The sequence below is a fragment of the Paracoccus seriniphilus genome, from assembly GCF_028553745.1.
GTDB lineage: Bacteria > Pseudomonadota > Alphaproteobacteria > Rhodobacterales > Rhodobacteraceae > Paracoccus > Paracoccus seriniphilus.
This window is the reverse complement of sequence record NZ_CP067129.1, coordinates 187131-242935: the sequence shown is the minus strand read 5'-3', so window position 1 is coordinate 242935 and position 55805 is coordinate 187131. Positions and strand designations below refer to the sequence as shown.

Here is a 55805-nt window from a genome sequence, read left to right as displayed (position 1 = left end):
ATTGCTGGAACAGTCAAGGCTTCTGGTGCATGCCGAAGCCATCGAAGCCAATGTCCGGATCCGGTCCGAACTGCCCGGGGACCTGCCGATGGTGCGCGCCAACCGCATCCAGATCGCACAGGTTCTGGTGAATCTGCTGAGGAATGCAATCGAGGCAATTGCCGAGGCGAATTCCCCGATCCGCGAAATCACCATCCGCGGAACCGCGCGCAACGGCATGATCGAGGTCCGGATCGAGGATACCGGCCCCGGAATCAGCCCCGAGATCAACCTGTTCACGAAATTCGAAACCACCAAGAAAACCGGCATGGGGCTGGGCCTGTCCATCTGCCGTTCGATGATCGATGCCAATGACGGCAAGATGTGGCTGGACGAAACATATACTCAGGGTGCACGTTTTTGCTTCACGGTTCCCGCTGCGGGCGGGGACGGCAGCAAGATTGCGCCCAAAGCCGTTTGACAAGCTATTCCCAGCCATTTTCGCTATATGATGTATTCGTTATATGACATATTCATAACTGCACGACATGCAGTATCAGCCCTTCCTGATGCCGCAACATGGATAGTCTGTCATGTCCGGAACTGAAAAAAATCTTACCGTGTTTGTCGTTGACGACGATCCTGCCGTCAGAACCTCGCTGGCGCGTGCTCTGGTGATGCGTGGCTTCACGACCGAAACCTTCCAGAATGCCCAGGACTTTCTGGAAACCTACGAGGAAAACCCAGCGAATGGCTGCCTGATACTGGATTACGGCATGCCCGGAATGTCGGGACTGGAACTGCAGGAACATCTGAACAGAACCGGGAAATCCCTGCCCACGATCTTTATCACCGGCCATGGGGGCATTCCCGAATCCGTGCAGGCGATGAAGGCCGGGGCGCTGGACTTCCTGGAAAAACCCTTCAAGCAGTCGGATCTGATCGAACGCATCCATATGGCGCTGCATCTGGCCGAAGAGAGCCGTTCCAACGCACAGGTCCAGATCGAGCTGAGATCCCGCTTTGAACGCCTGACCCCCCGCGAAACAGAGATCGTCGATCACATCCTTGCCAATCCGCGCGAGATCTCCAGCAAGGAAATCGGCCGTCACCTGGACATAAGCCCCCGGACGGTGGATCACCACCGGGCCCGCATTCTTGAAAAGCTGGATGTCGCCTCGGTGGTGGAACTGATCGATCTGGCGCGGCGCGCGGATTACTACGGCCGGGCCGACTGACGTCGAACCCAACATCCGGGGCATGGTCTGTCCGGCAGCCCCCCGCGGACGGCGGGCGATGACGCCAGAGTTGCTCGTGGCCGTCACGCCTCAATCAAGGGTCGAAATCCGGTCGCGACGGCCTGTACGTTTGACATGCACATGCAGAGCGGCAATCTGAGGTTGCGCAATGAAGGACTGTTCGCCGTGAAACTGCCCGACCCCAGTCAGGCCCGCCTGATGATCACAGATCGCGACGGAGATCTGTCGTTCAGCGGTGCACTTGTGGTCTGGACCCTTCCCCAAACCCCGCAACAGACTGCAACTCGGATCGACCTGTCGGCCGTGGAACAGCTTGATACGGCCGGCGCCCATTACCTCGCCGTTCAGCGAAATGCCGGGGCCAGACTTGTCGGCCTGTCACAATCGCAGGCGCAGCTGCTGGAAACGGTATCCGATGCGATCCCCACGCCCGATGCCCTGCCCATACCACTGATCTGGTGGCGCCAGATCCTGCAGCAGACCGGAATACAGGTCGTCGCGGGGCTGTCGATCTTTCGGCAATTGACCGAATATCTGGGCCGGTTTCTTGCCGCATTCCTGCGTGGCATCCGCCATCCGTCACAATTCCGCCTGACCTCTCTGGTCCATCATTGCCAGGAAACGGGGCTGCGCGCGGTTCCCATCGTTGCCGTCATGTCATTCCTGATCGGCGTGGTTCTGGCATTTCAGGGCGCTGCGCAGTTGCGCCAGTTCGGGGCCGAAGTCTTTGTCGTCGATCTGATCGCCATCTCGGTTCTGCGCGAACTGGGCATCCTGCTGACTGCCATCGTCGTGGCAGGGCGAACCACATCGGCGCTGACGGCCTCGATTGGTTCGATGAAGATGCGCGAGGAAATCGACGCCATGCGCACGCTGGGGATGGACCCCGACATGGTGCTGATCCTGCCACGGGTTCTGGCACTGGTGCTGATGCTGCCAATCCTTGGGCTGGTTGCGGATCTGTCGGGATTGCTGGGCGGCGCGATCATGTCATGGATCGAACTGAAGGTATCGCCCTCTATGTTCCTGACGCGGCTGTCCGACATCAGCGTGGATCATGTCATCGTCGGTCTGGTCAAGGCCCCGGTCTTTGCGCTGATCATCGGCGTGATCGGCTGTCACGCGGGCATGATGGTCGGCAAGGACGCCGAATCCCTTGGCAGCCAGACATCAGCCTCGGTCGTGGCTGCAATCTTTGCCATCATCATCGCGGATGCTGCCTTTTCCGTCCTCTTCTCGGTGATCGGCATATGAGCGTCGAGAACGTCATCAAGGTCCGTGGCCTGCGCACCCAGTTCGGTGATCATGTCGTCCACAAGGATCTGGATCTGGAGCTTCGCCGCGGAGAGATTCTTGGCGTCGTCGGAGGCTCTGGCACGGGAAAATCGGTCCTGCTGCGCAGCATCGTCGGATTGATCAAACCGGCTTCGGGGGAAATCTCGGTCTTTGGTCGCGATGTGACCGCGTTGTCGGGCGCGGAACGCGAAGCGATCGAACGGCGCTGGGGCGTGATGTTCCAGGATGGCGCGCTGTTTTCATCGCTGACCGTGCAGGAAAATGTCGAGGTGCCACTGCGCGCCGTCCCCGGTCTGTCGGACGAACAGCGCGTCAGCCTTGCGCAGTTGAAGGTGTCCATGGCCGGGCTGCCCTACAAGGCCAATGCCGATTACCCGTCGGATCTGTCGGGCGGCATGCGCAAACGTGCCGGTCTGGCCCGCGCATTGGCGCTTGACCCCGAAATCGTCTTTCTCGACGAGCCAACCGCCGGGCTTGACCCGATCGGCGCGGATGCCTTTGACAGGCTGATCGTCGGGCTGCGCGACGCACTGAACCTGTCGGTCTTTCTGGTCACCCATGATCTTGATACCCTGCATGCCTGTTGCGACCGGATCGCGGTGCTTGCGGAAAAGAGGGTGCTGACCACGGGAACGATGGCAGAGATGCTGAAGGTGGATCATCCTTGGGTCCGCGAATATTTCCACGGTCCGCGCGCACGCGCCGCGCAGCCGGCCGACCAGATCGAAGGATAACAGGATGGAAACCAAGGCGAATTACGTCCTGATCGGCGCATTTGCGATAGCCGGGTTTCTGGGGATCATCGGTTTCCTGCTGTGGTTCGCCAAGCTCGAACTGGATCAGCAATTCGCCTATTACGACGTGTATTTCAACGAGGTTTCGGGCCTGGGCGTCTCTTCCGATGTGCGCTTTGCGGGGCTGAAGGTCGGATCGGTCGTCGATATCGACCTGGCCCCCCAGCAGAATGCCCCCGTGCGGGTGCGCCTTGAGGTGGACGAGGATACGCCGGTGCGCGTGACCTCGCGCGCTTCGGTGGAATCTCAGGGCGTGACCGGCGTATCCAATATCTCGATCACTGCCGGGACGCAAAGCTCTCCGCTTCTCAGGGATTCAACCGATGAAGATGTGCCGGTGATCCCTTCCAGCAAATCGGCCCTGCAGAAACTGACGCAGGAAGGCCCCGAGATCATCGACAAGCTGGGCACCGTTGCGGACCGGCTGACGCTGTTGCTCAGCGATGAGAATGTGCAGCGCGTCTCAAATATTCTGGACAATGTCGAACATTCCAGCGCCAATCTGGATCAGGCGATTTCCGATGTGTCATCGGCCACCGGCGCCATCGGTCAGGCCGCAGACGGGATCGCGGCCTTCGGCGGCAAGCTGGACACGCTCAGCGCGACCGCCGAAACCGCGCTGCAGAATTTCTCGGATGCCGCCAAACAGGCCGATGGCACGCTGTCCGCCGCAACCGGCACACTGGATGAAGTCCGCGGCTATGTAGCTGGAGATCTGAAGGATCTGACGCAGACGCTGAACGAAACGGCCGGTGAACTGCGCGGCGATTTCGCGCGGCTGTCCACGCGGGCCGAGGACAGCCTGACCAAGCTGGACCTGGCGCTGACATCGGGAAATGATGCCTTCAAGGCCGCGACCGAGATGTTCGGCACCGACCTGGGACCGGTCATCTCTGATCTGCGCAACACCCTCGGAAAGGTGAACACCGCCCTTGGCAGCGTCTCGGACAACCTGCCCGAGATCATGGAGCAGCTGCGCAGCGCCGCCACATCGGCCGCAGATGCCTTCAGCTCGCTTCGTGGCGTTCTGGACAGCGCCCGCAGCCCCGTGCAAAGATTCACCGCCGAAGCCCTGCCACAATTTTCGCGCCTGTCTGTTGAACTGCGCGGTCTGGTTGCCGATACGGATGCGTTGATCAACTTGTTGAAACGCAATCCGGCCCAGCTGCTGACCGGCCCGCGCACCCCTGAGTTCCGTCGTTGAGGTTCCCGATGCACCGTTCAAGTTTTGCTCTGCTGGCCCTTTTCGCCTTGCTGCCGGGATGCTCGATCATTTCCGCACTGGAGGGGGGGCCGGATCGGGACGTGTTTGAACTGCGCGCGCCCAGCTTTGAACATACATCCTGCGGGCGCCGCCATGCAACCGAGCTGGTCGTTGAGTTGCCCAAGACCCGTGGCACGCTGGACAGCGAGCGCATCATGATCCGCCCCTCGGCGCTTCAGACCCAGTATCTGCCCGACGCGGAATGGGGAGATACCGTCCCCGTCACCCTGCAGCGCCTGCTGGTGCAGGGATTGGGCAGCTATGACAGCTTCAGCCATGTCGGTCGCGCGCCGCTGGGGCTGGCCGGCGATTATGCCCTGATCAGCGAGATCGATGCCTTCAATGCCCGGATCAATGGGGATGCGATCACCGTCAGAATGGCCGTCAAGGCGCAGCTGGTGCGCGAAATGGACGCCAGCGTGGTTTCGCGCGAAGCTTTTGACATCGAGATTCCCGCCGCCAGCAGCAAGACCGCCGACCTGATCCCGGCCTTCGATCTGGCGGGACAGGAACTGACTGCACAGATGACGCAATGGGCATTGCGCGCGACGGGCGTGAACCCGTCATCTTGCCGTTGATCGCCATTGCTTGCCATCAAGAGACATAGGCAACAGCACCTACGTAATCGCGCGAATAGCCTGACGGACCGAAATGTTCGATAAGGATGCAAGTCGAGGCAAGCAGACATGCCGAGACCTTTTTCATGGTGTTATTTCTAGGTCGTACAAGCTGTCCGACCCTGAGCTTGGGTAGCGAGTAGCAGATTTACAAGTAATTAAAATCAATACTTTTTTCGATTCGCCGCCGGAAGTGCATGCCCCTCTTCAGTGCATTCCGGCGGTTTTTTTCATGTTCGGCCCGATGATCTTGCAAGTGGAGCCTTCCAGGGCATGATCTCGGCATCCATCCATTTGCCATGAACCGCATTGGGAAAGACGATCCAGTCCACACCAAAGCGATGGGCGTGATCCTCGGTCAGGCGATGCTGGTGCTGCAGATCGTCAGTGGCAAAACCGCCATCGAAATCATGCAATGTGTCCCCCAGCTGAAGGATGATGCGATAGTCGCTTTCGATCGCGGCGCGCCGCACCGATTTCGGCGGACCGAACAAAAGCACATGATCGGCATCCACCTGCGGTAATCCAAGCCGGGACAGGGTCGCGATCGTCGCCATCTTGTTTTCATCGAAACGGTCGGAAACATAGAATATCGTCACGCCCAGCCTGTCGGCCAGGGCCAGGAAATCGGCGGCACCGGGAATCAGATGCGGGTCGCCTTCGCGCTCCCACAGTTTCCAGGTTTCGATATTGTCGTGGCGCTCGTCCAGGGTCATTGCATGTGCCATGACCGCCGAGTTGTCCAGAATCGTCTCGTCGATATCGGACATGATCGCCAGCCCCTGCCCCTGACCGCCTGCGGCATCGACCGCCGCCTGCAGGCGCAGGGTTGCCAGGGCATAGCATTGCCTTTGCAGCGCCTTGATCTCGGCTGACTGCTGCTGATAGCGGATGGCCACCGCATGTTCGCGCGGATGACGGTTTGCACTGTGATCGCTCATGGTTGGCCCTTGTTGATTGCGTTGCGGACGCTAGGTGGCGCCGGGCGAAAGGTCAAATCCGCTTACGCTCCTGCTGACCTCACCATGGGCATCTGCGATGGCTTTTCGCGTACCGGCAAATGGATCAGCGCGCTTATCGCCCCGACACCCACGCCGACCCACCAGACCAGCGTGTAATCGCCATAGCGGTCGTAAAGCGCACCGCCCAGCCAGACCCCCAGAAAAGAGCCGATCTGATGCGACAGGAACACGAATCCATACAGCGTTCCCATGTAGCGCAGACCATAAATATAAGCGACCAGACCCGAGGTCAGCGGCACCGTTGCCAGCCACAGCGCCCCCATGACCAGAGAAAACAGGATCACCGTCTGGGGTGTGATCGGCGCCAGGATAAAGGCCGCTGCGGTCAGCGTGCGCAGCGCATAGATTCCGGCCAGCAGATATTTCTTGCTGTAGCGCTTGCCCAGCCACCCGGCCAGAAGCGATCCGGCGATATTGGCCAGACCGATCAGGCTGATTGCAATGGCCCCCAGCGCCGAGGTGCTGGTGATCCCGATGGAGGCCAGCGTGCCAAGGGGGCTGATCGGTCCGCACATCTCGGTAATCATGGCCGGGAAATGGGCGGTGATGAAACCCAACTGATAGCCGCAGGAAAAGAAGCCGATAAAGATCATCAGAAAGGACGGGTCGCGAAAGGCCCGCCCCAGCACGCTGCCAAGGCTCTCTTCAAGCTCGTCGCGGCTGGCGGGTTTGCCGCCTCCAAGCATGGGCAGGAACAGCAGACAGCCCAGCACGATCACGCCAAAGATGATGAAGACAGCCTGCCAGCTGTAGAATGCCAGCAATATCTCGGCCAGAGGGGCGCCAAAGACCTGTCCGGCCGAACCCGCCGCCGTGGCGATCCCCAGCGCAAGGCTGCGGTTGTCATCACTGGCCGCCCGGCCGACCACCGCCAGAATGACACCAAAGCCGGTTCCCGCGACCCCGAATCCGACCATCACCTCCAGCAACTGCATGCTTGCCGGGGTGGTGGCAAAGGCCGTCAGGATCAGGCCTGCCGAATACAGCAGCGCGCCCAGAATGATCGCCCAACGATCCCCCCATCTTTCGGCAAGGGCGCCAAACAGCGGCTGTCCGATGCCCCAGGCCAGATTCTGGATGGCGATGGCCATGGAAAATTCGGCACGCGGCCATTCGAACTCGGTGCCGATCGGAATCTGAAAAACTCCGAAACTGGCCCGCAGCGCAAAATTGATCATCAGGATCAGGCAGCCGCCAATCAGAACGGGTGTGAAAAGGCGGGCTTGCGAGGTCATGGTGTCACCTGTGTAGCAATGTGTCACAGATGGCGTTGGACCCCGGCGGGCAAAAAATCAAGCCAGCAAGATGTTTCCGCCTCCCACCGGGGCCATGGGCACGGCCCGCGGTGAGGCGGGAGCTTACTTGTGCCGCGCCATCTCGGCCGAGATCGAGAATTTCGACGATGGGATCGAATTCACCCTGCGCATTTCACCCAGGATCACCGTCGTCTTCTCTCCGGCATTGTCGGTGACCACCCATTGCCGCAATTGCGTCGGACTGGTGAACACCATCTTGATATTGCCATACTCGGGGTGCGCGGGATCCTGCGCGGTCACGACGGTCGAATTCTTGGCCTCGGCATAGCCGGTGACCATATTGGCCCGCCCCAGGTTCACATTGGCATCAAGGATGATCGACAGCGGCGTTTTCGACAGCGGATATTGCTGCGGTCCGGCATTGGACTTCGGATCGAACACCGCCACCGAACCTGCGGAAGCCAGAACCAGCGTCTGGTCATTGTTATATTCGAAACGCGCCCGGCCCGGCCGCTGGATATAGACGGTCCCGGTCGAAATCGTGCCATCGGGATTCACCTGCGTGAACTCGGAGGTCACGGTTTTCAGGCTGTTGAGATAGCGCGAGATCTCGTTCAGCGGAATCTTCTCGGCCAGGGCCGGAAAGGCAAGGGCAAGGACAAGGGCGGGCGCAAGGGCGAGCGATCTGATGTTCATGGTCGGATCATATCCTTTTCATCTGGCACTGCACATCACGTCTGACGGAACGATTTGGGTCTTCCTGCTCTCGGCTTCGTGACAGCCCGGTCAGAGCGCCCGTCCGGTCAGCAGGCGCGGCATCGGATCCACCGACAGGCCAGCGGCCTGACGCATGAAGCCTCGGCGCAGCGAGGGGATGGCTGTCACCGCCCCCATGCCCAGCCCGCGCGCCGCGCGGATCAGCGGATTGTCCGTGCCGAAGATCTGATTGACCGCATCCATTCCCAGCGCAAGGCTGGTCGCGTCGAAACGCCGCCAGCCCTGATAGCGTTCCAGCACATTGATGGCGCCGATATCCTCGCCACGTCTTGCGGCATCGACCAGGGTCTCGGCAAGGGCGGCAACATCGCGCAGGCCCAGATTCAGCCCCTGCCCGGCGACCGGATGCACGCCATGGGCGGCATCTCCGACCAGCGCCACGCGGGCCACCACATAGCGTTCGGCCAGCGACAGGCTGAGCGGATAGGAAAAGCGCCGCCCCGCCAGCGAAACCTCGCCCAGATATTCTCCGAAACGCGGGCGCAGCACATCCAGAAAGTCCCTGTCGGACAATACAGCAATGGCCGTTGCATTTTCGCGCGTCTCGGACCAGACCACGCTGCTGCGATTGCCCGGCAGGGGCAGGATCGCAAGCGGCCCGGTCGGCATGAAATACTGCTGGGCAATGCCCTGATGATCGTGGTCATGGTCAATCGCGGCCACCAGCGCGGTCTGGCCGTAGTCCCATCCCCTGCGCGCAATGCCCGCACGACGGGCCACGCCCGATCCGCGACCATCGGCACCGATCAGAAGCCGGGCGCGAATCCGGCTGCCGTCTGACAGATGCCCGGTCACGCCTGAATCATCCGTGTCATGATCGATCACCGACAGTCCCGACCGATGATCGACATTGTCGGTCATCCCGCCCAGCAGCGCCCGATAGAGGAAGCGGTCCTCCAGCATATAGCCCACGGGGCCTTCTTCGATCTCGGCACTGTCGAAATGCAGAAAGAAGGGCGCAGCCCCTTCGCCCGGCTGGCCCTGCGACGCCTTCACCTGTCGAATCGGCTGGCACTTTTCTGCCAGATCGCCCCACAGTCCCAGCGCCGCCAGCAGCCGTTGCGAGGCCACGGCCAGCGCATAGGCGCGACCGTCGAACCCCTCATCCGCACGGGCATCCGCCGGTCGCGGATCGACAACGGCCACACGCAATCCCGCCCCGGCCAGAGCCAGCGCCAAGGTCGGGCCGTTCAGCCCGCCGCCTGCAATCAGAACATCGACATCATGTTTCATCGCCGGCGATCATGCACGGACAGCGGGCAAAGACAATGCGGCCCGTTGCCGGAATGGCGCGACATCACGCCTCGGCCTTCAGAATCGCGATCAGCGCACTGCGGTAATCGGGATAGCGCAGGCGGATGCCCAGATCGCGTTTGATCCGGTCATTCCGCACGCGCTTGCTGTCGGCATAGAAGGATCGCGCCATCGCGCCCATATCGGCCTGATCAAAGCTGACCTCGGGTGGGGGCTGCACCCCCAGCAATTCCGCCGCGCAGGCAATGATGTCCTGCGGCGGCGCGGGATCGTCATCGCACAGATTGTAGATCGCCCCCGGATCGGGCGATGCCAGGGATGCCAGCAGAACCTGGGCAATATCCTCGACATGAATGCGCGAAAAGACCTGCCCCGGCTTGATGATCCGCCGCGCGGTGCCCTTGCGGATCTTGGCAAAGGGGCCACGTCCGGGGCCATAGATGCCGGCAAGGCGAAAGATATGCAGCGGCAGATCATGGGCGCGGGCCAGATCCTGCCATGCCCGTTCGGCCCGGACGCGGGCCCTGCCCCGTTCTGTCGATGGGTCCAGCCTGCTGTCCTCATCGACCCAATCGCCACCGCGATCTCCGTAAACGCCAGTCGTGGACAGATAGCCCAGCCAGCGCGGGTTTGCCGAGCCCAGATCCGCCGACAGCGCCAGCAGAACCGGATCTCCGTCAGATGTCGGCGCGGCTGATACCAGAATCGCATCGGCACGGGCGATGGCATCGCGCAGGCGCGTTTCCTCTCCCGGCCAGATCAGCGGGTCGGCCCCTGCAGATGCAACCCTGTCGGGCGATCCCCGCGTGGTGCCAGTGACGTTCCAGCCGCGCGACACCAGCTTGGGTGTCAGATAACTGGCGGTATAGCCGTGACCAATAATCAGCATTTCCATGACAACAAGGTAACGGCGCGACGATCCCTGCGCCAGACGCTTGCTTGATGGCGGTGGCGCTGGCAGGCTTTGGTGAACGAGAAGGACCAAAGACATATGGACATGGATTCCCGCTATCTTCCGGTGGAAACACCCCCCGCAGCGGCGCGCGAACAATTTGCCGATCCGGCCGCCGCCGTTGCCCGGCTGCAACAGCTTTACACCGAAGCCACGCAGTTCCTGCTGGGCCATTTCGGGCGTCTGATCGAAGGCGAAAAGCCACGGGCACGCTATCGCGCCTTCTATCCCGAACTGAGACTGACCGTCGCCAACCATCCGCAGGTGGATTCGCGCCTGTCCTTCGGCCATGTGGTGGCGCCGGGCAGCTATGCCATTACCGTGACCCGTCCCGACCTGTTCGAAGGCTATCTGAAGGAACAGATCGCCCTGCTGATCAAGAACCATTCGGTGCCTGTCACAGTCGGGCTCAGCGATACGCCGATGTCGGTGCATTTCGCGGTCGCCGCGCATAGCGATCTGGCGGTGCCGCAGGAAGGCGTGCTGGACTTCTCGCTGCGCGATGTCTTTGACGTGCCCGACCTGAACACGATGAATGATGACATCGTCAATGGCGTGGCCCAGCCCATGGCCGATGGCGCGCAATATCTTGCGGCCTTCACCGCGCAGCGGGTCGATTACTCGCTGGCGCGGTTGCAGCATTACACCGCCACCGCGGCCGAGCATTTCCAGAATTTCGTCCTGTTCACCAACTATCAGTTCTACGTCGACGAATTCGAGGCCTTTGGCCGCCGCGCCCTCTCTGACCCGGAATCGGGTTACAGCAGCTTTGTCGCGCCGGGCAATCAAGAGATCCACGGCCCCGATGATCCGCTGACTCCGCTGTCCAAGATGCCGCAAATGCCCGCCTATCACCTGAAAAGGGCGAATGGTCAGGGGATCACGCTGGTCAATATCGGGGTCGGCCCATCCAACGCCAAGACCGCCACCGACCATATCGCGGTGCTGCGACCGCATGCGTGGTTGATGGTCGGGCATTGTGCCGGGCTGCGCAACAGCCAGCGGCTGGGAGATTTCGTGCTGGCCCATGCCTATCTGCGCGAAGATCACGTGCTGGACGACGATCTGCCGGTCTGGGTTCCCATCCCGGCGCTGGCCGAGGTTCAGGTGGCGCTGCAGGAGGCCGTGGCCGAGGTGACGCGTCTGGACGGATATGAACTCAAGCGGATCATGCGCACCGGCACCGTCGCCACCATCGACAACCGCAACTGGGAATTGCGCGACCAGTCCGGCCCGGTCCATCGCCTGTCGCTGTCGCGGGCCGTCGCGCTGGACATGGAAAGCGCCACCATCGCAGCCAATGGATTCCGATTTCGCGTGCCCTATGGCACCCTGCTCTGCGTCAGTGACAAGCCGCTGCACGGAGAGTTGAAACTGCCCGGCATGGCCACGGATTTCTATCGCACCCAGGTCGCCAACCACCTGCAGATCGGAATACGCGCCATGGAGAAACTGCGAGAGATGCCGCTGGAACGCATCCATTCACGCAAGCTGCGCTCTTTCAGCGAGACCGCATTTCTCTGATTTGGCAGCGAGCACACGCTGCAACGCCGCTTTTGGCAGGATAAGCGAAAAGGGCTTGATCTGCCGGACAAAACCGTGTGTAGCAGGCGTTATGCCGCAAAAGGCGCAATTTGTGGGCCCGAACAACAGGGCAAGAACGGAGACAGAATAATGGCTACGCCTTCCGCAAAACCGATGACCAAGACGCAACTCGTCACCACCTTGGCCGAGGAAATGGGTTCGGACAAGAAATCGGCTTCGGCTGTGCTGGACGCGATCGCGGCTGTTGTGACGCGTGAAGTCGCCAATGGCGGCGCCGTGACCCTGCCCGGTATCGGCAAGATCGCTTGCCGCGCTCGCCCCGAGCGTCAGGTGCGCAACCCCCAGACCCAGGAAATGATGACCAAACCCGCTGACAAGCAGGTCAAGGTCACTGTTGCCAAGGCGCTGAAAGACAGCGTGAACAGCTGATCCGCATTCCGGATTGACGATCAGAACGGCCGCGCCATTGCGCGGCCGTTCTTCGTTGCGCCCTTCACCTTCAAGAAGACCTCTGCTAGCCATGCTGCACGACATGCAGAAGCAGGAGGCTTCATGGACTTGCGCGCAATCCTCATGGGTCTGGTTTTCGGGATCATGTGGGCTTCGGCCTTTACCTCGACACGAATGATCGTGACGGAAATCCCGCCACTCATGGCGCTGTCCCTGCGCTTTGCCCTGTCGGGCGTTCTGGGCGTTCTGATTGCCTTTGCCATGGGCCAGACGTGGAAAAACCTGACCAGAAATCAATGGCGTGCCATTGTCATTCTGGGTCTGTGCCAGAATGCGCTCTACCTGGGTCTGAACTGGGTTGCCATGCAATGGATCCAGGCCGGACTGGCCTCGATCATCGCGGCAACCATGCCACTGATCGTGGCCCTGCTGGGCTGGCTCTTCATGGGTGAACGGTTGAAGCCGATCGGCGTCCTTGGCCTGGCCCTTGGGGTGGCAGGGGTGGCGGTGATCATGGGCGCGCGACTTCAGGGGGGCAGCGATCCGGTCGGCATCGCCATGTGTTTCCTGGCTGCCCTGGCGCTGGCGATCGCGACCTTGACCGTGCGCGGCGCCAGTTCCGGCGGCAATGTCATGATGATCGTCGGCCTGCAGATGCTGGTCGGCGCAGCGACATTGGCGCTGATCTCGCCCCTCTTCGAAACATGGTCCCTGCACATGTCTGCCCGCGGCCTGATTGCCTTCATCTACACGGTTCTGGTGCCGGGCATTGCCGCTACATGGGTCTGGTTCATTCTGGTCGGTCGCATTGGCGCGGTGCGTGCCGCGACCTTCCATTTCCTGACCCCCTTTCTGGGCGTCACCATCGCGGCCGCCTTTCTGGGCGAATCCCTGGGACCAAGCGATGTGGTCGGGGCGCTGATTGTCGCAATCGGCATCCTCATGGTGCAGATATCCAAGGTCAATTCGATCACGCGCACGTGAACCCAGCGCTGTAACGCCATCCTGTTTCCGCACGTATGGTCGGAAAACAGGATGGACAAATGACGCTGATTTTCGCCTATCTCGCCGGGCTGCTGACCCTGATAAATCCCTGCGTCCTGCCGGTGCTGCCCATCGTGGTGACTGGCGCATTGGGCAAACATCGGCTGGGTCCGGTCGCCATGGCTGCGGGGATGAGCCTGTCTTTCGTGATCCTGGGACTGACGGTCGCCGCCTTCGGCCACGCGATCGGCCTGACCGAGGACCGGTTGAACGGCATTGCCGCCATCGGCATGCTGGCCTTTGGTGCCGCGCTGCTGATGCCGCAGGCGGGCGCGCTGTTCCAGACCGCCACCGCCGGATTTGCATCTCGTGCCGATGCGGGCATCGACAGAACGCAGGGCGCGGGGCTGGCAGGTCAGGCCGCAGGCGGTGTGCTGCTGGGCGCCGCATGGAGCCCCTGCATCGGGCCGACATTGGGTGGTGCCATCGCGCTGGCCAGCGGTGGCGGCAGCCTCTGGCAGGCAGGTGCCATCATGGCAGCCTTTGCCGCCGGCGTAGCGACGCTGATCCTTGCGCTGGCCTATGGCGCACGCGATCTGCTGATGCGCAACCGCGCCCGCGCCCAGGCCCTGGCCATCCGCGCCAGACCCATGATGGGACTGGTGTTCATCGCCGTTGGCCTGGCGATGCTGTCGGGCGTGATGCATCTCATCGAGGCTCTGGCGGTGCAGCATATGCCGCTTTGGCTTCAGGACCTTTCCGTTTCGATCTGACCTCAAGGAGACACCAGAATGAACCGCCGCGATTTTCTTGCCCTGACCGCCACGATCACATTGGTCGCCCCCATGGCCGCCCGTGCCACGCCGGCCAGCGTTGCCTATTCACCCGAGGCATTGCAATCCGCCCTTGCCCAGGGGCAGACCGTGTTTCTGGATTTCAAGGCCGATTGGTGTACGACCTGCGCCGCACAGGAACGCGTGATCGATGCCCTGCGCAGCGCCGACCCCGCCTATGATGAGGCCATCACCTTCATGCAGGTGGACTGGGATCAGTGGAAAGGCAGCCAGATCGTCAAGGATTTGTCGGTGCCCCGTCGCTCGACCCTGATTCTGCTGCGTGGCAAGACCGAACTTGGTCGCATCGTGGCCGGAACCTCGCACGGTCAGATCAAGGAACTTCTGGACCGCGGCCTGCCCGGCTGACCCGCTCGGCGCCGGGAATTTCACGTGGATTCCACCTTGATTTTTCAACCATAGCGGGAATCGCTGCCAGGCCGGAGAAAGGCTGTCGCGAATGGCACAGGCCTTTGTGGACGGTTTTCCCTGTTCCATTCCCAGTCGCGATCACAGCAGAAGCCATGCAATGAAAAGGCCGGCATGCTCAGGGCAGCCGGCCGAATTCTTGGGTGATGGAATGAAGCTCAGAAGCTGAAGTTCACGCCCATTTTCACGACGTGATGTTCCGGGGTGGCCTCGGTGCTGTATCCGGCGGCATCGGTCAGGGTCGTGCGACCGAAATCGCGGTATTCCCATTCACCGAAGACCGAGACGCGATCATTGATCATGCGCTCCACACCCAGACCAACGGTCCAGGCATTGGTGTCGAAACTGTCATCATAATCCATGCCTGCGCCTTCGACCTGATAGTCGAATTCTCCGCGCATGGCACCGATAATGCCATAGAACATGGTGTTCTGGGCTTCGTTCAGGATACCGGTCTTGAAACGCAGGGCAATCAGATTGTCCAGTTGCGATTCAGCCGAGGCCGAACCCGTATCGAAGGAATCGTCGGCGCTGCTGCCTTCATAGGCCAGTTCGGGACCATAGACGATTTGGCGGCCACGGAATTCGCGCTGCCAGCGATAACCCAGATGCACGCCATAGGTGGCACCGCTGAGATCGGCGCTGCCGGGGGTGGCAAGCAAGGCATCCGAAGGGTCGTGAATTCCGACGCGGTCATCCCCGCCGAAAACATATCCGGCGGACAGACCGCCATATGCGCCGGCCCAGTCCGCGACAGGTGCGGCGACGGGAGCAATCACCGGTTCTGCCACGACCGGAACGGTATAGCCACCAGCAGAGGCTACTCCAGTGGCTGCAACCAGCGCACCTGCAAACACAACTGGCGTCGTCAAATTGTTAAACATTTCAATATCCTCGATAAGCGAGCGAACGGGCAGAACGGACTCAGCAGTTCCGCATACCACCGGAATACGCGTGTTTTTATTTTGGATCAACGAAACGCACCGGCGAATGACGTTATACACGCCACAAAAAATTTTTGCGCGACTCTTCGATCACACGCAATAGGCGAGTTGGCGAGATTTCGCCCCTTCACCTTCTGCCATTGCAGCGGCAAGCTTGTATCATGTGATACGCTTTGCCAAGAGACCCTCATGGCCCGCTGGCCGTGAACCTGCGGGCCCCTCTGAGACAAAGGCGAATTTTCTTGGGACGACAACTTTCCTCATCTGAAAACCGGATCTCTGTCGCCGCCATCGTCGTGACCCATCGACGGCTGGAAAAGCTGCGTGAAACGGTGACCCGCCTGCTGGAGGAGCCGATCGATCACCTGATCGTTTTCGACAATGCCTCGGATGACGGCACCGCCGAATGGCTGCGACAGGTGCAGGACCAACGTCTTGTCGTCAGGTATAGCGCCAGAAATCTTGGCGGAGCGGGCGGATTCTCGGCCGCGATGTCGGATGCGCGGCAAATGATCGATGCAGATTGGACCGTCGTGATGGATGATGATGGCCGCCCCGAGCCGGGGGCCATTGCAGCCTTTCGCGAAATGGACCGCAGCGGCTGGGACGCGCTGGGGGCCGCCGTATTCCACCCCGATGGAACGGTCTGCGAGATGAACCGCCCCTATCGCAACCCCTTCTGGCGCGGACGGGAGTTCCTGCGCACGCTTGGTGGCAAGGGCCGCGCCGGATTTCACCTGCAGAACGATGCCTATCGCCCCGATGCGCCGGTGGTCGATGTCGACATGTCCTCTTTCGTCGGCCTTTTTCTGTCGCGCAACGCGCTTGCCACGGCCGGTGCGCCTGACCCGCGACTGTTCATCTATGGCGATGACCAGCTGTACACGCTGAACATGCGGCGCCGGGGGCTACGGATCGGCTTTGCCCCGCAGATCCGCTTTGAACATGATACCGAAGCCCAGCAGGCGGCCTCGGGCCTTGTACTCAGCCCGCTCTGGAAGGTCTATTACATGTATCGCAACGCCCTGATCGCCTATCGCGTGGCGGCGGGTGCCCTGTTCTGGCCGCTGGTGCCGGTATTGCTGATCAAATGGCGGCGAAAATCGCGCGACTACGGTGCCGATGCCGCGAAATTCCGCGAAATTCTGTCCATTGCCGTCAGGGATGGGCTGGCAGGACGGCTGGAGCGCAGCCATGATGAGGTTCTGGAACTGGCGAAATAGCCCTTCGCCTTGGGTCAGAGCAGAAAAGACACTCTTTGCCGCGGGTGGGCCGGATGCAGATTTTACTTGTTGGCGCGGGTCTTTCAGGTGCCGTGATCGCGCGCAGGCTGGCAGAGGCCGGTCATGATTGCCATGTCATCGACCAGCGCGACCATATCGGCGGCAACTGCCACACCCGCCGGGATGGCGAAACCGGCGTGATGATGCATGTCTATGGCCCGCATATCTTTCACACCGATGATCAGCAGGTCTGGGACTATGTGAACCGCTTCGCCGCATTCCAGCCCTTTCGGAACCGGGTCAAGACAACGGTCGGCGGCAAGGTCTATTCGCTGCCGATCAATCTGCTGACGATCAACCAGTTCTTTGGCAAGGCCATGCGCCCGGACGAAGCCCGCGAGTTCATTGACGGTCTGGCCGATCACAGCATCACCACTCCGCAAAGCTTCGAAGAGCAGGCCCTGCGTTTTGTCGGCGCCGATCTCTACAGGGCCTTTTTCAAGGGCTACACGGAAAAGCAATGGGGCTGCGCACCAAGCGAGCTTCCCGCCGCGATCCTGAAACGCCTGCCCCTGCGGTTCGATTACGACGACAATTACTTTTCCCATCGTTTTCAGGGCATGCCCAGGGACGGCTATACCCCGATGATCGCCGCCATTCTGGATCATCCCCGGATCACCATCGATCTGAGCACACCCTATAGCCCGGATATGGCGGAACAGGCCGATCACGTCTTCTGGTCAGGGCCTCTTGATGGCTATTTCGATTTTCAGCTGGGGCGGCTGGGTTATCGGACACTGGATTTCGAACGCTTTACCCATGATGGCGACTACCAGGGCTGCGCTGTGATGAACTATGGTGATCGCGAGGTGCCCTATACGCGCATCACCGAACACAAGCATTTCAGCCCATGGGAGCAGCATGAGCGCTCGGTCTGTTACCGCGAATACAGCCGTGCGGCCGGACCCGAAGACATCCCCTATTATCCGATCCGGCTGGTCCGGGAAAAGGCGCTGCTGCAAAATTACCAGCGCAGGGCAAAGGCAACGCAGGGCGTCACCTTTGTCGGTCGGCTGGGCACCTATCGCTATCTGGACATGGATGTGACCATCCGCGAGGCCATGGACACCGCCTCATTGTTCGAAAGCTGCCTGGCAAAGGGCGATCCGATGCCAGCAATGCTCACCCCATCCTGAAGCACCCCTATTGCAGATGCCCTGCAATGGCGCGGGCAAGCGCAAAGGCACGTTGTTCAAGGATGACCGGCGTTTCACAAACATAGGTCAGCGATTTCTGCCGCTCGATGAAGATGCGCTGATCCCAGTCCAAGGCTTCTTCTTCGGCATCGATGGCGTCGAAATCCGGTGGATCGGCGGCTTCAAGCCGGGCCATGGTTTCGCGCCGCTTTTCGATGGCCTGTGCAAGCTGGACCTGCTTTCGGCCATAGCGCGCGATCCCCTCGATCAGCGCCGAGCGGTCTGGCTCGATCCGGTTCAGGATGGCCACCATCAGAGCGGTCAAACCGTCATTGTCCGTTGTCCCGGCGAATTCGGCGATCTCGGCCTCGGCGGTTTCAATGGGCAGGCGACGCTGTTCCAGCCGGGCGGCCAGCGCCGAAATCTGTTCGTCCTGCGCCAATTGCATGATCCGGTCGTCAGGTATCGGTCCACTCCACATCTGGCCCAAGGAGAGATGCGGTTGCTTGCGCTGAATACACGGCCAGTCGGGATCCGTTCCATCGGCCGCCATGGCAGGACCGGCCAGCAAAATGGCCGTCAGGATTGCAGTCAGTTTCATCCGTTGCCCCTTCGGTTTTTCCAACGCCCCTTGCCGGGATCATACATGAAGATCGCCAGACCGAAAAACGCGGTCAGACAGCCCAGAACAACCGCAAGCGACAGCCAGTTCACCTGCAGGTAAAGGGCAAAGCGGATCAGTTCGACCGCATGGGTGAAGGGATTTACGGCACAAATGTCATGCAACAGCGTCGAGCTTTCCCGCATCCGCCACAGCGGGTAGAGCGCCGAAGAGGCAAAGAACATCGGGAAGATGACGAAATTCATCACGCCCGCGAAATTCTCCAGCTGTTTGATCGCCGATGACAGGAACAGCCCCATCGCGCCCAGCATCAGGCCCGACAAGATCAGCGCCGGCAGGACCGCAACATATCCCCACAGTGGCGGGCGGATGTCCCACAGCCATGCGATGGCCAGAAAGGTATAGACCTGAATGATGGACACGATGACGCCGGCAAGCAGTTTCGACCCCAGCAGGAACCAGCGGGGAAAGGGGCTGACCAGCAATGTCCGCATCGCCCCTGTTTCACGGTCATAGACCATCGACAGCGAGGACTGCATGCCGTTGAACAACTGGATCATCGCGCAAAGGCCCGGCGTCACATAGACTTCATACAGAACATAGGTGTCATAGGGTTCGGTGATCGACAGTCCCAGCACCGCACGAAACCCGGCGGCAAAGATGAACAGCCAGACAAGTGGCCGCACCAGAGCCGCCAGAAAGCGCCCGCGCTGATTGACGAAACGCAGTGACTCGCGCCGGGTGATCCCCGCGAATGCGATCAGCCATGCGCTGGCAGGAAACGCCTTGCGGGTCATGCAGCGGTTCCCGTCAGGTCCAGGAATGATCGCGTCAGCCCATCTGCGCCAGAAATCTCTGCCATGAGTCCCTTTTTCAACACCCTGCCCCGATGCAGGATGACCAGCCCGTCATCGGGCTGGATCTCGTCCATGATATGCGTTGCCCAAAGAACCGAAACACCGCTTTGGGCGACCAGTCTGCGCGTCAGCGACAGGACTTCGGCGCGCGATTTCACATCCAGCCCAACGGTGGCCTCATCCAGCAACAGCACGTCGGGGCGGTGGATCAGGGCGCGGGCGATCTCGGCCCGTCGCTGCTGTCCGCCCGAAAGCGCGGCGACCCTTTCGCCCAGCTTTTCTCTCAGCCCGACCTGTGCGATCACCTCGTCGATGCGCGCGCGGGCCCTGACCCGGCCGATGCCATGCAGGCTGGCGTGATAGGCAAGGTTCTGCAGCACGGTCAGATCGGCATCCAGCGCCCGGCTTTGAAACACCACGCCCAGACGGGCCAGCGCCTGCGCCGGTTCGCGACGCAAATCATGGCCCGCGACGCGGATCCTGCCGGAATTATTGTCATAAAGCCGCGTGATCAGGGAAAAGAGCGTCGTCTTCCCCGCGCCATTGATCCCCAAGAGTGCCGTGAAGCGCCCCCTGGGGATATCGAAGGACACATCCGTCAACGCCCGGACAGATCCGTAGCTGTGGCTGACCTGATCTATCTCCAGCGCGCTGAGGGTCATCGTCAGCGGATATTGAAGACGGCTTGCTGCGTCTCGCCCTTCGATCCGGGAATCGACAGCGTATAGCGCCCGGGAACAACGGCAACAAAGCTGATGGTCGCGGTGCCGGCATCGTCGAATTCCAGACTGTGGACCCCCATCGGCCGGATTTCGATATCCTCGATGACGATCTCATTCACCCAGATCGCGCGGAAGAAATCCCCCCCTGACAGGGCCAGTTCCTGGCTGCCATCGGCATTGATGTCCAGACGGTAGTAGCCGCCCGACTTGAGCGTGTATTCCGCCGTGGCCACGGGCTTGCCTGCTGCCAGCGTCAAGGGCGCCAGCTGGGTGCGGTTGTCACGCGCCATCAGGCCCGAAAAGCCATAGTCGAACCTGGCCCCGGCCTCGTGGACGCCCGCTTCGCCGCTTTCCTCCTCCTCATCATCGTCGTCGTCATCGTCTGCGTCCTGAGACATTTCCACAGCCGTTGCCGCCATGTCGTCATCGGACTGGGCGGCCGCTTGCTGGGCCGTTGCGGTCCCCGCCATAAGTGCCATCAGCATGATGAAACGTATCACTGGTTTTCCTCCCCCATGATAAGATTTCAGTCCGGCGCCACGACAACGCCCCAGGGCTGCTGTCCGACGGCGATGGATTTCACGACCTTGACCGCTTCGACATCGATCACCGAAACGTCGTTGGAATTGCCATTGGTCGTGAACAGATATTTCTCGTCCGGCGTGAAGGCCATTTGCCAGACCCGCTGGCCGACCAGCAGATAGTCCTGAACCTCATCCGTTTCGCCGTCGATCACCGCAACACGGTTCGCGGGCCCCAGGGCCACGAAGACCTTCTTGCCATCATTGCTGATCCGCACGCCGACCGGCTGGATCGCCTCGGGCAGCACGCCCGGAATGTCGAATTCGATCTTGTGGGTAATCGCCTGCGTCTGCGGGTCGATCACGCTGACCGTGCCGCCGATCTCGGAACTGACATATAGCTTGGAACCATCGTGATTGTACTGCGCAAAACGTGGGCGTGAATCGACCAGCACATTGCCGAAGATCTCGAAAGTTTCCGAATCGATGAAATGCGCCATGTTGGTCGTTTCAGACGTATTGATCACCACCTTCCCATCCGGGCTGACCCCCATTCCTTCGGGCTCGACCCCCACGGGAATTTCGGCCAGCACCTTGTGGGTCTGGGTATCCACGACGGTCACCAGATTGTCATCCTCATTGGCGACATACAGCGGATTGCCCGAGGGATGCAGGACGAACAGTTCCGGGTCAGGCCCCGATGGCAGGGTGTGCATTTCTTCCATGGTCTGCGGATCGAAGACCCGCACCAGATCGTCATCCGAGGCACAGACATACAACTCGCGCCCATCAGGGCTGATGGTGATCCCGCGCGGACGGTTCCCGACCGGATAGGTGCCGATCACCTCGAATGTGGCGCTGTCCAGAACCGTGACGTCATTTCCCTTTTCATTGCTGACAAAGACGCGGTTCGCGACAGAAGGCGTTGCCGCCAGACAAAGGCCGATAACGATAAGCGGTTTCATTCTGCCTCCGGGAATTTGCATTCGGTTTCAGCCCGATCGATACCCAGCGTATCCAGCCGGCTGGTCTGGTGGAGATATTGCTCTTGCGGGCTGACCGAGGTCATCAGCAACCCCGTGGTCAGCAGGATCGGCTGGCGCAGCTGGTGGTCCCAGTCGCGCAGGGTCAGCTTCTGCCCCTTGAAGCCCGCCACTTCGAAACTGTCGGACAACAGATATTCGCGCAGGGTTTCTGTATCGGACGAGCCACTGCGTGTCGCGGCCTCGCCCAGCATGCGCAGGGCCAGCCAGACCTGATAGTCGATTTCCCGCATCGGGCGGTTGGCCAATGCCTCGAAACGGTTCTGGAACTGGGACGCACCCCAAGATTCCATTGCCGGATGCCAGCTGCGCGGAACAAGCCCGGCAGATCCGGTGACCGGGCGCGGATCCCAGACCTGATAGGGCAGATAGGCGGCAAAGACATCTGCCTCATCTGCGGCAACGATCACGTCATGTTCCGCCGCACGCTGGGTAAAGACCGGGATCTGTTTTTGCACCTGCACATGGCCGGAATCCGTGCGCCGCGCCCCGCCGGTATCTTCATACAGGCGTTCCTCGACCAGTTTGGCCCCGAATTTGCGCGCTGCCCGGCGATAGGCCTCGGCCAGATCGGTATCTGCGGCATGGCTGCCTTCAATCAGGAACCAGCGCGACCAGTTCTTCCACATCAGGAACTGGGCCAGCGCATCGGCGATCATTGCATGGCTGGGGGCCACGTGGATCATGTTGAAGCGACAGTCGCGGCCACGCAGATTGTCACCACGTGCCGCCGCATTCAGCAATGTGATGCGGTCCCCCGCCTGATCGGCCAGCGCCAGCGTGGTGTCATCATCGGCCAGAAGCACGACGAAACCCACATCCTCGGCAATCAGCCGCTCCAGTTCCTCGGCGGCTGTTTCGGGCGCGACGACCACTTCTTCGGCCTCGAATTTCTGCCCCATGAAGCGCCCGGTGGTGTCATTGTCCTCGATGGCCAGACGCGCCCCGGCAAAACCCAGATCATCGGTCGCCAGTTCAAGACGAGAGATCGGCGGCAGATCCGGCCTGTCGACCCGCAACACGGCCGCGCGGATCACCTCGGGCGATGGCTGCTGGGCAACTGCAGCCGTCGCAAACAATCCGGCAATCGCCAGAAAAGCAAGGATTTCCCTGAACATTTTGCACTCTCCCCAGCTCATGTTGGGCCCGGGCATCCCGCAGGGCAAGACGTTTTTTATTCCCGCGCGGCACGGGAATGTTTTCCTAAGTCTTTGGTCGTATGGACGATGACGCCGGTGGCGATCATGCTCCACACGGGTTCACGGGAGGATGAAGAAATATGTTGAAAGCAATGTTCGGCCTGACCCTGGCTGCCGGCATGGCCCTTGCAAGCACGGCGTCGGCACATGGGCCCTCGCGACAGAAAACCCAGATGACGATCACCCTTGATGCCAGCCCCACCGAGGTCTGGGAGGTGATCGGGCATTTCGATGACATGAGCTGGCATCCTGCCGTCGCTTCGACCGAAATGACCCCCGAGGGCGCACCCGTCGATGTTCCCGATGAATCGACGCGAGTCCTGCATCTGAAGGCGGAAAGCGGCGATCCGACCATCACGGAACAGCTGATGAAGATCGACCCCGACAAGATGATGTACAAATACATGATCACCGATGTTGCGGTCGAGGTTCTGCCCGTCACCAATTATTCGGCGACGCTGCAGGTCAGTGACAAGGACGGCAAGGCCGAAGTTCTGTGGAAGGGAGGCTATTACCGGGGTTTTCCCAATAACGATCCGCCCGAAGAACTGAACGACGATGCGGCGGTTGCTGCGGTCACGGCCATCTACCAGGCCGGTTTCGATGCCCTGGCCGAACGTTTCGGCAAGGTGGAATAGGCCGCATGCGGCTGTGGCTGCCGGCATTTCTGTCCATGCTCTCCCCGGCCTGTGCCGGGGATCTCGCATTCGTCACCTCGCAAAATGCAGATGCGGTGACGGTCATCGACCTGAACCGCATGGAGATCATCGCCAGCACCGAACTGCCGGGCGCGCCTGCCCCGGTGGCCTATGATCCGAAACGCGCGCGGGCCTATGTGATCGCCGCAGATAGCGGGCGGCTGTCGGTTCTGGACGAAGCGGGACAGATCACGCGACACGCCGAGTTGGGCGCCGGCGCCTTTGGGATCGCGGCCATCCCCGGCAAAGGGGTCGTGATCACCGATTGGTACAACAACCGCCTGATGCGGCTGGACGGGGATCTGGAACCGCTCTGGACCGCCCGAACCGGCCAGATTCCCTCGGGCGTTGCCATCAGCGCGAACGGGGCATTGGTCGCCACAGCTGATCGCGATGACGACACGGTCAGCATCTTCGACATCGAGACGGGGAAACTGCTGCGCAAGATCACGACCTCGGGCGAACATCCTTTCGCGGTCACCTTTCATCGCGGCCGCCTCTACAGTGCGGATGTCCTTGGCGATCGCGTCTCGATCATGGATCCCGACAGCGGCACCCTGCTTGGCCATGTCGCGACGGGGCATCGCCCCTATGGTATCGCTTTTGCCGGTGGACGGGGTTTCGTGACAAATCAATATGCCAGCACCGTCACGGTTTTTGATCCCGAAAGTCTTGAGGTAACAGAAACACTCGAGGTCGGGGATTATCCCGAAGGCATCGCCAGCCTGCCCGATGACAGCGGTGTCGTGCTGGCCAATTGGGATTCCGATACGATCATGGTGCTTGATGCCCGCGATCTGACCATCACCGCAGAGCTGGATGTTCCCGCCGGTCCGCGCGCCTTTGGTCAGTTCACGGGGCGACAGGTTCAGCCCTGACCAGATCCGGTCCCAACGCGTCCTGCCATTCATCAATGCCACCGGGAAACCACATGACCTTCCGATAACCCAGATCGACGGCACGTTTCGCCGCGTTCCAGCTCATCCAGCAATCAGCCCGACAGAAGATCACCAGCGGCATATCCGGATTGCCCCGCGTCATGCTGGCCAGACCGTCTTCCAGACGCTGCATCTCTTCCGCTGTCAGGCTTTCATAACCGGTATTCCACAGCCAGATCGCACCGGGAATGGTGTCATGGCGCGGCTCTTGCCAGATAGTGCCCTCGGGCAGCCCCTGCGGCTTCAGGGTGCGCGGATAGACATCGACAAAACCCGCATCTTCGGCCCAAAGCGTCAGGGCCATTTCGGCATCGATCACCTTGGCCCCTTGCAGGGTCGATGGCACCGGGGCCGTATAGGGTTCGCCGCGAAATCCTGAGGGCTCGGCGATATCGGCCCATGCGGGGACGGCGATCACGACAGATATCGCGATCGCCAGCCGGATCATGGCAACATCTCCTTGCCATAATCGTCCACAAGGGGCACCCCGGCCTCGCGCAGCGTCTGGTTGATTTCATCCTGATGGCGGCGGATCAGGCTGTTCAGCTGGCGTTTCCATTCCTGCTCGCCCGGACGCACCCCCATGGTGATGCGATAGAACATCTTCGGGCCGCTTTTTTCCCTTAGCAGCGGCGTGAACTGCAGGTCAGGGTCATCCTTGATGCGCGGGCCAGCCAAAGGCCCCCACAGCACGGCGGCATCCAGGCTGCCATCCCGGACCGAGTCGATCATCCGACCCACCGGATCCTTGACGCGGCGGTCCACGAACAGATCACCCCCGCGCATGTCCTTGGCCAGACCGGCCCGCGCCATGATGGTCGCAGGCGGGCTGCCCGCGATGACTCCGATGGGATGATCCTTCAGCACCGGATCGCCCAGGTGGTCGACATCGGCCAGCGCGCTGTCCTTGCGCGTCACGATACCAAAGACCGAGGTGTAGTAATGATTGGTATTCTGCACCAGCTCATCGCCCTGCGCATATCCCATCACCACATCGCAGGTGCCCGCGCGCAGCGTCTTGGTAATGAAGCCCATCCCCGAGGGAAACCAGCTATAGGTCACCGGCAGGTCCAGCCATTCGCCGAACTGCGCGGCAAGGCGATTTTCAAAGCCGCTGCCATCCTTGTGCGACATGGGGGCATTGGCCGGATCGGCGCAAACGCGGAAACTGGTGGTCGATCTCAGGTCGGCGACCTGCGCGGCACCCATATGTGCCACGCAGAGCCAGCCTGATATTGCCGTGATGATCAGCCTGCGCATGTCACATCGACATGCAGGAATCTTCCTGCTCGGCGAATTCATCCGTTTTCGGTCCCTTCTTGGCCGGTCGTCCGCGCGGCAGGGCATCGGTACCCCGCGCGACCAGATAGGCATAGATGTCGTCAATATAGCACCAGACATTCTTGTTGGTGCCAAATGCCGGCATCACCTGGTTCTGGGCGGTGTTCACCTCTTGCTTGCCCGATGCGACGATCTCCTGGAAATCATAGTAATCCAGCCGCAACACCGAATCCTTCAGCGCCGGGGCATAGGTCGAACCCTCGCCATCCGGGCCGTGACAGACATGGCATTCCGCAGAATAGCGGCGATAGCCGTTGAAGGTCGCGAAATCGACGCTGCCATCCGCGTCGATCTTGTAGGTCGGAATCCCTTCGGCGTTATACCAGCGGCCATATTCCGTGTAGTCGGGCGTGATATCCATGCCGTTCGGCAATGTCGCCCCTTCGGTTCCGGCTGAAGCGTCTGATGTGGTCTCGGACTGCGCCATGGCCGGTCCGGCCAGCGACGCCGCGACAACCAGCGCCGCAAGGCTGGTGATGGCTTTCATTCTTGTCTTCCTCCCTAGAGTTGGTCCCGCCTGCTCTCCTCAGGCAGAACCGCCCCAGTTTATCGCTGGGGCGGTCCCTTCACAGATCACTTCTGGTTTTGCGAAACGAAAGTATTAGCCCTCGACCGGCGCATCACCGGGCAGTTCAAAGACGGTCAGCTGGCCGCCAAGCTCGGTATAGTCGCTCAGCGCGGCATAACCGCCGACGGCGCCAAGACCGTCATTGGGGTTCGTCAGACCCGCTGCCAGACCGATACCGGCCCAACCGCCCACACCGGACAGAATGCCGATATATTGCTTGCCGCCATGGACATAGGTCATGACATTGCCGATCACGCCGGACGGAGTCTTGAACTTGTAAAGCTCTTCACCCGTTTCGGCGTCTACCGCCTTCAGATAGCCTTCCAGCGTGCCATAGAAGACCAGATCCCCCGCCGTTGCCAGCGCACCGGACCAGACCGAGAACTGTTCGGGCAGCGACCATTTGATCTCGCCGTTGACATTGTCCCAGGCAATGAAATTGCCCATTCCGCCATGGCTGTCAGGTGCGGGGAACATCGAAAGCGTTGCCCCGACATAGGGCTGACCGGCCGTATAGGCTACACGGAAGGGTTCGTAATCCATGCAGACATGGTTGGTGGGAACATAGAACAGGTTGGTCTTGGGCGAGAAGGCTGCCGGTTGCTGGTCCTTGGATCCCAGTGCCGCGGGGCAGACGCCCGTGGTGTTGGTATCCTCGCCATTCTGAGAGGTCGAATATTCGGCGACCACGGCAGGACGACCATAGGTTTCGGATTCCGGATCCATATCGACGCCGGTGGTCCAGTTGACAGCAGGATCGAATTTCTCGGCCACCAGCAACTCGCCGGTTTCGCGATCAAGCGTATAGCCCAGACCGTTCCGGTCGAAATGGGTCAGCAGCTTGCGCTGTTCGCCATCGATTTCCTGATCGGTCAGGATCATTTCATTGACGCCGTCAAAGTCCCATTCGTCATGGGGCGTCATCTGATAGAACCATTTGGCCATGCCGGTGTCGGCGTCGCGGGCCATGATGGTCATCGACCATTTGTTGTCACCCGGCCGTTGAGAGGGATTCCAGGTCGAGGGGTTCCCGGTGCCGTAATAGATCAGGTTCAGATCGGGATCATAGGAATACCAGCCCCAGGTCGTGCCGCCGCCAATCTTCCACTGATCGCCTTCCCAGCTGTTCAGGCTGCTGTCGGGACCGATGGGCTTGCCCAGATGCATGGTCTTTTCCGGATCCACCAGCATTTCGTCATCGGGGCCGGTGGAATAGGCTTTCCAGACCTCTGATCCATCGGCCAGGCTATAGGCTGTGACGCGGCCACGCACACCATATTCACCCCCGGATACGCCGACGATCACCTTGTCCTTGACCGGCAGAACCGTTGCGGTGTTGGTTTCGCCGATCGACGGATCGCCGGTCTGGACCTTCCATTTCTCTTCGCCGGTCTTGGCATCCAGCGCCACAAGCGTCGTATCCGCCTGATGCAGCAGGATCATGCCATCGGCATAGGCGACCCCGCGGTTGACCGTGTCGCAGCACATGACCGCAATGACTTCGGGGTTTTGCTGGGGTTCATAGCGCCAGACGATCTTGCCGTCATTGGCCAGGTCCAGGGCGAAAACCTTGTTGGGGAACGGCGTGTGGACATACATCATGTCGCCGATCACAAGGGGGCTGCCCTCATGGCCACGCAGGACGCCGGTTGAAAATGTCCACGCCACGCGCAGATCTTTGACATTGTCCTTGTTGATCTGGTCCAGCTCGGAATAACGCGTATTCGCGTAATCACCCATCTGGATCGCCCATTGTTCCGGCTTGGCCATTTCGGCCATGACACTTTCGTTCGCATAGGCCGTGGCACTGGTCAGCAGCAGTGCCGCCAGGGCACTGTTCAGCAGATATTTCATCGATGTGCTCCTCCCTTGGATCAGACGCCGCGGATTTTCCTCCGGCCACGGCTCTCCATGTCAGGTAGTGTTGGATGCACACCCTTCTGCGTCAATCCGCCGCACTGCCACTTACCCCTAAAGTCTGATGGGAGTTTTGGCAGCGCGATCGGGAAGATTTGGCAAAATCGTTCAGGCAAGCCGTTCGGCATGCCACAGGATGTGGTCTGCCATGAAGGTCTGCACGAAGAAGTAGCTGTGATCATAGCCCGGCTGCATCCGGAACTGACCGGGCTGACGCCGCGCCATCATGGCCTGCGCCAGGGCCTCGGGCTTGAGCAGGTCCAGGAACTGATCTTCGCTGCCCTGATCGATCAGCACTTCGCCGGGATATCCCCGTTCCGTCATCAGGATCGTGGCATCATGGGCGCGCCAGGTCGCCCTGTCCTCGCCCAGATAGGCCGAAAGCTGTTTCCTGCCCCAGTCCGACTCGGTCGGATTCGCAATCGGTGAAAATGCCGAAACCGAGCGATAGCGGTCCGGGTGTGTCATGGCGATGGTCAGCGCGCCGTGCCCGCCCATGGAATGGCCGGTGATCCCCATGGCATCGCGATCAATGGCGAAATTGTCGCTGACCAGCTCGGGCAGCTCGTGAACGATATATTGCCACATCTGGTAATGCGGCTTCCACGGGTCCTGGGTGGCATTCACATAGAACCCTGCGCCCTTCCCCAGATCATAGGCTTCGTCGTCGGCAACCTCATCTCCGCGCGGGGATGTGTCGGGGAAGACGATCGCGATCCCGGCTTCGGCGCACCATTCCTGGGCGGCGGCCTTGGTCATGGCGTTTTCATGGGTGCAGGTCAGGCCCGACAGATACCACAGCACCGGAACCCGGCCATGCTGCGCCTCTTCGGGCAGAAACAGCGCGAATGTCATGTCCGTGCCAGTGGATTGGGATTTATGACGATAGACGCCCTGCGTCCCGCCAAAGCTGCGATTTTCCGAAAGCGTTTCGATGGTCACATCATGCCCCTTTTCTGCAAGATATTGCGGTCCCGTTCTGCGCCCCACCAAACCCATGAGACGCCCCGAGGGCAACGCGAAAAGACAAGAAGCCACACAAAGGAATCATACAGCTTGCGTCGCTTGGGGCAGATCGGTTCGGGATTCGGCCATAGCGCCAGCCCGGCATGGTATCGCGCGCCCTGCGCAGCCTCTCGCAAGGGCGGCGGGGACCGGGAAACCCGGCCCCCGCACGATGATCAATAGAGATCCGGGCAGAACTGATGCCCTGCCCGTTGCATCACTTCAGTTCGTCGACCGAACGAATGACCTTGCCCAGCAGGCCGTAATCCAGCGCTTCCTGGGTGTTCAGCCAGAAATCGCGATGCGTGTCCTTTTCGATCCGTTCCACCGTCTGACCCGTCGCATCCGCAAAGATCTGGTTCAGGCGATCCCGCATCAAACGAACCTGTTCGGCCTGGATCATCATGTCCGACGAGGTTCCGCCAATCCCGCCCGAGGGCTGGTGAATCAGAAAGCGGGTATTGGGCAGGCAATAGCGGTTTTCCTTGGCCGCACCGACAAAGATCAATGCGCCAGCACTGGCCACCCAGCCCGAACCGATCGTGCGCACGGTGGGACGGATGAACTTGATCACGTCATGGATCATGTCACCCGATTCAACATGCCCCCCGGGCGAGCTGATCAGCATGTTGATCGGCTTGTCGCTTTCCTCGGCCAGGGCCAGCAGATGGGCGACGGTGCGCTGTGCCAGCTTGTCATTGATCGCGCCGGCCACGATCACCGTACGCGATTTGAAATACAGCTTGCCGATATTGTCGCCATCGGGAAGGCCCAGGCCACCTTCCTTGTCACCCTGGTCAGGGCGGTCATCGTCATCATTGTCGTCGTCATCGTCCAGCCACTGATGGCGCATGGGCCTGCTCCTTGTTTTTCTCATAGCGACGGCGGGACCAGCGGCCCCGCCGTCCTTTTACCTAAGCAGCCATGAAGGATCAGTAAAGCACGACCGAACGAATCGATTCACCGCTGTGCATCAGGTCAAAGCCCTTGTTGATGTCATCCAGCGACATGGTGTGCGTGATCATGGGATCGATCTCGATCTTTCCGTCCATGTACCAGTCGACGATCTTGGGCACATCGGTACGTCCGCGGGCGCCGCCGAATGCCGTGCCTTTCCAGACGCGGCCGGTCACCAGCTGGAACGGACGGGTGCTGATTTCGGCCCCTGCAGGCGCAACGCCGATGATGATCGACTGACCCCAGCCGCGATGGGTGCATTCCAGCGCATCGCGCATGACCTTGACGTTGCCGGTCGCGTCAAAGCTGTAATCCGCGCCACCGATCTGGTCGAAGGGGGTTTTCGTCATCTCGACGATTTCCTGCACGACATTCTCGACGTTCTTCGGATTCACGAAATGGGTCATGCCGAAACGCTCGGCCATTTCCTTCTTGTCGTCATTCAGATCGACGCCTATGATCATGTCGGCCCCGGCCAGACGCAGGCCCTGAATCACGTTCAGCCCGATGCCGCCCAGCCCGAAGACAACCGCCTTGGCGCCGATTTCGACCTTGGCCGTGTTGATCACCGCGCCAACGCCGGTGGTCACGCCGCAGCCGATATAGCAGATCTTGTCGAAAGGTGCGTCTTCGCGCACCTTGGCCAATGCGATTTCGGGCAGAACCGTATGGTTCGCAAAGGTCGAACAGCCCATGTAGTGATAGATCGGCGTTCCATCCAGCATCGAGAAACGCGTGGTGCCATCGGGCATCAGCCCCTGCCCCTGCGTCGCGCGGATCCTGGTGCAGAGGTTGGTCTTGCCCGACAGGCAGGACGCACATTCACGGCATTCCGGCGTATAGAGCGGGATGACATGATCGCCGGGCTTCAGGCTGGTCACGCCCGGTCCGACCTCAAGTACCACGCCCGCGCCCTCATGGCCCAGAATGGACGGAAACAGCCCTTCGGGGTCGGCACCCGAGCGGGTGAATTCATCGGTGTGACAAATGCCGGTTGCCTTGATCTCGACCAGAACCTCGCCCTCTTTGGGTCCTTCGAGATTGACCTCCATCACTTCCAACGGTTTGCCGGCCTCAAGGGCCACGGCAGCACGGGTTCTCATTGGCTGTCTCCTGTCATTCCAGTTCGTAGGATTCTAAATGGCCAGAGGGGTCTTGCTTGCGCCCCTGACTTCGCGTTTCGATTGATATGACGATCCCGTCAAGCAGGAAGGGCCCCCGTCCGCTTTGCGACATGTGTGGCGATGGCATCCATCAATGCGGGGGACAGGGCGTCATAGGGTTCAAGCCCCAGTTCACGCAGGCGGGCGCGGATGCCGCCCATCCGCGACGGGTCAACGCCCGATTCGATCACCGAACTGACAAAGCCCGCGAATTCCGGGGCGGACCAGCCGCGCTCGGAGGACAGTTCCGTATGCACGAAATCCAACCCATAAAAGGGATGCTGCTTGTCCTCGATGCGCCCGAACATATGCACGCCACAGTCGCGGCAGCGATGGCGCTGGATTGCAGCATTGCGGTCAACGATTTCCAGCTTGTCGGAGTTCTGGATGATCTCGACGCAGTCGCGGGCGACAACGGCGACCAGGCTGAAGGTCGCCCCCGCTGGCCGCCAGCATTTCGTGCAGCCGCAGATATGATTATGGGACGTCTGGGATGTGATGCGGACCTTGACCGGATCGATACCGCAATGACAAGACAGCACGCCTCCCTGGAAGCCTGCGCGTCCCGGCGCGATGCCTTCGTCGACCGCGGGATGAATCTTCACCCCATCTGTACCTGCCATGGTCCCCTCCTGAGATGACCGAACATCTCCTAGGGTCGCGCGCGCGGGAAGAATCGGCAAGTCAGCGGAAGGTTGTAGCGCCGCGCGACGATACGCGCGGCGCCAAAAGGGTCAGCTGGCCGGAGTCGAGCTGACGCCGACCTTGGCAGGGCGCAGCAGACGGTCGTGAAGACGGAAACCGTTGTCCATGACCTGAATGATCTCTCCGGCGGTGGTTCCGGGCACCGCGGCCTCGAACATGGCTTCGTGGTAGGTCGGGTCGAATTTCTCGCCATGCTCGGGGCGAATCACGGTGATCCCGTGCTTGGCGAAGACATTGGACAATTCGCGCAGCGTCAGTTCGACCCCTTCGATCAAGGCCCCGGCGGCGGCGCGCTGTTCCTCATTCGCGGCATCCAGCGCGCGCGTCAGCGCGTCATGCACGGGCAGCAGATCACGAGCCAGGCGCGAACCGCCATATTGCTCGGCATCGCGACGATCCTTGTCGGCCCGCTTGCGCGAGTTCTCGGCATCGGCCAGCGCACGCATCCACTTGTCGCGGAATTCGTCGCGTTCAGCCTTGAGCGCCTCGACCTCGTCCGAAGGATCGGCCAGCGGGTCTTCCATCATGTCGTCTAGAGGCTGTTCGTTCTGTTCGGTCATTCTCAATTCATCCTTTCCGGCCGGACAACACGCGCCCGACCAGTTGGGCGGTGTAATCGACAATCGGCACGATGCGGCCATAATTCAACCGCGTCGGTCCGATGACGCCCACCGCGCCTACAATCTTCCGGTCGGCATTCATATAGGGTGAAACCACCAGAGCGGAACCCGAAAGTGAAAAAAGCTTGTTCTCGGACCCGATGAAAATTCTGACCCCGTCTCCTTCTTCGGTCAGTTCCAGAAATTCGACAATGTCTCGCTTGCGCTCCAGATCATCGAACAAAACCCGGATGCGGTCCAGATCGGCGGCCTCGCTGTCCAGAAGATTCGCCCGCCCGCGCACGATCAGTCGCGGATCCGAAGCCTCATTGTCCCACAGCGCCAGCCCTGAATCGACCAGTTCGGCGGCAAGCACGTCCAGTTCGCGCCGGCGTGCGGCGATCTCGCGGGCCATGAAACTGCGCAACTCGGCAACGGTCTTTCCCTCTGCCATGGCATTGAGGAAATTTGCCGCCTCGCGCATCGAGGACGGCGTCTGCCCCGGCGGCGGTGTAAAGATCCTGTTTTCGACATGGCCGTCGGCAAAAACCAGAATGACCAGCGCCCGATCCTGCGCAAGGCTGACGAATTCGATGTGGCGGATGGGGGCTTCGTGCTTGGGCATCAGGACCAGCGAGGCACCATGCGTCAGCGAACTGAGCGTCGTGCTGACCCGGTCCAGCAACATGCCCGTATCCGGATCGTCATTGCCCAGGGTCTGATCGATTGCGGCACGATCGGTCGGGGTGACATTGTCGATTTCCATCATGCCATCGACGAACAGCCGTAGCCCCAGTTGCGATGGCAACCGCCCTGCGGAAACATGCGGGCTGTCCAGCAGCCCCAGCAGTTCAAGGTCCTGCATCACATTTCTGACAGTGGCGGCACTGACCTTTTCCGACAACTCGCGCGTCAATGTGCGCGAACCGATCGGCTCGCCTGTCTCAAGATAAGCCTGAACCACCCGGCGAAACACTTCGCGGGAGCGGTCGTTCAACTCGGATAGCAGCGTTTCCTGGTTCATATCCCTCACGGGCTTGCGTGACATGGGCGCGGACCTGTATTGGGCAGCCAATCTTCACCGAAAGGAATACCCATGCGCCCCTCTGGCCGGAATCTAAGCGAAATGCGCTCAATTTCAATCGAAACCGGCGTGATGCGCCATGCAGAGGGATCATGCCTGATCCGCTGTGGCAATACGCATGTGCTTTGCACCGCCTCGGTCGAAAACAATCCGCCGCGCTTCCTGAAGGGCACCGGCCTTGGCTGGGTCACTGCCGAATACGGCATGCTGCCCCGTGCCACCAATACCCGCAACCGCCGCGAGGCCGCCCAGGGCAAGCAATCGGGTCGCACACAGGAGATCCAACGACTGATCGGACGCAGCCTGCGGGCGGGCATCGACCGCGTGGCCCTCGGTGAACGCCAGATCACCATCGACTGCGATGTCATTCAGGCCGATGGCGGGACGCGCTGTGCCTCGATCACCGGCGGCTGGGTGGCTTTGCGCCTTGCCGTGAACAAGCTGCTGGCAGCGGGCGTGTTGAACAGCGATCCGATTCTTGACCATGTGGCGGCGGTCAGCTGTGGCATCTATGCGGGTCAGCCGGTTCTGGACCTGGATTATGCCGAAGACAGCGAAGCCGGCACCGACGGCAATTTTGTCCTGACCGGTTCGGGCAAGCTGATCGAGGTGCAGATGTCAGCCGAGGGTGCGACCTTCTCGCGCGATGAAATGAACCAGCTTCTGGACCTGGCCGATGCTGGCATGTCCGAACTGGTCGCCGCCCAGAAAGCCGTTCTTTCATGAGGAAGTTCACCGAGAAGCGCTTGCTGGTGGCGACGCATAACGCCGGCAAGCTGGAAGAGATGCGCGCCCTGCTGGCCCCCTATGGGGTCGAGGTCCTCGGTGCCGCCGAGGCCGGTCTGGCCGAGCCGGAAGAAACCGAGGACAATTTCGTCGGCAATGCCCGCATCAAGGCACGCGCCGCAGTTCAGGCCACCGGCCTGCCCGCGCTTTCCGATGACAGCGGCATTTGCGTCGATGCGCTGAACGGGGCACCCGGCGTCTATACGGCGGATTGGGCGGAAACCGGCAATGGCCGCGATTTCGCCATGGCCATGCAGCGCACCTGGAACGAGCTGGAGGCCGTGAAGGCCCCCGAGCCCCGCCAGGCGCAGTTTCGCTGCACGCTGGTCCTGATGTGGCCTGACGGTCATGACGAGGTCTTCGAAGGCGTGCTGCCCGGTCGGGTGGTCTGGCCGCCCCGTGGGGCCGAAGGTCACGGCTATGACCCGATCTTCATGCCGGACGGATATTCCGATACCTTGGGCGAGATGAGCGCCGAGATGAAGAACAGCCTCAGCCACCGGGCGCTTGCCGTGCAACAGATGATCGGATCCTGCTTTGCATAGAATCTCGACCGGATCGCCATTCGAAAGCCGGATGGCCTATAGCCGTGCAGTCGTCCGGGACAAATGGTGCTTTGTCTCGGGCGTGACAGGCTATGACTATGCCAGCATGACCATGCCCGAAGATGTGGCCGAACAGGCGCGCAACTGCTTTGCGACGATCTTCGACGTGCTGGCACAGGCCGGATTTTCCCGCAACGACATCATGCGCGTCCAATACACTGTCACCGATCCTGCCGATGTCGAGCCGCTGGCCCCTGCCCTGCAAGAGTCACTGGGCGACATCCGACCTGCGGCCACGATGATCATCGCGGGGCTGATCCGCCCGGAAATGAAGATCGAGGTCGAAGTCACGGCGTTGAAGCCATGACCCCCGCCCGCGGCGATCTGTCGAATGACTGGCGCGCAGGTGGCTTTGGTCTTTATGTCCATTGGCCCTTCTGCGCTGCCAAATGCCCCTATTGCGATTTCAACAGCCATGTCGTCGATCAGATAGACCAGGCCCGTTGGGCCAGGGCGCTATCGGCCGAAATAGACCGGCTTGCGGCAGAACTGCCCGGTCGGCACCTGAACAGCATCTTCTTTGGCGGCGGAACACCCTCGTTGATGCAGCCAGAGACCGCCGATCAGGTGATCACCGCAGCCCGGCGTGGCTGGGGTTTTGTCAATGACATCGAAATCTCGCTTGAGGCCAATCCGACCAGCGTCGAGATGGGGCGCTTTCGCGGCTATGCTCAGGCCGGCGTCAATCGCCTGTCCATGGGCATTCAGGCGCTGAATGACGAAGATCTGCGGCGACTGGGCCGCATGCATTCCGTTGCCGAAGCCCGCGCCGCCTTCGATGTGGCTCGGGATTGTTTCGGTCGCGTCAGCTTTGACCTGATCTATGCGCGCCAGAACCAGACGATGGAGCAATGGCGCGATGAACTCTCCGAGGCGCTGACCATGGCCGTGGATCATCTGTCGCTGTATCAGCTGACCATCGAGCCCGGCACGGCCTTTGGCGCCCGCGCTGCGGCAGGCAAGCTGCGTGACCTGCCCGCAGATGACCTGGCCGCCGACATGTATCTCGAGACGCAGGAAATCTGCGAGGCAGCCGGTATGCCCGGCTATGAAACCTCGAACCACGCGGCGTCAGGATCAGAAAGCCGCCACAACCTGATCTATTGGCGTCAGGGCGACTGGGCCGCCGTAGGGCCCGGCGCGCATGGCCGCATCACCCTGCCCCATGGCCGGATCGCCACCGAGGCCCACCGGGCACCCGGAGCATGGCTGAAGGCCGTCGAGCAGACCGGCAACGGGGACAGCAACCGTGAGATCGTTCCCCCGCATGAAATGGCACTGGAGTATCTGTTGATGTCTATGCGGCTGGCCGAGGGCCTGGACATCACCCGATATGAACGGCTGGCGGGCCATGCCTTCGATCCCGAGGTCCTGGCACGGCTTATCGAACTGGGCATGGTCACACGAAAGAATGGCCGTCTGGCCACCACAGCGGCAGGACGACCGGTCCTGAATGCGATCTTGCGTGAATTGGCGGATTGATATGCGAACACTCTGGTATGGAATTGGAGCGCTTTTCCTCGGGTTGGCAATCATCGGCATCGCATTGCCTGTGGTGCCCACCGTTCCGTTCCTGCTGGTTGCCGCCTGGGCCTTTGCGAAAAGCTCTCCCGAACTGCGCCGCCGTATCCGCGAACATCCGACCTATGGGCCTTCGGTACGTGCCTGGCAGGAACGCGGAGCCATCAGCCGCAGCGCAAAGATCTGGGCCGTCGGTGCCATGTCCTTTGGCGTCGGCCTGTCTTTCTGGGTCGGGATGCCACATTGGGTGGTCGGGATGCAGGCGGCGATCTGTATTCTTGTCGCCGCTTATGTGACAACACGTCCCGAAACGTGATCTTCCATATCTAGGCCAATTTGACGGCCTTCTACCAAATCAGCGATGCCCGCCCAGAATTTGGCACAGCTGATCCAGCTGCTCTAGATCATGATAGTTGATGGTGATCGACCCGCCTTTCGCGCCGCCGTGATCGATCGACACCTTCATGCCAAGCTGCGCCGACAGATCGGATTCCAATGCGCGGGTATCAGCATCCTTTTCCTTCTGGCGACGCTGTTGCTTCTTGCCGGCCTGATCGGGATTGGCCTGCTTGCGCACCAGTTCTTCGGTTTCGCGAACCGAAAGTCCCTTTTCCATGATCTTGCGCGCCAACTGGTTTGCATTGGGTGCCGTGATCAGGGCGCGCGCATGGCCCGCAGACAGGCGACCTTCCTTCACGAAATCCTGAACCTGATCCGGCAGGTTCAGCAAGCGCAGCAAATTCGCGATATGGCTGCGGCTCTTGTTCAGTGCTTCGGCCAGCCGTTCCTGCGTATGTCCAAAACGATCCATCAGTTGCCGGAACGAGGTGGCTTCCTCGATCGCATTCAGATCAGCCCGCTGAATGTTCTCGATAATCGCGACTTCCAGCACCTCGGTATCGGAAAGATCACGAATAATGACAGGCAATTCATGCAGTTGCGCCATCTGTGCGGCGCGCCAGCGACGTTCTCCGGCAACAATCTGAAAGATGCCGTCGTCCTGTGGATGCGGGCGCACGATCAGCGGCTGCAACACGCCGCGGTTCTTCAGTGAAGCCGCCAGTTCCTGCAGTGCCTCAGGGTCAAAGGTCCGGCGCGGCTGATCCGGATTGGCCGTGATCTGCTCGATCGGCACCATCGTGCGCTCCCGCGCAGGGGTCGTGGGTTCCGGTGTCGCAAGATCCATATCGGCCATCAATGCCGAAAGCCCGCGCCCCAATCCTCGTTTTGCCAGCTTGTTCTCTCCCATAGCTAAGCCACCTCCCTAGCAAGTTTTGTACGCGCGGCAAATTCTTCGGCGAACTTCAGATAGGACATGCTTCCCTTGGACGACGGATCGTAAACAAGTACCGGCTGTCCAAAGGAGGGCGCTTCAGACACACGCACATTACGCGGAATGACGGTCTGATAAACCAGTTCTCCAAGCTGCTCTCTGACATCTGCTTCGACATGTTGAGACAGATTGTTGCGATAATCCGACATCGTCAACAAAATACCGTTGACGCGCAAATCCGGGTTGGCGTTCTTGCGCACCTGTTGCACGGTTGCGAGCAATTGCGACAGGCCTTCCAGTGCATAAAACTCCGTCTGCAGCGGGACCAATACGCTGTCCGCCGCGATAATGGCGTTCAGTGTCAACAGTCCCAGCGCTGGTGGGCAATCAATCAGGATGATGGTTTCCGGCTCGGCTTCAACCAGTTTGCGCTTCAGCAGGATGCTTCGCCCTTCAAACTGGGCCAACTGCACATCTGCGGACGCCAGGTCCGAGGTCGCCGGAACCACGCGCAGATTCGCGATTTCGGTCTCCATGGCGCAATCTTCGAGGGTTTCATCCCCTGCAAGCAAATCGTAGACCGTCCGTTCACGACGATCAACTTCTATTCCCAGACCTGTTGAAGCATTTCCCTGCGGATCCAGATCAACCAGGATCGTGCGATAGCCTTGGCTTGCAAGCGCTGCGCCCAGATTGATGGCAGTTGTGGTTTTCCCCACTCCGCCCTTCTGGTTGGCAATGGCCACGATACGGGTGTCAGACATGGGAAACCTCGCTCACCTTCAGTAAAGCTGCCTCTGAGCTTGTCATACTTGGAAAACTTTCAAGATTGAATGCCCAATCGCTCTGGGCCTCCTGAACTTCGCGTTGCCAGTTTTCGCCCTTCAGAAGCCACGCAGTGCCATCCCGCGACATATGCCTGTCCACAAACGACAAAAGAAGAGAAAGAGGCGCAAGAGCCCGCGCCGAGACATGATCGGCCTGCAAGGGCGGAACATTCTCGATGCGGTCACAAATCACTTTAACTTTATCGAGTGATAACTCCCGAATAGCGGTACGCAGAAAAGTCGCCTTTCGCTGATCACTTTCGACAAGAATGAAGTCCAGATCTTGCTCGGCGAAGACGACAGCCAGCACGACCCCTGGGAATCCTCCGCCCGAACCGAGATCCACCCATCTTCCACATTTCGGCAGGATATGCTGGGAAATCTGGAGTGAATCAACGATATGACGGTCCCAAAATACCGAAAGCGTCGATGATGAAACCAGATTGATACGCGGATTCCACTTTTTCACCAAGGCCTGAAACGCGTGAAGACGTTCTTCTGTTTCACGTGAAACATCGTTGCTCATGCAATCTTCCGATTTTTCATGCGCGTGATCGCAACGATCAGGGAAAGCGCAGCCGGAGTGATACCTTCGATCTTGGCAGCCGCAGCCAAAGTCCTCGGTTTGGCCGCCGTCAACTTGTCCCGCAATTCGGCAGAAAGCCCTGATATTTCAGAATATTCAAGATCTTCCGGGATTTCTATCGACTCATCCGCACGCAGCGCCTCTGCATCCTGCGCTTGACGGTCGGTATACTGCGCATATAGCGCATCATTTTCCAACTGCTTGAGGGTATCAGCCGAATATTCGTTCAGATCCGGAACCAGTGACAGAACCGTTTCGCGATCAATCGAATTCAGGCCCAGCAAAGAAAAAGCCGACCTCTTTTGTCCATCCATTCTGACTTGCAACCCAGCGCGCGAAAGCTCGGTTGGCGAAAAAACGCAAGACTCGGCGATGGCACGGGCCTCGTCATATCTAGACTGACGCTCTTCAAACGCCTGTTTTCTTTTGTCGGAGGCAAGCCCGATCCGGATAGCAAGTGGCGTCAGACGTTGATCGGCATTATCTGCCCGCAACGACAACCGGAATTCCGCGCGGGAGGTAAACATCCGATAGGGTTCGGTCACGCCCCGCGTTGTCAGATCGTCGACCATGACGCCGATATAACTATTGGTACGGCTGAAATGCACCGATTCCATGCCTTGAACTTGGCGCGCTGCATTGATCCCCGCGACCAAGCCCTGGGCAGCAGCCTCTTCGTAGCCGGTTGTCCCATTGATCTGTCCAGCCAGATAGAGCCCTTCGGCCCCACGCAATTTCATTGACGCATCGAGAGATCGTGGATCGACGAAATCATACTCGACTGCGTAACCCGGTTGGGTAATCTCAGCGTTTTCAAGACCATAGATGGATCGCACATAGTCAACCTGCACCTCAGCCGGTAGAGATGTCGATATGCCGTTCGGATAAACCGTGTCATCGTCCAGCCCTTCCGGCTCAAGGAAGATCTGGTGCGAGGTCTTTGTCTCGAAGCGGACCACCTTGTCTTCGATCGACGGACAATACCTCGGGCCGCGTCCCGATATCTTGCCCCCGTACATCGCCGATTTATCCAGATTGTCACGGATAATCTGATGCGTGCGCTCGTTGGTATGGGTGATCCCGCAGCTTATCTGTGCGGCCTGCGGGACATCGTTCAGATAGGAAAACATCACCGGATCATCATCGCCCGGTTGCATTTCCAGCTTGGCCCAATCGATCGTTTTCCCGTTCAATCGTGGCGGAGTTCCGGTCTTCAGCCGACCGAACGAAATCTGGAACTGATTGAGTGACTCAGCAAGACGGTTCGAAGGCGTATCACCCCAACGGCCAGCAGCCCGACTCACCTGACCTATATGAATAACGCCATTGAGAAAGGTTCCTGTCGTCAAGATGACAGCTTTGGCGCCAATCAAGGTGCTGTCGGCCAGTTCGACGCCAGTAATACGTCCCGATTCACTGGTAAGGGCGGCGACTTCACCATAGACCAAAGACAAGTTCTTTTGCCGGGAAATCACGTCATTCGCCGCAATCCGGTATAGAGCCCGGTCCATTTGCGCACGCGGTCCCTGCACTGCCGGCCCTTTACGGCGATTGAGAAGTCGAAACTGAATCCCGGCGCGATCAGCCAGGACTCCCATCACACCATCCAGCGCATCAATTTCACGAACAAGATGCCCTTTTCCCAATCCACCAATCGCGGGATTGCAGGAAAGTGCGCCTACATCTGCCTGACGCATCGTGATCAGCGCGGTCTCAGCCCCCATTCGCGCAGATGCGCAGGCTGCTTCCAGACCGGCATGTCCGGCTCCGATCACGATGACATCAAATTGTTTCACGTGAAACACCTTTCATTTACCGATACAGAAAGACGAGAAGATCACGTCTAAATACTCTTCCGCACCGATTCGTCCAAGCAGTCGATCAAGAGAAACTGCCGTCTGACGGATGGATTCGGCCACAAGTTCGGCCGGCAGATCGTGGTCTATTGTCAGGGAGTCGGCCGCCAAACGCAATGCCGCGACCTGCCTTTCATGGCTGACGATACCGGCACCGGCAATCCTTTGCCGCAGGCGTGAGTAAAGTTCCGACAGAAGTTCATCAATCCCCTGCCCGCTCAACGATGAAATCGAAATTCCGTTATCGCCAGGCTGCAGATCCGCCTTGCTGCGGGCAACAATATCGCCTTCAGCATACAGATCCGGGTCTGCTTTTCCCATATCGGACAGATGAATCCGAAGATCAGCTGAACTTGCGCGCCGACGCGCTACATCGACACCGAGGCCCTCGACATGATCATCGGTATCGCGAAGCCCGGCTGTATCCAGCAAGGTGACGGCAAGCCCATTGAGGTCCATTCGCAGTTCGATCACATCGCGGGTTGTTCCCGCAATATCCGAGACCAGGGCCACGTCCCGCTTTGCTATTTTATTGATAAGACTTGATTTTCCGGCATTAGGAGGTCCAACGATCGCCACCTCGAAGCCCGTCCGCAGCCGCTCTGCCGCTGGAAAGCCTGAAATCTCGAGATCTATCTCGGATCTCAGTTCTTTCAACAGATCAAAGACTTCCGGCGGAACATCATCCGGAACTTCTTCATCAGCGAAATCAACGCTGACCTCAACCAATGCTCCAGCGCGAATCAGCATATCGCGCCAACGCATAACTTTCTTCCCCAGTTCACCGCCGCTTGCCCGCAAGGCAAGCCTTCGCTGGGTTTCGGTTTCCGCTTCAAGAAGATCACCCAGACCTTCCACTTCGGCAAGATCCATGCGCCCGTTCAGGAAGGCGCGACGGGTGAACTCACCCGCCTCGGCAGGGCGAGCACCCAGGTTCGACAGCACGGAAAGGACTCGCCGGGCGATGACCGGTGCGCCATGCAGGTGCAATTCTGCGACTTCTTCACCTGTAAAGCTGGCGCCATACTCGAACCACATTGCCAGAACATGGTCGAGATCTTCGTTTCCGTCGCGCAGAGTACGGAAATAGGCATGACGCGATTTCGGCATGAAACCGCAAAGACGCTCGGCAAGATGCCGGGCGCCTTCTCCGCTAATTCGAATGACCGAGACGCCACCCCGCCCAGGCGGTGTGGCCTCGGCAAAAATGAGGTCCATGGGCTGCCCCGTCAGGCGTTCATCGAATCAAAGAATTCGGCGTTGCTCTTTGTCTGTTTCAGTTTTGAGATCAGGAACTCGATGGCATCGGTCGTTCCCATCGGGTTCAGAATTCGGCGCAACAGATAGGTTTTCTGCAGGTCTTTGGCATCAACCAACAGTTCTTCCTTCCGCGTTCCTGATTTCAGGATGTCCATCGCCGGGAAGACGCGTTTATCGGCGACCTTGCGATCCAGGACGATTTCGCTGTTACCCGTGCCTTTGAACTCTTCGAAGATGACTTCATCCATGCGCGAGCCGGTGTCGATCAAAGCGGTGGCGATGATGGTCAGGCTGCCGCCCTCTTCGATATTCCGGGCGGCACCAAAGAACCTCTTTGGCCGCTGGAGCGCATTCGCATCCACACCACCGGTAAGCACTTTACCCGAGCTGGGCACTACAGTGTTGAATGCCCTACCAAGTCTTGTGATCGAATCAAGAAGAATCACCACATCTCGCTTGTGTTCCACGAGCCGCTTGGCCTTTTCGATGACCATCTCCGATACCGCCACGTGGCGGCTGGCCGGTTCATCGAAGGTCGAAGAGATCACTTCGCCGCGCACGCTGCGCTGCATGTCGGTGACTTCCTCGGGCCGTTCGTCGATCAGCAGCACGATCAGATAGCATTCCGGGTGATTGCGCTCGATCGAATGGGCGATGTTCTGCAGCAGCACGGTTTTACCCGTCCGTGGCGGCGCCACGATCAGCGATCGCTGGCCTTTCCCGATCGGAGCCACCAGATCAATGATGCGCGAGCTGCGATCCTTGATCGTGGGATCCTCGATCTCCATTTTCAGGCGATCATTGGGATAAAGCGGCGTCAAATTGTCAAAAGCCACCTTGTGGCGCGCTTTTTCGGGGCTTTCAAAGTTGATTCGTTCAACCTTGGTCAGCGCGAAATAACGTTCGTTCTCGCCGGGAGCTCGAATCACCCCTTCCACCGTATCACCCGTTCGCAGGCTGTGCTGGCGGATCATGTCGGGGCTGACGTAAATGTCGTCGGGACCGGGCAGATAATTGGCTTCGGTCGACCGCAGGAAGCCGAATCCGTCCTGAACGACCTCCAGAACGCCCTCACCGCCGATGTCCCAGCCCTCTTCCGCATGCTCCTTGAGGATCGAGAACATCATCTCGCCCTTGCGCATGGTGGAAGCGTTCTCGATTTCCCATTCCTCGGCCATTGCCAAGAGATCTGCCGGGCTTTTCGCCTTGAGATCGGACAGGTTCAATCGTTCTTCGGTCATGGGTTGTCACCAGGTTGCCGCGCCAGAATCGGCCGGCCAGATTAGATATTCATCGGGGAATCTCCGACCGGATGGTCGGGCTTGAAGGCGCAGATAAGGCCCAAAGCCCCGTGAGTCAATCTTTGCGATCAGAATTTGACGATTACCGACAGAACGATCACCACCATCAGCAGGGTCGGGACCTCGTTCATCATCCGGTATTGCCGCCCGGTCAGCGATTTTCCCAGCGACAACTGGTGTTTTTGGGTGGCGCACCAGTGATGGAACCAGGTCATGGCAAGCACGCTGGCAGCCTTTGTCCAGGGCCAAACCATCGACCAGTCAACGATTCCCGGGGTCAGGACCAGACAAAGACCACTGAGCCAGGTTGCGATCATGGCCGGACGCATGATCATGCCCAGAAGCTTTTGTTCCATGATTTCAAAGCTTTTTGTCGGCTCGCCACCCTGCCTTCCGCGTTCCGCGTGATAGACGAAAAGTCTGGGCAGATAGAAAATTCCTGCCATCCAGGAAATCACCGCCATCACGTGAAATGCCTTGGCATAGGGATAGATGGTTGCAAGCATGGCTGTCCCCGAATTTTCGCTCTGCCTTACTTAAAATATAAAAGTATAGAAAGGAATGTTGTTATAGTAGGGCCTGTGGATAACAGGATCCCAGGCTTATCCGGAACTCTTTCCACCGAATCAGCTCATGTGGACAAGCTCTTTAAAACCTCTCTGATTCGTCAAAAAGAAGTTTCGTTTCAAACAGATGAATTGTGGATAAGTCTGTGGTCAAAACTTCAGCGAAGGCGTTATCCACAGATTCGCGATTTTTGCTGACCGATTCGTCCACCTGTGGATCGAGTTCTGTCGTTCTTGTTTCGTCTCGGGTGAAATTCGGGTTGTTTTGGTATGACCACAATTTAGCCACATACGACAATACTGGTTATCCACGGGGTTATACACAGGCATTCCTGCATCAGGTCACAGGGTCATTGCCCGAGACTCTTTCGAATCCCTTTTTTCCCCAGTTCAGGCGGCCTAATCTGGGCCACCCTGGCAGCAAGTGACGACATATCGCGATGAACGACGAACCTTCCTTGTCCGAAATTTCTCATGTGCCGCTGGCGGGGGTGATCGGGATGCCGATCGCGCATTCGCGCTCACCACGGTTGCATGGACATTGGTTGCGGCGCTACGGGATCGAGGGGCATTACATTCCGATGCCGGTCATGCCCGAACATCTGGCCGAGGTGCTGCGCATCCTGCCGCGTGCCGGCTTTGTCGGCCTGAATGTCACCATTCCGCACAAGGAGGCGGTTCTGGCACTGGCGGATGTTGTGACCGACCGGGCGGCGCTGATCGGTGCGGCGAATACGCTGATCTTTCGTCCTGACGGGAAAATCCACGCCGACAATACGGATGGCTATGGTTTCATCGCCAATCTGCGTCAGAACGCGCCTGACTGGGATCCCGCGGCGGGACCAGCGGCGGTGATCGGTGCAGGGGGGGCTGCCCGCGCCGTGGTGGCATCGCTGCTGGACAGTGGCGTGAAGGAATTGCGCATCACCAACCGCACGCGGATCAGATCGGAACAGATCAAGTCCGAGTTCGGGGCGCGTCTGGTGGTCTATGACTGGGCGCAGGCCGGAAACATGCTGGAAGGCGCTGCCACGGTAGTCAATGCGACCTCGTTGGGGATGACCGGCAAGCAGCCCTTGAGGGTGCCTCTGGATGCGTTGTCACCGCAGGCCCTGGTGACGGATCTCGTCTATACGCCGCTGATGACGCCCCTGCTTGCCCAGGCGCAGGAACGTGGCTGCAAGGTCGTCGATGGGCTTGGCATGTTGCTGCATCAGGCTGCGCCGGGGTTCGAGCGCTGGTTCGGGCAACGGCCCGAGGTGGATGATGAAGCCCGACGGGTCGTTCTGGAATGAGCTTTCTTCTGGGGCTGACCGGCAGCATCGGCATGGGAAAATCGACCACCGCCCAGATGTTTCGCGAGCGGGGCTGTCCGGTCTGGGACGCTGATCAGGTCGTGCATGAACTGTATGGTCCCGGCGGAGCGGCCGTCGCGCCGGTTGCCCGCCTGTTTCCCTCGGCGCTTGTCGATGGCGGCATAGATCGGGCCGAGCTGAAAAGCTGTATTGCCCGCGATCCCGATGCCCTGTCCCGTCTGGAAGCCGTGGTGCACCCGATGGTCGCAGCCCATCGCGATGAATTCATCCGCAGCCACGGCGATGCAGGGCTGATCGTTCTGGACATTCCGTTGCTGTTCGAAGGTAATATGGCGCAACGCTGCGACGGTGTGGCCGTCGTGTCCACCGATGCCGAAACCCAGAAGGCCCGGGTGATGGCACGTCCGGGCATGACGGAAGAAACATTCCGGATGATCCTGTCGCGCCAGATGCCCGATGCGGAAAAGCGCGCCAGGGCCGACTGGATCATTCCGACCGATACGCTGGACGGCGCGCGACAGGCCATAGACGCGATTTGCCAAGAGATTGAACAGAATGCGTGAGATCGTCCTCGATACCGAAACCACGGGTTTTTACCACGACAAGGATGACCGGATCGTCGAGATCGGCGCGCTGGAACTGGAAGGGCATCTGCCGACCGGACGGACCTTTCATGTCTATATCAACCCCGAACGACCGATGCCGAAAGAGGCCTTTGACGTTCACGGGCTGGGCGATGATTTCCTGCGCGACAAGCCGAAATTCGCGGAAATCGCTCAGGACTTCATTGATTTCGTCGGGGATGATTCCAGGCTGGTGATCCACAACGCCAGCTTCGACATGAAATTCCTGAATGCCGAGTTGAAACGCGCGGGATTCCCGACTTTACCATGGGAGCGGGCGCTGGATACGCTAGCCATGGCCCGTGACAAGTTTCCCGGTGCGGGCAACTCGCTGGATGCGTTGTGCCGCCGCTTTGGTGTCGACAACTCCGGACGCGAACTGCATGGAGCGCTTCTTGACTCGGAATTGCTGGCCGAAGTCTATCTGCAGTTGATCGGGGGGCGTCAGCCCGACCTTGTTCTTGACCAACCGCAAGAGGACAGCTCGGGCGCGCCGGGGCAGGACGCCTTCATGACGCCACGCGCGCCACGTCCCCATCCCCTGCCCTCGCGCCTGACTGCCGAAGAAGCCAAAGCCCATGCCGAATTCATTGCACGGCTGGGCGAAGAATCCGTCTGGGCGCGATATACGGATCAGGCGTGAAGGGGTTGCGCGCCCGAGCGGTGCGCAGCATGCTGGCGATGTATCAGACAGGAGTTTCGATCTGGGTCTGTTTCGCGAATTTCTGGATTTCTGGTCCGCCATATTCGAGCGGATGCACAAGATCCATATGGGGCTGATCGCCGCTGGCGTGGCCTTCTACGCGATGTTTGCCGTCTTTCCGGGTCTGGCGGCGATCCTGACATTATGGAGCCTGTGGTTCGATCCGACGGTCATCATGGCTTATGTCGATGTCGCGCATGAATTCCTGCCCGGTGGGGCCGAGGCGATCATAGATGCCCAGATCCAGTCCCTGACCGAAACGGGACGCACGTCGATCGGCTGGGCGTCTTTCCTGTCATTCATGATCGCCACGATCGCCGCGCGCGCCGGGGTAGACGGGCTGGTACGCGGGTTGAATGCCGCCTATGGCGTGCGCGGGCATTCGACGATCTTTGGCTTCATTCTGGCCTATGTGCTGACGCTGGCGATTGTCGGGATCTCTCTGGCGGGACTTGCCACCATCGTGATCGTGCCGGTGATGCTGAAATTCGTCGTGGTGGCCGAGGTCAGGATCTGGCTGCTGGCGGCCCTGCCCTGGGCGGCAATGTTCATGCTGGTGATCCTGGGTATCGGCATTCTGTATCGCTATGGCCCCAACGTGAAAACGCCACGCACGCCGGTATTCACCTGGGGGTCGTTCTTTGCGACGATCCTGTGGGGCGGCGCGTCCATCGCCTTTTCGGCCTATCTGGGCAGTTTCAACAGCTACAACCGTATCTACGGTTCGATCGGGACGGTGGTTGCCCTGCTGATGTGGTTCTATCTGGCGGGGTTTTCGGTCATGTTGGGCGCCCTGATCAATGTCGAACTGGCGCGGCGTCGCCGGCTGCACGCATTGAGACGTGCAACCGGCTCGAAATAGCGGGCCTGTTCAGACCTTCATGCCCTCGGTCGAGGCAAAGAACATCGCCTGACTGACGGCCGAACGGACCTGTTCCTCGCTGTAAGGCTTGGAAATCAGAAAGGCCGGTTCGGGGCGGTCGCCCGTCAGCAGCCGCTCGGGGAAGGCGGTGATGAAAATCACCGGGATATCGCCCAGATCGCCCAGCAATTCATTCACGGCCTCGATTCCGGAAGAACCATCAGCCAGCTGGATATCGGCCAGGATCAGGTCGGGGCGTGCCTTGCCGGCCAGTTCGATCGCCTGACCATGGGTGCGCGCCACGCCGGTCACATTGTGACCCATGGCCTGCACGATGCCTTTGAGATCCATGGCGATGATCATCTCATCCTCGATGACCATGACCTGACCGCTGAGGGCCTGGCTCATTTCGTTCAATGCGATCTGAACAAGCTCTTCGGCCTCGGGCTGATCGATCCGCATGACCGAGGCAATCTGGTCATAGCGCAGTTCCTCGATGGTGCGCAGCAGCAGGGCCTCGCGGGAATTGGGGGTCAGATTGCGCAGATGGCTCTGGGCGCGTTTTTCGCGTTCGGTCTGCTCTGCCTCGGCAACCGGCTGGCCGGAACTCTGCCAGATCGCATGGAAGGCGCGAAACAGCCCGATGCGGGTGTCAGCCGCGCCATCCATCACCGAACGATCCGACAGGATCGCTTCCAGTGTGGCTGCGGCATAATTGTCTCCTGCGCTTTGACTTCCGGTCAGAGCGCGCGCGTAGCGGCGCAGGAACGGAAGTTCGCGCGCAATGGATTGGGCCAGGTCGGCAGACGCCATGATTATTCCCTCGGTTTTTTTCTCGGTCGAAGTGGAACTTTCCTCGGGGCGAAATGGTTGCATCGCGTGCGCACAGGAAGTTCGGGATCAACAAAAACATGATGACAAAACGGGATGATGGTCGCCGTGAGGCGGTCGAAAAGCAAATCGATGAGAACCTGCGGCGGGTCTATGAGCAGGATGCGACAGAGCAGATTCCCGACCGCTTTCTCGAATTGCTCAAGAAGTTACGCGAGCAGGAATGACACAAGCAAGTAAGCGCGAAGGTGCTACGGTGAAAGTATGACGAATTCTGGGACGACGGATCCCCGCGATCAATTGGTCGATCACCTTCCTGCCCTGAGAGCATTCGCATTGTCGCTGACGCGCGAAGGCGCATCTGCCGATGATCTGGTGCAGGACACCATCGTCAAGGCATGGACGAACATGGACAAGTTCCAGCCGGGCACCAATCTGCGGGCGTGGTTGTTCACCATCCTGCGCAACACATTCTATTCGTCGCGCCGCAAGACCCGGCGCGAGGTCAGCGATACCGACGGCATCCATGCCGGACGTCAGGCCACCAAGCCCGATCACGATGGCAAGCTGGCCATGCGTGACTTTCGTGCCGCTTTCCAGCATCTGCCCGTCGAACAGCGCGAGGCGCTGATCCTTGTCGGTGCATCGGGTTTTTCCTACGAGGAAGCCGCCGCCATGACCAAGGTCGCCGTCGGCACGGTGAAGTCACGGGCAAATCGCGGTCGCAAGAAACTGGCCGAGCTTCTGGGGCTGGACGAATCCGAAGACATGGACATGACCGATCAGGCCACGCGGGCCGTCATTGCCAACAATTACACCGGCTCTCGATAGGCGGTCGCGACGATGCTCAGACGCTATCGCGACAGGCTGGATTTCACCCGACGGCTTGGATTTCGCCTGATTGCCCTGCTGTCAATGGCGATCCTGCCGATCGGGCTGATGTCACTGGTCCAGAACCTTCACCTGTCGCGCGACGCCCAGCAAAGCGCCGAAATCGCCCTGCTGGGGCGCACGGCATCGGCGGCTGCCGGTGAAAGGGCCTTGCTGATCAGCGCCATGGGTTCGGCCGATGCGCTGGGGCCGGCGGTGCTGGAAACCATGGATCGCGCGGATGATTGCTCGGACCTGATGCGCAATTTCATCCAGCGCAGCGCCACCTATCTGAACGCGATCTTCGTGCCTCTGGACGGTGTCAGCTATTGCTCGTCCAGTCTTGCCCCGGGCGAGACGATGGATATGCATGGCAACCCGATCTATCAGCAATTCCTGACCGAGCCGGGGACCATGATCAAATCGGTCAACCAGGGCGCGCTCAGCGGCCGCTCGGTCGTGGTGGTGCTGCATCCCCTGTATCGCGACAGTGAAATGCTGGGCTATATCGCCCTGTCGCTGACGCAGGAATTGCTGCGTTCGACCCATGCCATCAATTTCGGCACCGAGGGCGCGCGGATCGTCACCTTCAACAACCGTGGCGAAATCCTGACCTCGGACAGCGCGGTCGAAGGATTTGCCGATGACATCCTGCCTGCCGACACGCCCCTGTTAAGCATGTTGTCGCGAAATGACACGACCTTTCGCGCACAGTCCGTTGGTGGGGAAATGCGGGTCTTTACCGTCGTGCCCGTGGTGCCGGGGCTGGTCTATGCGATCGGCAGTTGGAGTCCCAAGGTCGCCGGAATCGGCCTGTTCCAGCTGTCGCGTTTCGGCGCGTTGATATTTCCGGTGGTTCTTTGGCTGGTTTCGTTGGGGGTGGCATATTTTGCGGTATTCAGGCTGGTATTACGCCACATATCGGTTTTACGCGGTCAGATGCGCCGCTTCGCCCTTGGCAATCGCGATGCGCCGCCGCCGGTGCTGGGCGATGCGCCTACCGAGATTCGCGATGTCAGCCAGACCTTTCACAATATGGCCCGCATCCTGATCCGCGACGAAGAGGCAATGGAAGATGCGGTCACCGAAAAGACCGTGCTGCTGAAAGAGGTCCATCATCGGGTGAAGAACAATCTTCAGCTGATTGCCTCGATCATCAACATGCAAAGCCGGATGATCGAGGATGATGACGCCAAGCGCGTGCTGCGTTCTGTCCAGGACCGTGTTGCGGCGCTGGCGACCATCTATCGCAACCTTTACCAGGCCGAACATCTTGATGCGGTCGAGGCGGATCGCCTGATCGGAGACATCATCAATCAGATGGTCAATGCCTCGGTCGGTCCTGGCAGCAACCTCAGGGTGGAAACCTCGCTTCAGCCGCTGACCCTGTTGCCCGATCAGGCCGTGCCGCTGTCCTTGCTGGCGACCGAAGCCTTTACCAATGCGCTCAAATATGCGGGCGCGCCGCCGGGTGCGGATGGCCCCTGGGTGCGGGTGACGCTGCAGGCGGAAGGTGACGGTCAGGGATTGCTGGAGATCGAGAACTCCATCGGTGTTCAAAGGGGCGAAAACGAAAGCACGGGGTTGGGGAGCCAGCTGATCGAAGCCTTTTCGACCCAGCTTGAAGGCAGCGCGGAAACGCGCGCCGAAAAGAACAGCTTCATGTTGCGGCTGCATTTCCGCATCGAGTCACCACTGGTCGTCGCACCGCAGGATACCCGGAACGTGGTGCTGACCTCGGCCGCGCGTGACGGTGCGATACATTGAAATGCATCTTGTGATGGCGCTGACATGGATTATCTTGGCTGCATGACGCAGCCGCAGCACAGTTATGACCTGGAAACCGGTGCCGGCCTGCTTGCCTGCCCGCGCTGCGATGCGCTGCATGTCGAGGAAGAACTGCAAAGTGGCGAAACCGCTCGCTGTATCCGCTGCGGTACGGTTCTGGCCAAGCCGCGTGGCGGTGCCTTCAGCCAGTTGATCGCGCTTGCCTTCACCTCGATGGTGTTGTTGATCGGCGCGGTGTTCTTTCCCTTTCTTGAAATCAGCCGAATGGGCTTTGGAAATGCGACCTCGCTGTTCGGGGTGGCGCTGGCCTTTGCCGATGGCATTCTCTTGCCGCTGGTGGCGGCGCTGATGGTCATGATCGTGGGGCTGCCGGTGCTGCGCGCCTTCCTGCTGGTCTATACGCTGGTCCCGCTGGCCAAGGGCTGCCCGCCCAACCGGCATGCAGCCACGGCTTTTCGCTGGTCCGAAATCATGCGCCCCTGGTCCATGGCCGAGATTTTCATTATCGGCACCGCCGTGGCACTGGTGAAGGTGGCCGGTCTGGCCACGGTACATCTGGGGCCGGCCTTCTGGGCCTTTTGCGGGTTGATATTGGTCAATCTGGCCTCGCGTGGTTTCATGTGCCAGACCACGATCTGGGATGCCATCGAGGATGCCGGCCTGCATACCGACGGGCGCGAGATGGTCGAGACCCCCAAACCATGAGTGATGATCCCCATGCCCGCCCGATCCTGACGGCTCATCGCGCCGGTTTGCTGGGCTGCCACAGTTGTGGCCGGGTCTGGCCCGAGGATCAGCGCCGCTGCAAGCGCTGTGGCGCGCGGCTGCATCCACCCGACCGCAGGGGGCTGCAGGCGGTCTGGGCGTGGTGGCTGGCCGGGCTGATCATGTATGTTCCGGCCAATCTCTACCCGATGATGAGCACGCAGACCTTTGCCGGTCTGGCCGGGAACTCCGAGGCGACGATTGTCGAAGGCGTGCTGGAGCTGATTCATCACGGCAGCTATGACATCGCAGCGATCGTCTTCGTGGCCTCGATCGTGGTGCCGATCGCGAAATTCCTGTCGATCGCCTGGCTGGCGATGGTGGCGGGGCGTCCCGCGACCGCAGAGCAGGCACATTCGCGGCTGAAAGTGTTCGAGGTTGTCGAATTCGTCGGCAGGTGGTCGATGATCGACGTGTTCGTCGTTGCGATCCTGTCTGCGCTGGTTCAACTGGGGTTCGTGGCGTCGATTCATCCCGGACCGGCGGCGGCCTGTTTTGCCTTGTCAGTTGCCTTTACGATGCTTTCCGCGCAAAGCTTTGATGCGCGGCTGATATGGCGCGGGTTACCGCTTCGCCGCCGTGGCAAGTAACGACGGGCAGGGAAAAATTACAGGAATGACCGACACGCCGCCGCCGCTGAAACCGGCAAGCCCCGTGCGCAAGACTGCTGTCCGTGCTGCTCAGGCAGGGGTCAATGTGATCTGGCTGGTACCGATCATTGCCCTGATCGTGACGCTGGCCGTGGCATGGAATGCCTATGCCGAACGCGGTGCCCTTATCGAGGTCGAATTCGCCGATGCCACCGGTATCGTGCCCGGTTCCACCGCGCTGCGCTTTCGCGAGATCACCGTGGGACAGGTCGAAGGCGTGAAATTCACCGATGACCTGTCCCATGTGGCGGTGCAGATCCGCGTGGACAAGGATATTGCCCCCTATATCGACGCCGATGCCACCTTCTGGATCGTGCGGCCACAGGTCACGGCGCAGGGTGTCAGCCGTCTGGACACGGTTCTGACCGGCTCGTTCATCGAAGGTTACTGGGACGCCGAGATATCTGAACCCCGGCGCGAATTCGTGGGTGTCGACCGCGCTCCGCTTGTGCGCGAGGATGCCAAGGGCACTTGGGTCAAGCTGTCCTATGAAAGCGGCGAAGGGCTGTCCGAAGGGGCGCCGATCTACTATCGCGGCGTTCAGGTAGGACGGATGGAGAACCTGCGCCTGGCCGAGGACGGTAATTCCGTTCTGGTCGACGGCTTCATTCAGGCACCCCATGATCAGCGTCTGACCAGTGCGACGGTCTTCTGGGATGTCTCGGGGTTCTCCGTGTCTCTGGGTGCCGAAGGCATTGCACTGAACGTCAACTCCCTGACCAGCCTGCTGCAGGGCGGGGTGTCCTTTGATACGCCCGTCACTGGCGGCAAGCCCGTCGATACGGTCGAGGCCTTTCCGGTCCAGCCTGACGAGGAAACGGCCCGCCGGAATGTCTTTATTGCCGATGAGACGGATCAGTTGAAGCTGACCATGATGATAGACGAATCCCTTGGCGGTCTGGCCAAGGGGGCCGATGTTCGGCTGCAGGGCGTCAACATCGGAAAGGTCGCGGATCTGTCGGTTCAGCCGGTCGAAGATGGGGGTGGCGTCGCACGGCTGCGTGAACAGGTGACACTTGCCATTTCGCCCGTGCGGCTGGGGCTGGACCCTGAAACCACCTCTGAGGATGCGATGGAATTCCTGTCGCGCGCCGTGGCCGATGGGCTGCGCGCCCGCGTCGCAAGTTCGGGCCTGTTCGGCACGGAACTGATCGTTGAACTGGTCGAAACCGATGAGGCCGCCGCAGTGATCGACATGGAGGCCCGGCCATTCCCGGCGATCCCGACAGCTCCATCCGAGATCAGCGATTTCACGCAGACCGCGCAGGGGGTTCTGGCCAAGGTCGGCGATCTGCCGATTGCAGAGGTGATGGATTCGGCCCGCGAAATGCTGGACAGCGTCACCGAACTGGCGCGTTCGGAAGACACGCGCGCCATCCCGGGCAGCCTGAGAAAAACAATCGAGGAAGCCCAGGGTGCGGCAAGCGATTTGCGCAGTATGGTCGGAGAGTTCCGTGACAGTGATGCTGCGACCCGTGCGGGCGAGGCCATGACCTCGGCCAGCGAACTGGCGGCCAAGCTGAATGATGCGGCCGATCGCCTGCCCGCGTTGATCGACTCGATGCAGGTCACGGCGGGTTCGGTCGAAACCATTGATTTTACCTCGATCGGGGCCGAACTGGACGCAACCCTGCAGGAATTGCGTGATGTCATCGGCACACAGGCTGCGGCGAATTTGCCCGGTCAGATCTCTGAGCTGATCGAGAAACTGGAGGTTGCGGTCACCGATATCGGTGCTGTCGCCGGTGAGATCCGCGAATCCGGCGCGGGCGGCAATCTGGGCAAGATGATCACCGAGGCCACCTCGGCCTTTGAATCCGTTCAGGCCGCAGCCGTCGATGTGCCCGAGATGGTCAATCAGATCGATGCCGCAGCTGCCAGTGTCGATGAGGTGAATTTCGCTGCCATCAGCACCCAGGCCGAGGGCATTCTGGCCGATCTGCGGGCCATGCTGGGCAGTGAAGATGCGGAACGTCTGCCGCGCAACCTGTCGGATACGCTGGAGGCGGCCTCGGGGCTTTTGAACGACCTGCGTGATGGCAATGCCGCGGGCAGCCTGAACAATGCGCTGGAATCGGCCAGCGTTGCAGCGGATGAGGTCGCGAAATCGGTCGAGGAATTGCCTGCACTGATCAGGCGTCTGCAGGCCACGGCTGCGCGTGCCGATGCGGTGATGGCGGCCTATGGTGATCGCTCGGCCTTCAATACCGAAACCATCAACATGCTGCGGGAATTGCGCCGGGCGACCGAATCCTTCGGATCCCTGGCCCGGATGATCGAACGCAATCCGCGCGCCTTCATTTTGGGACGATAACATGATGACGACCCGCATATTTGCCACGACATTGCTGGGGGCAATGGTGCTGAGCGCCTGTTCGGATCCCGAAAAGACCGGACGTTTTCTGGTTGATCCGCCGGCCAGCAGCACTCGGGTGCCCGACCGGTTGGGCACGGCCGAGCTGAAGGACGTGTCGCTGCCGGAATATGCCGCAGATCAGGAGGTGATGTGGCAGACGGCTGATGGTGCGGTGCGTTCCAACCCCGACAGCCTGTGGGCGGACAATCCGCAGCGTGCCTTCTCGCAAAGCCTTGCGCAGGAGATTTCGGATATCTCCGGCGCATTGGTGGTGAATGAGCCCTGGCCCTTGGCCGAGCCGCCCAGGCGCGAGATCGAGGTAAGGGTGACCCGCGCGCTTGCGCAGGCGAACGGGATCTATCGCCTGAGCGGACGCTATTTCGTTTCCGACGAGGGCAACGGCGGCACCAATCATGCCCGCAGCTTTGATATTTCCGTGCCGTTGAG

Annotated in this window: 61 protein-coding genes (2 of these 61 cut by a window edge); 31 read left to right on the top strand and 30 right to left on the bottom strand. The window is 60.1% G+C overall.

What is annotated here, in order from left to right; genetic code table 11:
* From JHW44_RS01170 to JHW44_RS01145, 6 genes are all read left to right on the top strand, one after another.
* Positions 1-460, top strand: the 3' end of a protein-coding gene (locus JHW44_RS01170) for a cache domain-containing protein (RefSeq protein ID WP_089344860.1). It extends 1883 nt beyond the left edge of the window; only the last 460 of its 2343 coding nucleotides appear in the window; its start codon lies off the left edge, out of view; its stop codon occupies positions 458-460.
* A gap of 139 nt (positions 461-599) precedes the next feature.
* Positions 600-1217, top strand: a complete 618-nt coding sequence (locus JHW44_RS01165; protein ID WP_336385708.1) for a response regulator transcription factor — start codon at positions 600-602, stop codon at positions 1215-1217.
* Between the two features lie 219 nt (positions 1218-1436).
* Complete coding sequence (locus JHW44_RS01160) at positions 1437-2492, top strand: ABC transporter permease (protein ID WP_089344906.1); 1056 nt, start codon at positions 1437-1439, stop codon at positions 2490-2492.
* A complete protein-coding gene (locus tag JHW44_RS01155; protein ID WP_089344858.1) occupies positions 2489-3268 on the top strand; it encodes an ABC transporter ATP-binding protein in 780 nt (259 codons plus the stop codon). Before JHW44_RS01160 ends, JHW44_RS01155 begins: the two co-directional genes overlap by 4 nt.
* A 4-nt stretch (positions 3269-3272) precedes the next feature.
* A complete protein-coding gene (locus tag JHW44_RS01150; protein WP_089344857.1) occupies positions 3273-4532 on the top strand; it encodes an MlaD family protein in 1260 nt (419 codons plus the stop codon).
* An 8-nt stretch (positions 4533-4540) separates the two neighbouring features.
* The gene (locus JHW44_RS01145; protein ID WP_089344856.1) at positions 4541-5170 is read left to right on the top strand and encodes an ABC-type transport auxiliary lipoprotein family protein; all 630 of its coding nucleotides are present in this window, start codon (positions 4541-4543) and stop codon (positions 5168-5170) included.
* Between the two features lie 269 nt (positions 5171-5439).
* Here the strand turns inward: JHW44_RS01145 and JHW44_RS01140 are convergent, their stop codons facing one another.
* From JHW44_RS01140 to JHW44_RS01120, 5 genes are all read right to left on the bottom strand, one after another.
* Positions 5440-6150: a 5'-nucleotidase, lipoprotein e(P4) family gene (locus tag JHW44_RS01140; protein ID WP_089344855.1), complete on the bottom strand. Its 711-nt coding sequence runs from the start codon at positions 6148-6150 to the stop codon at positions 5440-5442.
* A gap of 62 nt (positions 6151-6212) precedes the next feature.
* Positions 6213-7466, bottom strand: coding sequence for an MFS transporter (locus JHW44_RS01135; RefSeq protein ID WP_089344854.1), 1254 nt, complete (start codon positions 7464-7466; stop codon positions 6213-6215).
* Positions 7467-7589: 123 nt separating this feature from the next.
* Entirely contained in the window at positions 7590-8183 is a 594-nt protein-coding gene (locus JHW44_RS01130) for a LolA family protein (RefSeq protein ID WP_089344853.1), read from the bottom strand.
* A 90-nt stretch (positions 8184-8273) separates the two neighbouring features.
* A complete protein-coding gene (locus JHW44_RS01125; RefSeq protein WP_089344852.1) occupies positions 8274-9497 on the bottom strand; it encodes a UbiH/UbiF/VisC/COQ6 family ubiquinone biosynthesis hydroxylase in 1224 nt (407 codons plus the stop codon).
* A gap of 64 nt (positions 9498-9561) precedes the next feature.
* Positions 9562-10413, bottom strand: coding sequence for an SDR family oxidoreductase (locus tag JHW44_RS01120; protein WP_089344851.1), 852 nt, complete (start codon positions 10411-10413; stop codon positions 9562-9564).
* A 96-nt stretch (positions 10414-10509) separates the two neighbouring features.
* Between JHW44_RS01120 and JHW44_RS01115 the strand changes: the two genes are divergently transcribed.
* The 5 genes from JHW44_RS01115 to JHW44_RS01095 all read left to right on the top strand — a co-directional run bounded on the left by JHW44_RS01115 (position 10510) and on the right by JHW44_RS01095 (position 14651).
* Entirely contained in the window at positions 10510-11994 is a 1485-nt protein-coding gene (locus JHW44_RS01115; RefSeq protein WP_179217740.1) for an AMP nucleosidase, read from the top strand.
* 150 nt (positions 11995-12144) lie between these two features.
* The gene (locus JHW44_RS01110) at positions 12145-12444 is read left to right on the top strand and encodes an HU family DNA-binding protein (RefSeq protein ID WP_089344850.1); all 300 of its coding nucleotides are present in this window, start codon (positions 12145-12147) and stop codon (positions 12442-12444) included.
* Between the two features lie 123 nt (positions 12445-12567).
* Entirely contained in the window at positions 12568-13449 is an 882-nt protein-coding gene (locus tag JHW44_RS01105) for a DMT family transporter (RefSeq protein WP_089344849.1), read from the top strand.
* Positions 13450-13508: 59 nt separating this feature from the next.
* Positions 13509-14222, top strand: a complete 714-nt coding sequence (locus tag JHW44_RS01100) for a cytochrome c biogenesis CcdA family protein (RefSeq protein WP_089344848.1) — start codon at positions 13509-13511, stop codon at positions 14220-14222.
* An 18-nt stretch (positions 14223-14240) separates the two neighbouring features.
* Complete coding sequence (locus tag JHW44_RS01095) at positions 14241-14651, top strand: thioredoxin family protein (protein WP_089344847.1); 411 nt, start codon at positions 14241-14243, stop codon at positions 14649-14651.
* A 218-nt stretch (positions 14652-14869) separates the two neighbouring features.
* On the opposite strand, the gene JHW44_RS01090 is transcribed toward JHW44_RS01095, so the two are convergent.
* A complete protein-coding gene (locus tag JHW44_RS01090) occupies positions 14870-15595 on the bottom strand; it encodes an outer membrane protein (protein WP_089344846.1) in 726 nt (241 codons plus the stop codon).
* A 302-nt stretch (positions 15596-15897) separates the two neighbouring features.
* On the opposite strand from JHW44_RS01090, the gene JHW44_RS01085 reads away from it, so the two are divergent.
* Positions 15898-16878 carry a glycosyltransferase gene (locus tag JHW44_RS01085; protein WP_245847203.1) on the top strand — a complete coding sequence of 327 codons (981 nt, stop codon included), beginning with the start codon at positions 15898-15900 and terminating at the stop codon, positions 16876-16878.
* Between the two features lie 53 nt (positions 16879-16931).
* Complete coding sequence (gene glf / locus JHW44_RS01080) at positions 16932-18074, top strand: UDP-galactopyranose mutase (RefSeq protein ID WP_089344845.1); 1143 nt, start codon at positions 16932-16934, stop codon at positions 18072-18074.
* 7 nt (positions 18075-18081) lie between these two features.
* Here glf and JHW44_RS01075 read toward each other — a convergent pair whose 3' ends face one another.
* From JHW44_RS01075 to JHW44_RS01050, 6 genes are all read right to left on the bottom strand, one after another.
* Positions 18082-18675: a hypothetical protein gene (locus tag JHW44_RS01075; RefSeq protein WP_089344844.1), complete on the bottom strand. Its 594-nt coding sequence runs from the start codon at positions 18673-18675 to the stop codon at positions 18082-18084.
* Positions 18672-19493: an ABC transporter permease gene (locus tag JHW44_RS01070; RefSeq protein WP_089344843.1), complete on the bottom strand. Its 822-nt coding sequence runs from the start codon at positions 19491-19493 to the stop codon at positions 18672-18674. Before JHW44_RS01070 ends, JHW44_RS01075 begins: the two co-directional genes overlap by 4 nt.
* On the bottom strand, positions 19490-20215 hold the full coding sequence (locus JHW44_RS01065) for an ABC transporter ATP-binding protein (protein WP_089344842.1): 726 nt from the start codon (positions 20213-20215) through the stop codon (positions 19490-19492). Before JHW44_RS01065 ends, JHW44_RS01070 begins: the two co-directional genes overlap by 4 nt.
* A gap of 2 nt (positions 20216-20217) precedes the next feature.
* Positions 20218-20673 carry a cupredoxin domain-containing protein gene (locus tag JHW44_RS01060; protein ID WP_419182512.1) on the bottom strand — a complete coding sequence of 152 codons (456 nt, stop codon included), beginning with the start codon at positions 20671-20673 and terminating at the stop codon, positions 20218-20220.
* Positions 20674-20801: 128 nt separating this feature from the next.
* Positions 20802-21761: a YVTN family beta-propeller repeat protein gene (locus JHW44_RS01055; RefSeq protein WP_089344840.1), complete on the bottom strand. Its 960-nt coding sequence runs from the start codon at positions 21759-21761 to the stop codon at positions 20802-20804.
* A complete protein-coding gene (locus tag JHW44_RS01050) occupies positions 21758-22957 on the bottom strand; it encodes an ABC transporter substrate-binding protein (protein ID WP_089344839.1) in 1200 nt (399 codons plus the stop codon). Before JHW44_RS01050 ends, JHW44_RS01055 begins: the two co-directional genes overlap by 4 nt.
* A gap of 161 nt (positions 22958-23118) precedes the next feature.
* Between JHW44_RS01050 and JHW44_RS01045 the strand changes: the two genes are divergently transcribed.
* Complete coding sequence (locus tag JHW44_RS01045) at positions 23119-23676, top strand: SRPBCC family protein (protein WP_245847190.1); 558 nt, start codon at positions 23119-23121, stop codon at positions 23674-23676.
* A gap of 5 nt (positions 23677-23681) precedes the next feature.
* The gene (locus JHW44_RS01040; protein WP_089344838.1) at positions 23682-24614 is read left to right on the top strand and encodes a YncE family protein; all 933 of its coding nucleotides are present in this window, start codon (positions 23682-23684) and stop codon (positions 24612-24614) included.
* Here JHW44_RS01040 and JHW44_RS01035 read toward each other — a convergent pair.
* The 10 genes from JHW44_RS01035 to hrcA form a co-directional block, all read right to left on the bottom strand.
* Positions 24589-25122, bottom strand: coding sequence for a rhodanese-like domain-containing protein (locus tag JHW44_RS01035; RefSeq protein WP_089344837.1), 534 nt, complete (start codon positions 25120-25122; stop codon positions 24589-24591). The genes JHW44_RS01040 and JHW44_RS01035 overlap by 26 nt on opposite strands.
* Positions 25119-25934 (bottom strand): quinoprotein dehydrogenase-associated putative ABC transporter substrate-binding protein, encoded by an 816-nt coding sequence (locus JHW44_RS01030; RefSeq protein ID WP_089344836.1) that lies wholly within the window; start codon positions 25932-25934, stop codon positions 25119-25121. The genes JHW44_RS01035 and JHW44_RS01030 overlap by 4 nt, the downstream gene beginning before the upstream one ends.
* 1 nt (position 25935) lies before the next feature.
* Complete coding sequence (locus tag JHW44_RS01025) at positions 25936-26502, bottom strand: c-type cytochrome, methanol metabolism-related (RefSeq protein ID WP_089344835.1); 567 nt, start codon at positions 26500-26502, stop codon at positions 25936-25938.
* Between the two features lie 114 nt (positions 26503-26616).
* Positions 26617-28437, bottom strand: a complete 1821-nt coding sequence (locus JHW44_RS01020; protein ID WP_089344834.1) for a methanol/ethanol family PQQ-dependent dehydrogenase — start codon at positions 28435-28437, stop codon at positions 26617-26619.
* Between the two features lie 171 nt (positions 28438-28608).
* The gene (gene fghA, locus JHW44_RS01015; RefSeq protein WP_089344902.1) at positions 28609-29436 is read right to left on the bottom strand and encodes an S-formylglutathione hydrolase; all 828 of its coding nucleotides are present in this window, start codon (positions 29434-29436) and stop codon (positions 28609-28611) included.
* Positions 29437-29722: 286 nt separating this feature from the next.
* Positions 29723-30358, bottom strand: coding sequence for an ATP-dependent Clp protease proteolytic subunit (locus tag JHW44_RS01010; protein ID WP_089344833.1), 636 nt, complete (start codon positions 30356-30358; stop codon positions 29723-29725).
* A 79-nt stretch (positions 30359-30437) separates the two neighbouring features.
* A complete protein-coding gene (locus JHW44_RS01005) occupies positions 30438-31565 on the bottom strand; it encodes an S-(hydroxymethyl)glutathione dehydrogenase/class III alcohol dehydrogenase (RefSeq protein WP_089344832.1) in 1128 nt (375 codons plus the stop codon).
* Positions 31566-31663: 98 nt separating this feature from the next.
* Positions 31664-32248, bottom strand: coding sequence for an S-(hydroxymethyl)glutathione synthase (gfa, locus tag JHW44_RS01000; RefSeq protein WP_089344831.1), 585 nt, complete (start codon positions 32246-32248; stop codon positions 31664-31666).
* A gap of 111 nt (positions 32249-32359) precedes the next feature.
* The gene (locus JHW44_RS00995) at positions 32360-32890 is read right to left on the bottom strand and encodes a nucleotide exchange factor GrpE (RefSeq protein ID WP_089344830.1); all 531 of its coding nucleotides are present in this window, start codon (positions 32888-32890) and stop codon (positions 32360-32362) included.
* A 7-nt stretch (positions 32891-32897) separates the two neighbouring features.
* Positions 32898-33953: a heat-inducible transcriptional repressor HrcA gene (hrcA, locus tag JHW44_RS00990; protein WP_089344829.1), complete on the bottom strand. Its 1056-nt coding sequence runs from the start codon at positions 33951-33953 to the stop codon at positions 32898-32900.
* Positions 33954-34025: 72 nt separating this feature from the next.
* Between hrcA and rph the strand changes: the two genes are divergently transcribed.
* From rph to JHW44_RS00965, 5 genes are read left to right on the top strand one after another with little or no spacing between them, the layout of a single operon-like run.
* Positions 34026-34739, top strand: a complete 714-nt coding sequence (gene rph / locus JHW44_RS00985) for a ribonuclease PH (protein WP_089344828.1) — start codon at positions 34026-34028, stop codon at positions 34737-34739.
* Positions 34736-35344: an RdgB/HAM1 family non-canonical purine NTP pyrophosphatase gene (gene rdgB / locus JHW44_RS00980; protein ID WP_089344827.1), complete on the top strand. Its 609-nt coding sequence runs from the start codon at positions 34736-34738 to the stop codon at positions 35342-35344. The genes rph and rdgB overlap by 4 nt, the downstream gene beginning before the upstream one ends.
* A complete protein-coding gene (locus JHW44_RS00975; protein WP_089344826.1) occupies positions 35337-35711 on the top strand; it encodes a RidA family protein in 375 nt (124 codons plus the stop codon). The genes rdgB and JHW44_RS00975 overlap by 8 nt, the downstream gene beginning before the upstream one ends.
* A complete protein-coding gene (hemW, locus tag JHW44_RS00970) occupies positions 35708-36886 on the top strand; it encodes a radical SAM family heme chaperone HemW (RefSeq protein ID WP_089344825.1) in 1179 nt (392 codons plus the stop codon). The genes JHW44_RS00975 and hemW overlap by 4 nt, the downstream gene beginning before the upstream one ends.
* A gap of 1 nt (position 36887) precedes the next feature.
* Positions 36888-37241 (top strand): YbaN family protein, encoded by a 354-nt coding sequence (locus tag JHW44_RS00965; protein ID WP_089344824.1) that lies wholly within the window; start codon positions 36888-36890, stop codon positions 37239-37241.
* Positions 37242-37280: 39 nt separating this feature from the next.
* Here the strand turns inward: JHW44_RS00965 and JHW44_RS00960 are convergent, their stop codons facing one another.
* From JHW44_RS00960 to JHW44_RS00930, 7 genes are all read right to left on the bottom strand, one after another.
* Positions 37281-38174: a ParB/RepB/Spo0J family partition protein gene (locus JHW44_RS00960; protein WP_089344823.1), complete on the bottom strand. Its 894-nt coding sequence runs from the start codon at positions 38172-38174 to the stop codon at positions 37281-37283.
* A 2-nt stretch (positions 38175-38176) separates the two neighbouring features.
* Positions 38177-38962: a ParA family protein gene (locus JHW44_RS00955; RefSeq protein ID WP_089344822.1), complete on the bottom strand. Its 786-nt coding sequence runs from the start codon at positions 38960-38962 to the stop codon at positions 38177-38179.
* On the bottom strand, positions 38955-39551 hold the full coding sequence (gene rsmG, locus JHW44_RS00950; protein ID WP_089344821.1) for a 16S rRNA (guanine(527)-N(7))-methyltransferase RsmG: 597 nt from the start codon (positions 39549-39551) through the stop codon (positions 38955-38957). Before rsmG ends, JHW44_RS00955 begins: the two co-directional genes overlap by 8 nt.
* Entirely contained in the window at positions 39548-41416 is a 1869-nt protein-coding gene (gene mnmG, locus JHW44_RS00945) for a tRNA uridine-5-carboxymethylaminomethyl(34) synthesis enzyme MnmG (RefSeq protein WP_089344820.1), read from the bottom strand. Before mnmG ends, rsmG begins: the two co-directional genes overlap by 4 nt.
* 3 nt (positions 41417-41419) lie before the next feature.
* Positions 41420-42685 carry a tRNA uridine-5-carboxymethylaminomethyl(34) synthesis GTPase MnmE gene (gene mnmE, locus JHW44_RS00940; RefSeq protein WP_089344819.1) on the bottom strand — a complete coding sequence of 422 codons (1266 nt, stop codon included), beginning with the start codon at positions 42683-42685 and terminating at the stop codon, positions 41420-41422.
* An 11-nt stretch (positions 42686-42696) separates the two neighbouring features.
* Positions 42697-43968 carry a transcription termination factor Rho gene (rho, locus tag JHW44_RS00935; RefSeq protein ID WP_089344818.1) on the bottom strand — a complete coding sequence of 424 codons (1272 nt, stop codon included), beginning with the start codon at positions 43966-43968 and terminating at the stop codon, positions 42697-42699.
* Between the two features lie 128 nt (positions 43969-44096).
* Positions 44097-44534, bottom strand: a complete 438-nt coding sequence (locus tag JHW44_RS00930; RefSeq protein WP_089344817.1) for a CopD family protein — start codon at positions 44532-44534, stop codon at positions 44097-44099.
* Positions 44535-45034: 500 nt separating this feature from the next.
* Here JHW44_RS00930 and JHW44_RS00925 point away from each other — a divergent pair, with 500 nt between their 5' ends.
* Genes JHW44_RS00925 through JHW44_RS00910 form a run of 4 tightly spaced genes read left to right on the top strand, consistent with a single transcriptional unit; the run spans position 45035 to position 48098 of the window.
* A complete protein-coding gene (locus tag JHW44_RS00925; protein WP_089344816.1) occupies positions 45035-45889 on the top strand; it encodes a shikimate dehydrogenase in 855 nt (284 codons plus the stop codon).
* The gene (gene coaE / locus JHW44_RS00920) at positions 45886-46473 is read left to right on the top strand and encodes a dephospho-CoA kinase (protein WP_089344815.1); all 588 of its coding nucleotides are present in this window, start codon (positions 45886-45888) and stop codon (positions 46471-46473) included. The genes JHW44_RS00925 and coaE overlap by 4 nt, the downstream gene beginning before the upstream one ends.
* Entirely contained in the window at positions 46466-47176 is a 711-nt protein-coding gene (gene dnaQ, locus JHW44_RS00915) for a DNA polymerase III subunit epsilon (RefSeq protein WP_089344814.1), read from the top strand. Before coaE ends, dnaQ begins: the two co-directional genes overlap by 8 nt.
* Positions 47112-48098, top strand: coding sequence for a YihY/virulence factor BrkB family protein (locus tag JHW44_RS00910; RefSeq protein ID WP_089344813.1), 987 nt, complete (start codon positions 47112-47114; stop codon positions 48096-48098). The genes dnaQ and JHW44_RS00910 overlap by 65 nt, the downstream gene beginning before the upstream one ends.
* A 9-nt stretch (positions 48099-48107) precedes the next feature.
* On the opposite strand, the gene JHW44_RS00905 is transcribed toward JHW44_RS00910, so the two are convergent.
* Positions 48108-48911: a response regulator gene (locus JHW44_RS00905; RefSeq protein WP_089344812.1), complete on the bottom strand. Its 804-nt coding sequence runs from the start codon at positions 48909-48911 to the stop codon at positions 48108-48110.
* A gap of 53 nt (positions 48912-48964) precedes the next feature.
* On the opposite strand from JHW44_RS00905, the gene JHW44_RS00900 reads away from it, so the two are divergent.
* The 7 genes in view from JHW44_RS00900 to JHW44_RS00870 are tightly spaced (at most 37 nt apart) and all read left to right on the top strand, a layout consistent with a single transcriptional unit that may run on beyond the window.
* A complete protein-coding gene (locus tag JHW44_RS00900; RefSeq protein ID WP_245847188.1) occupies positions 48965-49156 on the top strand; it encodes a NepR family anti-sigma factor in 192 nt (63 codons plus the stop codon).
* Between the two features lie 37 nt (positions 49157-49193).
* Positions 49194-49760, top strand: coding sequence for an RNA polymerase sigma factor (locus JHW44_RS00895; protein WP_089344810.1), 567 nt, complete (start codon positions 49194-49196; stop codon positions 49758-49760).
* Between the two features lie 12 nt (positions 49761-49772).
* A complete protein-coding gene (locus tag JHW44_RS00890) occupies positions 49773-51566 on the top strand; it encodes a sensor histidine kinase (RefSeq protein WP_089344809.1) in 1794 nt (597 codons plus the stop codon).
* Between the two features lie 24 nt (positions 51567-51590).
* The gene (locus tag JHW44_RS00885; RefSeq protein ID WP_245847185.1) at positions 51591-52292 is read left to right on the top strand and encodes a paraquat-inducible protein A; all 702 of its coding nucleotides are present in this window, start codon (positions 51591-51593) and stop codon (positions 52290-52292) included.
* Entirely contained in the window at positions 52289-52942 is a 654-nt protein-coding gene (locus tag JHW44_RS00880; RefSeq protein ID WP_089344808.1) for a paraquat-inducible protein A, read from the top strand. Before JHW44_RS00885 ends, JHW44_RS00880 begins: the two co-directional genes overlap by 4 nt.
* A gap of 25 nt (positions 52943-52967) precedes the next feature.
* Positions 52968-55316 (top strand): MlaD family protein, encoded by a 2349-nt coding sequence (locus JHW44_RS00875; RefSeq protein WP_089344807.1) that lies wholly within the window; start codon positions 52968-52970, stop codon positions 55314-55316.
* A 1-nt stretch (position 55317) separates the two neighbouring features.
* Positions 55318-55805, top strand: partial view of a PqiC family protein gene (locus tag JHW44_RS00870; RefSeq protein WP_245847181.1) — the 5' portion only. 151 nt of this gene lie beyond the right edge of the window; the window shows 488 of its 639 coding nt (coding positions 1-488); it begins with the start codon at positions 55318-55320; its stop codon lies off the right edge, out of view.

Bases quoted from the DNA above. Each gene is read 5' to 3' on its own strand.
- JHW44_RS01145 (WP_089344856.1), top strand. From the start codon at position 4,541: ATGCACCGTTCAAGTTTTGCTCTGCTGGCCCTTTTCGCCTTGCTGCCG.
- JHW44_RS01095 (WP_089344847.1), top strand. From the start codon at position 14,241: ATGAACCGCCGCGATTTTCTTGCCCTGACCGCCACGATCACATTGGTC.
- JHW44_RS01060 (WP_419182512.1), bottom strand. From the start codon at position 20,673: ATGTCTCAGGACGCAGACGATGACGACGACGATGATGAGGAGGAGGAA.
- JHW44_RS00890 (WP_089344809.1), top strand. From the start codon at position 49,773: ATGCTCAGACGCTATCGCGACAGGCTGGATTTCACCCGACGGCTTGGA.
- JHW44_RS00960 (WP_089344823.1), bottom strand. From the start codon at position 38,174: ATGGGAGAGAACAAGCTGGCAAAACGAGGATTGGGGCGCGGGCTTTCG.
- rph (WP_089344828.1), top strand. From the start codon at position 34,026: ATGCGCCCCTCTGGCCGGAATCTAAGCGAAATGCGCTCAATTTCAATC.
- rho (WP_089344818.1), bottom strand. From the start codon at position 43,968: ATGACCGAAGAACGATTGAACCTGTCCGATCTCAAGGCGAAAAGCCCG.
- coaE (WP_089344815.1), top strand. From the start codon at position 45,886: ATGAGCTTTCTTCTGGGGCTGACCGGCAGCATCGGCATGGGAAAATCG.
- JHW44_RS01140 (WP_089344855.1), bottom strand. From the start codon at position 6,150: ATGAGCGATCACAGTGCAAACCGTCATCCGCGCGAACATGCGGTGGCC.
- mnmE (WP_089344819.1), bottom strand. From the start codon at position 42,685: ATGGACCTCATTTTTGCCGAGGCCACACCGCCTGGGCGGGGTGGCGTC.
- JHW44_RS01035 (WP_089344837.1), bottom strand. From the start codon at position 25,122: ATGATCCGGCTGGCGATCGCGATATCTGTCGTGATCGCCGTCCCCGCA.
- JHW44_RS00875 (WP_089344807.1), top strand. From the start codon at position 52,968: ATGACCGACACGCCGCCGCCGCTGAAACCGGCAAGCCCCGTGCGCAAG.
- JHW44_RS01045 (WP_245847190.1), top strand. From the start codon at position 23,119: ATGTTGAAAGCAATGTTCGGCCTGACCCTGGCTGCCGGCATGGCCCTT.
- JHW44_RS00900 (WP_245847188.1), top strand. From the start codon at position 48,965: ATGGTTGCATCGCGTGCGCACAGGAAGTTCGGGATCAACAAAAACATG.
- JHW44_RS00925 (WP_089344816.1), top strand. From the start codon at position 45,035: ATGAACGACGAACCTTCCTTGTCCGAAATTTCTCATGTGCCGCTGGCG.
- JHW44_RS00955 (WP_089344822.1), bottom strand. From the start codon at position 38,962: ATGTCTGACACCCGTATCGTGGCCATTGCCAACCAGAAGGGCGGAGTG.
- JHW44_RS01020 (WP_089344834.1), bottom strand. From the start codon at position 28,437: ATGAAATATCTGCTGAACAGTGCCCTGGCGGCACTGCTGCTGACCAGT.
- JHW44_RS01110 (WP_089344850.1), top strand. From the start codon at position 12,145: ATGGCTACGCCTTCCGCAAAACCGATGACCAAGACGCAACTCGTCACC.
- JHW44_RS00905 (WP_089344812.1), bottom strand. From the start codon at position 48,911: ATGGCGTCTGCCGACCTGGCCCAATCCATTGCGCGCGAACTTCCGTTC.
- JHW44_RS01030 (WP_089344836.1), bottom strand. From the start codon at position 25,934: ATGCGCAGGCTGATCATCACGGCAATATCAGGCTGGCTCTGCGTGGCA.
- JHW44_RS01150 (WP_089344857.1), top strand. From the start codon at position 3,273: ATGGAAACCAAGGCGAATTACGTCCTGATCGGCGCATTTGCGATAGCC.
- JHW44_RS00880 (WP_089344808.1), top strand. From the start codon at position 52,289: ATGAGTGATGATCCCCATGCCCGCCCGATCCTGACGGCTCATCGCGCC.
- JHW44_RS00995 (WP_089344830.1), bottom strand. From the start codon at position 32,890: ATGACCGAACAGAACGAACAGCCTCTAGACGACATGATGGAAGACCCG.
- JHW44_RS00965 (WP_089344824.1), top strand. From the start codon at position 36,888: ATGCGAACACTCTGGTATGGAATTGGAGCGCTTTTCCTCGGGTTGGCA.
- JHW44_RS01065 (WP_089344842.1), bottom strand. From the start codon at position 20,215: ATGACCCTCAGCGCGCTGGAGATAGATCAGGTCAGCCACAGCTACGGA.
- JHW44_RS01005 (WP_089344832.1), bottom strand. From the start codon at position 31,565: ATGAGAACCCGTGCTGCCGTGGCCCTTGAGGCCGGCAAACCGTTGGAA.
- JHW44_RS01070 (WP_089344843.1), bottom strand. From the start codon at position 19,493: ATGACCCGCAAGGCGTTTCCTGCCAGCGCATGGCTGATCGCATTCGCG.
- rsmG (WP_089344821.1), bottom strand. From the start codon at position 39,551: ATGAGCAACGATGTTTCACGTGAAACAGAAGAACGTCTTCACGCGTTT.
- JHW44_RS01050 (WP_089344839.1), bottom strand. From the start codon at position 22,957: ATGTTCAGGGAAATCCTTGCTTTTCTGGCGATTGCCGGATTGTTTGCG.
- hrcA (WP_089344829.1), bottom strand. From the start codon at position 33,953: ATGAACCAGGAAACGCTGCTATCCGAGTTGAACGACCGCTCCCGCGAA.
- glf (WP_089344845.1), top strand. From the start codon at position 16,932: ATGCAGATTTTACTTGTTGGCGCGGGTCTTTCAGGTGCCGTGATCGCG.
- JHW44_RS01010 (WP_089344833.1), bottom strand. From the start codon at position 30,358: ATGCGCCATCAGTGGCTGGACGATGACGACGACAATGATGACGATGAC.
- gfa (WP_089344831.1), bottom strand. From the start codon at position 32,248: ATGGCAGGTACAGATGGGGTGAAGATTCATCCCGCGGTCGACGAAGGC.
- JHW44_RS01125 (WP_089344852.1), bottom strand. From the start codon at position 9,497: ATGAAACATGATGTCGATGTTCTGATTGCAGGCGGCGGGCTGAACGGC.
- JHW44_RS01025 (WP_089344835.1), bottom strand. From the start codon at position 26,502: ATGAAAGCCATCACCAGCCTTGCGGCGCTGGTTGTCGCGGCGTCGCTG.
- JHW44_RS01105 (WP_089344849.1), top strand. From the start codon at position 12,568: ATGGACTTGCGCGCAATCCTCATGGGTCTGGTTTTCGGGATCATGTGG.
- JHW44_RS01090 (WP_089344846.1), bottom strand. From the start codon at position 15,595: ATGTTTAACAATTTGACGACGCCAGTTGTGTTTGCAGGTGCGCTGGTT.
- JHW44_RS00930 (WP_089344817.1), bottom strand. From the start codon at position 44,534: ATGCTTGCAACCATCTATCCCTATGCCAAGGCATTTCACGTGATGGCG.
- JHW44_RS01055 (WP_089344840.1), bottom strand. From the start codon at position 21,761: ATGAAACCGCTTATCGTTATCGGCCTTTGTCTGGCGGCAACGCCTTCT.
- JHW44_RS01075 (WP_089344844.1), bottom strand. From the start codon at position 18,675: ATGAAACTGACTGCAATCCTGACGGCCATTTTGCTGGCCGGTCCTGCC.
- JHW44_RS01040 (WP_089344838.1), top strand. From the start codon at position 23,682: ATGCGGCTGTGGCTGCCGGCATTTCTGTCCATGCTCTCCCCGGCCTGT.
- JHW44_RS01115 (WP_179217740.1), top strand. From the start codon at position 10,510: ATGGACATGGATTCCCGCTATCTTCCGGTGGAAACACCCCCCGCAGCG.
- rdgB (WP_089344827.1), top strand. From the start codon at position 34,736: ATGAGGAAGTTCACCGAGAAGCGCTTGCTGGTGGCGACGCATAACGCC.
- hemW (WP_089344825.1), top strand. From the start codon at position 35,708: ATGACCCCCGCCCGCGGCGATCTGTCGAATGACTGGCGCGCAGGTGGC.
- JHW44_RS01135 (WP_089344854.1), bottom strand. From the start codon at position 7,466: ATGACCTCGCAAGCCCGCCTTTTCACACCCGTTCTGATTGGCGGCTGC.
- JHW44_RS00910 (WP_089344813.1), top strand. From the start codon at position 47,112: ATGCCGAATTCATTGCACGGCTGGGCGAAGAATCCGTCTGGGCGCGAT.
- JHW44_RS00895 (WP_089344810.1), top strand. From the start codon at position 49,194: ATGACGAATTCTGGGACGACGGATCCCCGCGATCAATTGGTCGATCAC.
- JHW44_RS01100 (WP_089344848.1), top strand. From the start codon at position 13,509: ATGACGCTGATTTTCGCCTATCTCGCCGGGCTGCTGACCCTGATAAAT.
- JHW44_RS01160 (WP_089344906.1), top strand. From the start codon at position 1,437: ATGATCACAGATCGCGACGGAGATCTGTCGTTCAGCGGTGCACTTGTG.
- JHW44_RS01120 (WP_089344851.1), bottom strand. From the start codon at position 10,413: ATGGAAATGCTGATTATTGGTCACGGCTATACCGCCAGTTATCTGACA.
- JHW44_RS00885 (WP_245847185.1), top strand. From the start codon at position 51,591: ATGGATTATCTTGGCTGCATGACGCAGCCGCAGCACAGTTATGACCTG.
- JHW44_RS01155 (WP_089344858.1), top strand. From the start codon at position 2,489: ATGAGCGTCGAGAACGTCATCAAGGTCCGTGGCCTGCGCACCCAGTTC.
- JHW44_RS01130 (WP_089344853.1), bottom strand. From the start codon at position 8,183: ATGAACATCAGATCGCTCGCCCTTGCGCCCGCCCTTGTCCTTGCCCTT.
- dnaQ (WP_089344814.1), top strand. From the start codon at position 46,466: ATGCGTGAGATCGTCCTCGATACCGAAACCACGGGTTTTTACCACGAC.